The following is a 56,492-nucleotide window of genomic DNA, read 5'->3' as shown; positions in this document are numbered from 1 at the left end:
CGAACGCGCCCGCGATCCGGCCGGACTCCTTGAGCAGCTCGGTGACCGTGCACTCCTGGAAGACCTTCAGCCGGGCCTCGTAGTCGCCGAACTCGGCCTTGTCCTCCTGCTGCAGCGAGACGATCTTCTGCTGCAGCGTGCGGATCAGCTCCAGGCCGGTCCGGTCGCCGACGTGGGCCAGCCGCGGGTACTCGTGGCCGCCGAAGTTGCGCTGGCTGATCCGGCCGTCCTCGGTGCGGTCGAACAGCGCGCCGTAGGTCTCCAGCTCCCAGACCCGGTCCGGGGCCTCCTTCGCGTGCAGCTCGGCCATCCGCCAGTTGTTCAGGAACTTCCCGCCCCGCATGGTGTCGCGGAAGTGCACCTGCCAGTTGTCACGGGAGTTCACGTTGCCCATCGACGCCGCGATGCCGCCCTCGGCCATGACGGTGTGGGCCTTGCCGAACAGCGACTTGCACACCACTGCCGTCCGCAGGCCCTGCGAACGGGTCTCGATGGCCGCGCGCAGTCCGGCGCCACCGGCCCCGATCACGACGACGTCGTAATCATGCCGTTCGATCTCAACCATCCGCGTACTGCTCGCAATCTGTTCAGTTGATCAGTCTGAGGTCGGGGAACGCGCCTGCGGCCACCAACATCACGTAGATGTCCACAAGCGCCACCGACACCAGCGACGACCAGGCCAGCAGCATGTGCCTGCCGTTGAGCCAGGTCGCCTTCGTCCACAGCCAGTAGCGCACCGGGTGCTTGGAGAAGTGCCGCAGCTTGCCACCGACCAGGTGCCTGCACGAGTGGCAGGACAGCGTGTACGCCCACAGGAGCACGGCGTTGGCGACCATCAGGAGCGTGCCGAGCCCGATGCCGAAGCCGCCGTCGGCGCCGTGGAAGGCGATCACCGTGTCGTAGGTGAGGACCGCCGCGATGAGCAGCGCCGGGTAGAAGAAGTAGCGGTGCACGTTCTGCATGATCAGCGGGAACCGCGTCTCGCCGGTGTAGCGGGCGTGCGGCTCGGTGACGGCGCAGGCGGGCGGGGACGCCCAGAACGCGCGGTAGTAGGCCTTGCGGTAGTAGTAGCAGGTCAGCCGGAAGCCGAGCACGAACGGCAGCACGAACAGCGGCGGCGGCACCCACGGCACCAGGTCGGGGAACGGCTGGCCGAAGTGGCTGGAGCCCGGCACGCACGAGGTGCTCAGGCACGGCGAGTAGAACGGCGCCAGGTAGTGGTACTCGGGCACCCAGTACCACACGTTCATGAACGCCCGGATCGTGCCGTAGACCACGAACGCGAACAGGGCGAGGAACGTGACCAGCGGCGGCAGCCACCACCGGTCCGTTCGCAGGGTGCGCACCGACAGCCGGGCCCGGCCGGCGGTGCGGGGTGGTGCGGACATGTGTGAAGGACCTCGTCGTCTCGTCGTGCCCGTCAGTAACCGCGCTGGCCGCCCACTCCCTCGTCGTCGGCGTCCCGCCACAGCGACGAGTCGTACGGGGTGTCCGGGACGATCACCGTCTCGGCCGCCCCGGGTCCGGCGCCGCCGCGCGGCACCGGCAGCGACGTGAGCTCGGCGATGTCGATGCCGAGCCGTTCCACGTCGTTGCTGATCCGGCGGACGGCGTTCACGTCGCCGTAGCGCGACCGCAGGGCGCCCACGCTGGCGCGGAGCTGTCCGAGCGCTCGCTGGAGGTCGGCCAGTTCTGTCGTCGTCGAGGACATGCCGAACACCTCTCAAGTCACGGTTCGTGTTGACGTGCGTCGGGCGTGGGGGCCAGCGCCTGGCTCCTGACTCTGCCCCGAACCGGGCACTGTGACAAGAGACACAAGGAAGATCGACAGCAATTCCCCCTACTGGAGTTCTGCGCAGGGACTACCGCCCGACGCCCGCGCGATACCCCCGGACGTTGTGATCGACGTCTCTTGGGCGTCGCCGTGCCGTCGGACGGCATTGACGATCTCCACGTCCGCCGGAGCCTGTCGCGGAGAGTGACCATCGGGACGTGACAGGACCCTCGGCTACTCCTCACTCACTACTGAGGAGTAGCCGGGCAGGCGTCGGACAACCGCGATCAAGGTCCTGCGGGGTGGTCGTCGGTGGCCTCCGGGTCGGCGCCCGCTCCGGGCGTTCCGTCGGCGCCCTCGTCCTCGTCGCGGCCCCTGCGGCGGTCGCGCCAGATGACGATGCCGATGACGGCCGCGACGACGAAGGTCGGCACGAAGAAGGGCACCGCCGTGATGATCGGGTGGCTGGCCAGGACGAGCCGTCCGCTCGCCGACGCCACGGACACGACGTCGGTCGGCACGAACGCGACGTCCGACGGCGCAAGTGCCACACCCGGCGCGGGCGCCAGCGCCTCAACCGCCGCCGGGTGCATCAGGCGCTCCCCGCCCCGTCCGCGAGGCTGTCCGCCGACCCGCGCCGCGGCCGCCGCGGCGCCGGCGGCTCGCCCGAGACCACCCCGGACACCCGCTGCGCGCCCCAGCCCAGTGCCAGCACCAGGGCCAGCGAGCAGGCGAGGACGACCAGCGACGCCGACAGCCAGAGCCACGCCGGGATGCCGTGCTTGGTCTCGCGCTGCAACACCTGCCACTCCGGCTGGCCCTCGCGGGTGAACTGCTCGGTCGCGGGCAGCTCGGGCAGCCCGAGCGCGGCGTCGGCGGGCATGTAGACGGGGATGGCGAGCATCGCCCGGCCCTCGTGCAGCCGGATCATGGTCTTCCAGTTGCCGTGCAGCGGCATCGGCTCGCTCGTGCGGTAGACACCGTCGCCGACCGGGCGCAGGTGGTCGACGTGCAGGTCACCGCCCTGCCAGCCGGTCATGGTCAGCCAGGTCGGGCGCGCGGCGAATGCCGGCGGGTCGAGGCGGACGACGGCCTGCGCGGTCCCGTCGCGCACGTCCTCCAGCGCCACCGCGGCGCGGACGCCCGCGGGCGCGGTGCCGACCAGGCCGTTGGTCACCGCGAGGGCGACGACCGCGAGCGCCCCGGCGAACAGCGCTCGCCGTGCGCGCGGCAGCTCGCCGCGCAGCGCCTGCACGAGCAGCGCGCCGAGCACTCCGCCGCTGACGCCCCCGGCGACGGCCATGGCCACGCCTTCGACCACGACGTCCGGGGTCCACGGCAGGACGAACGCGAACCGCGTCCAGAAGTACTCCCCCGCGAAGCCTGCCGTGCCGATCAGCAGGCCGGACGCAACGCCGAAGGCCAGCGGCCTCCGGATGAGCACCAGCGCGACGGCCTCCACGCACAGCGCTTCGACCGCGTAGAGCGGGATGCTGGCGAACAGCTCCCCGATCACCGGGCCGACGAGCACCGCGACACCGCCGCGGATCAGAACGTAGAAGCAGACCGCGACCACCGCGCCGCCGCGTCCCATCCACAGCCGCGCGGTGACCAGCGCGCACCCGGCGGCCACCGCGATCAGCAGCGGCTGGTGGACCATCCGGAACTGCGCGACGCCGAAGTCCCATTCGGCCTGGAAGACCGAGAGACCGACCAGCAGGCCGCCCATCATCATGCCGCGCCGGACGTAGCGGGCCGGCGGGGCGCCCGCGCCTTCGCCCTCCGGCGAGCCCTCGCGCTCCATCAGCGCGAGCGCGACGAGCGACAGCCCCGCGCCGCCGATGAGCATCAGGTGGGTCGGGCCCCACAGGGTGACGTCCTGGCCGAAGACGCGGTGCCAGACGTCGTCCAGCGGGAAGCCGAGCAGCGCGTAGAAACCGGCGCCGCAGAGCAGGATGCCGCTGGTCGGGGCGTACCAGTCGCGGGTGATGCGCACCGAGCCACGCGGCCGGTCCACGGGCAGGACCATGGCCAGCGCACCGGATGCGAACAGGCCGAAGAGCCCGAACAGGATCGGGTAGTGCGCGATGTTGGCCAGCGGCCCCTCGTCGCGCCCCTGCGTGATGTGCAGCGAGATGTCCCAGTACATCCCCAGCAGCGCGACGAGCAGCGAGACCAGGGCCAGTTGCATCGGCAGCGCGGCCCAGCCCGGCAGGCCGCGGGTGAGGTTCCGGTTCGCGGCGTGCTCGGCGAGCCGGGACAGCAGCTTGATGCGGCCGGTGCGGTGGCCGTGGCCGAGCACCAGCAGGAGCGCGGTGAGCAGGGTCGCGCCACCGGAGGCGATCAGGATCTGGTCGATCGCCGCGCCTCCGGCCGGGCGGACCTCAGGTGCCTGCATGAGCCACGTCATGCCGGACATGGAACAACAAGTGCTGGACAATGTCACCCCCTAATGTGACATTGAGTGTTGTCACTTTCTGGCCTGACGACGGAGAGGCGAACGATGGCCACCGCACGAGCACTCCTGGCCGCACTCGCGGCCGTCCTGCTGTTCTCCGGCTGCGGCTCCGCCGGGACCGGGCCGGCGGGCGGCGTGGTCGCGACCGAGGTCGAGGTGTCCGGCGGCCAGGTGCACGCTCCCTCCCAGCGCGTCGAGGCCCGCGTCGGCCAGCGCGTGCGGCTGACCGTGCGCGGCGACGCCGCCGACGAACTGCACGTCCACGGCTACGACAAGGCGGCGCGGCTGGCGCCGGGCGCCCCGGCGACCATCGAGTTCACCGCGGACATCCCGGGCGTCTTCGAGATCGAGCTGCACGAGTCCGGCCTGGCGCTGCCGAGTCTGGAAGTCCGTTGACGGAAGAAGCGCTCAGCGCGGCGGCCCGCCCGTTCGGCACGACCGCCGAAGTGCTCGCGCACGGTCTCGGCGGGCGCACCGACCTGCCGCTCAACGGCCCCGCGGCCATCGTGGGCGGCGGCATCGCGGTGGCCGTGTCGTTCGTCGCCGTGACCCAGCTGTGGTCGAAGCCGTGGCTCGATCCCGAGGCCGGACGCAGGCTTCCGCCGTTCACCGACTCCACGCGGCTCCGCGCGGTGCTGCGGGTGCTGGTGCTCGTGCTGGCGCTGTTCGTCGTCGCGGTGGCGTTCCTCGGGCCTGCCGGCACCGGCGCGAACCTCGCGCCTTGGGTGCTGTACGTGACGTTCTGGGTCGGCCTGGTGCCGGCCAGCGCGCTGCTCGGTCCGGTGTGGCGCGTCGTCAATCCACTTCGGACACTGCATCGGCTGCTGCCCTCGCGGGAGCGCCCGTTGCCCCCGTGGCTGGGCTACTGGCCCGCCGCGGGGTGGCTGCTGGCCTTCGTGTGGCTCGAACTGGTCGCGCCCGCGCGGGCGGACCCGCGGCTGGTCGGCGCGGTGATCGTCGGCTACGCGGCGGTGAACCTGGCCGCGTCGGCGGTCTACGGCCCGGCGTGGTTCGCCAGAGGCGACGGCTTCGAGGTCTACTCGACGCTCATCGCGCGCCTCAGCCCGATCGGACGCCGCGGCGACGGCGCGCTGGTGCTGCGCAACCCGCTCGCCGGGCTGGTCCGGGCCGACACCGAGCCCGGGCTGGCCGGTGTCGCGTGCGTGCTGGTGGGGTCAACGGCCTTCGACGGGCTCACCCGCACCACCTACTGGCAGGCGGTGCCGGGCTCGGGCGGCACGCTGGTCGCGACCGCCGGGCTGGCCGGCTCGATCGCCTTCGTCTCGGCGCTGTATGCGGGCGCGATGCGGACCAGCGCCCGCGTCTCGGGCACCGGCGCGGCGCTGACCGGGCTGTTCGCCCCGACCCTGCTGCCGATCGCGCTCGGCTACGCCGTCGCGCACTACTTCTCGTTCTTCCTGCTGGAAGGCCAGATGCCGTTCCGGCTGGCGGCCGACCCGTTCGGCGCGACCGGCGCGCGGGTCGACTACCGGCTGCTCGCGCCGGAGGTGGTCGCCACGGTGCAGATCAACGCCATCGTGCTCGGCCACATCGCGAGCACGGCCGCCGCGCACGACCAGGCGCTGCGGCTGTTCCCGCCTCGGCGGGCGCGCAGGGGGCAGGTCCCGGTCGTCATCGCGATGGTCCTGCTGACCTGCACCGGGCTCCTGCTGCTGCTCTCGGGCTGAGGTGCGGGCGAGGCGGTGGGAGCGCATGCTCGGACCGTGGACGCGCGGCTGCCGGAGGTCAGCTTCCCCGCGCGGCTGGCCGAACCCGGCGAGGGGATCGGCATGGACGAGTTGGCGCTCGCGGCGCGCAACCACGGCATGCCGCTGGAGGCCCTGCGCTACGACGTCACGCCGGTCGGCCTGCACTACCTGCTGACCCATTACGACATCCCGGTTGTCGACCCGGACCAGTGGCGGCTGGCCGTCGGCGGCAGGGTGGGGCGGCCGCTGGAACTGGACCTGGCCGGGCTGCGTTCGCGACCGGCCCGGACCGTGCGGGTGACCATGGAGTGCGCGGGCAACGGCCGCGCCCGCCTGCTGCCCCGGCCGGTCAGCCAGCCGTGGCTGGTCGGGGCCGTGGGCACCGCGGAGTGGACCGGAGTCCCGTTGCGCGAGGTCCTGACCGAGGCCGGCGTCGACCCGGCCGCGGTGGAGGTCGTGTTCACCGGCGCGGACCACGGCGTCGAACGCGGTGTGGAGCAGGACTACCAGCGGTCGCTGCCGCTCGCCGACGCGTTCGGCGCGGACGTCCTTCTCGCCTACGCGATGAACGGCGCGCCCTTGCCACCCCAGCACGGCAGCCCCGTCCGGCTCGTGGTCCCCGGCTGGTACGGCATGGCCCACGTCAAGTGGCTCCGCGAGATCACCGTCGCCGACCGGCCGTTCACCGGCTTCCAGAACGCCGTCGCCTACCGCCTGCTCCGCGAGCCCGGTGAGCCCGGCGAGCCGGTCACCCGGATCGAGCCCAGGGCACTGCTCGTCCCGCCGGGCTTCCCCGACTTCATGTCCCGGACGCGGGTGGTGCGGCCCGGCGCCGTCAGCCTCACCGGCCGCGCCTGGTCCGGCCACGCCCCCGTCGAGCGCGTCGAGGTCAGCACCGACGACGGCCACACCTGGACCGACGCCGACCTCGGACCGCACCCGCACCCGTGGGCGTGGCGGCCCTGGACGGCGACCTGGCGCGCCACACCCGGCAGGCACGTCCTCGTCGCCCGCGCGACCGACGCGGCCGGCCGGACCCAGCCGGCCGACCAGACGTGGAACGCCGGCGGGTTCGCCAACAACGCGGTCCAGCGAGTCCCGGTGCTCTGCGACGGGTGACGCGACAGCTCGTGCCGTCAGGCCGGGAAACCGACCCAGACGTGGTCGCGGCCGCGGGTGGCCGCGACGAGCTGGGCCCGCTGTCCGCGCTCGCGCCACTCCCGCCCGCGGTCGCCGTCCGGTTCGGTGCGCGGCGGTTCGGGCACCAGCACAGCCCGGAACTCCAGGCCCTTCGCCCGGTAGACCGTGCCGACCTTGATGCGCTCCGTGCGCTCACCTTCGAAGTGCTCCAGGTCCATCGCGTCGAACCCGGCCCTGCGCAGCACCCCCAGCCAGCGACCGGCGGCGCGCCGGTCGAAGGTCAGCACAGCGATGTCGTCCCTGGGCACCTCGCCGAGCTCCCCCAGAGCAGCCAGCAGCGCACGCTCGTGGTCGGCGCGCGGGCCGCGCCAGATATCGGCCTGCCCACCCCGGAACGTCGCCACGGACTCCCGCAACGAGACGCCGACGTCGCCGTCGAGGTCGTCGACCTGGTTGGTGGCGTCGAACCGCTTGGCCAGCTCCAGCACGCGGGAGGCGTTGCGGTAGTTGTTGCGCAGCACCTCACCGCGACCTCGAATGGGGATACCGGCGTCCGACAGCCGCCACCCGCCGGGGTAGATCTGCTGCTGGCCGTCGCCCACCAGCAGCAGCCGGTTCGGCCCGTCCCCCGCGATCGCACGCAGCAGCCGCAGTCCGAGCAGGGTGATGTCCTGGACCTCGTCGACGACCACTGCCGCGTAGCCGGGTTGCAGCGGGTCCCGCTCGACCTCGTGCAGCGCCTCGCTGAGCAGGTCGTTGAAGTCGTGTTGCCCCTTCTCCACGCGGATCGCCTCGTACTGCTGGAAGAAGTGCCACACCAGTTCCCGGTCGGATCGGTCCAGCGGCAGTCCGCGGCCGGTACGCCTGACGGCCTGGTACTCGGCTGGACCGGTCAGTCCCCGCCCCTTGATGACGTGGTCGATCTCGTCCCGCCAGTAGGAGGGGTTCGGGTTGAGCTCATTGAGCTTGCTCTGCTTGCCCGACCGCGACCAAGCCGGGCCGAACACGCTGTCGGAGCTGCTGACCTCGATGTCCCTGCCGCGGTCGCGCAGCAGTTGCAGGGCCCACGAGTGCAGGCTGCGGAACTCCGCCCGCTCGGCCAGTTCCGGCACGAGCCTGGAGAAGTTGCGCTCCATGATCGGCGGGAGGTTCTTGGCGTGGGCGGTGAACAGCAGCCGGCCGGTGGTCCGCTTGGCCAGGTGGGCCATCCGGTGCAGCGCGACCACCGACTTGCCCGTACCAGCCGGGCCGCTGATCCGCGCCGGACCCTGGTAGTTGCGCCGGACCATGGCGAACTGCGAGTCGTCGAGAAATGTCAGCCAGGACTCGAACGAACCGGCCAGCGCCCGGTCGAAGCGGTCCTGCCGGATCTCGGCGACGTCGAAGAGCTGCTCGCTACCGGCCTCGGCCTCCTGCTCCTCGCCCAGGGTTTGCACGACGTAGTCGCCGTTGCCGGACTCGAGGTGTGCGGCGAGCGCCCGGACGTCCCGGCGGTCCAGCCGGCGCTCACCGCGATCCAGCACACGGTCGAGTTCGGCCGCCGAGACGGCGAGGTAGCCGGCGCCGCGCGCGGGACGGTGCTCCGGCGGGAACACCACCACTGGACGCACGACGGCGTCGCTGACGTTGCCCTCCCGCACCCTCGCTCCGAGGAAGAGCTCGGCGGCGAACCGGAAGGACGGCAGCTCCCCCTCCTCCGGCGCCTGCTCGCGCAGCAGGACCGCGAGCACGCCTTTTGGGCCGATCAGCAGCGCGTCCGGCCGCCCGGTCCGCGGGAACGACCGGTGCAGGTAGGTGTGCCAGCCGCGGGCTGACTCGACCAGGAACCGCGCCAGCACCTGCCGCTTCCACCCCGGCAGCCCGGCGAATCCCGCCAATGCCTGCTCCGCCCGTTGGCGCAGGCGTTCGTCCCTGTGGCTGGCTCGCATCGATCGACCCCCATCGGCGTACTCAGCTGATGTGGATCACGGTAGGAAACGAACTGCACGACGGAAGCCGGCGCAAGGGTGAATCACTCGAACGTCGTCACGACACCCCACTACAGTCCACAGTGGATGATCACGCGCGCGGCATTCTACTCCTGTTCGGGCCGTGCGCGCCGGGCCGAAAAGCCCTTCGCCGCGCGGTATTGCGCCGGCTCTCGCCCTTGTTCTAAAGTCGCCCGCATCGTGATCCTTGGTTTGACCATTGATCCCCCGCACGGGGGTTGCGCTCGGTTTTCCAGTTTCGGCGCCGAGGTTCTGCCCGACCGGTACGAGAGCGCTCTCCACCCGGGCGACGACCCCGACCGCACGCGGTGGTGGTCGCCTCGCCCATCCACGTTCGGAGCGACTGCGAGGCAGCATTGAGCATTCTCGGCACCCGGGTCGAACGCCGCGAGGACCCGCGCCTGCTCACCTCCGGCGGCGTCTACGTCGACGACCTCCGGGAACCGGCGCTGGAAGGCGCCGCCCACGTCACCTTCGTGCGCAGTCCCATGGCGCACGCCAGGATCGAGGCGATCGACGTCGCCGACGCCGCGGCGATGCCCGGCGTGCTCGGCGTCTTCACCGGCGCGGACCTCGACGTCGACCCGGTGGCGCCGGGCCCCGGGCTCGGCGGGCAGCCCCTCCCGTCCGCGATGGCACGTCCGCACCTGGCGCGCGATGTCGCGCGCTACGTCGGCGAGCCCGTGGCGGCCGTGGTGACCGAGACCCTCGCACAGGGCGAGGACGCCGCCGAGCTGGTCTCGGTCGACTACGAGCCGCTGGACGCGGTCGTCGACGTCGACGACGCGCTGCGGGACGAGGTGCTGCTGTTCCCCGAGGCGGGCACCAACACCGCCGCCCGGTCCGGCGAACGCGACGAGTCGCTGTTCGACGGCTGCGACGTCGTCGTCACCCGGCGGATCGAGAACCAGCGGCTGGCCGCCGCGCCGCTGGAGACCCGAGCCGCGGCGTGCGCGTGGGGCGACGACGGCAGGCTCACGATGTGGCTTTCGAACCAGAACGCCCAGGCGTGCCGCGACGCCGTCCAGGAGCAGCTCGGGCTCGACGAGGGCCAGGTCCGCATCATCACCCCCGACGTCGGCGGCGGTTTCGGCGCCAAGATCGGCGTCGACCCCGACGCCGTGCTGCTGGGCTGGCTCTCCCGGCGGGCGGGCAGACCGCTGCGCTGGTCGGAGAGCCGCAGCGAGAACATGGTGGCGATGACCCACGGCCGCGGGCAGCGCCAGACCGTGACCATCGGCGGCGACCGCGAGGGCAGGGTCCTGGCCTACCGGCTCGACCTGGTGCAGGACCTCGGCGCGTACCCGCTGATGTCGGCTTTCCTGCCGACCTTCACCGGCCTGATGGCAGGCGGCCCCTACGACATCGCCAAGGTCGAGACGACCGCCCGCTGCGTGGTCACCAACACGATGTCCACCGCGGCCTACCGGGGCGCGGGCCGGCCGGAGGCGACCGCGGCGATCGAGCGCGCCGTGGACCTGTTCGCCGCCGAGGTCGGGCTGGACCCGGCCGAGGTCCGGCGCCGCAACGCGGTGCGCCCCGAGCAGTTCCCGTACCGCACGGCGACCGGGCTGGTCTACGACAGCGGCGAGTACGTCCGCGCGATCGACGCGGTGCTCGAGGCCGCTGGCTACCGCGCGCTCCGGGAGGAGCAGGCCCGCCGGCGCTCGGAGGGCGCGATCCGCCAGCTCGGACTCGGCATCTCCCTCTACGTCGAGATCACCGCGCCGAACAACGCCGAGGGCGAGCACGGGCACGTCGAAGTGCTGCCCGACGGCAGCGCCCTGGTGCTCACCGGCAGCTCCGCGCACGGCCAGGGCCACGCCACCTCGTTCTCGATGCTGGTGGCCGACCAGCTCGGCATCGACATCGACCGCATCCAGATCGTCCACGGCGACACCGACCGGGTGCCCGCGGGCGCGGGCACGATGGGTTCGCGGTCGCTCCAGCTCGGCGGGTCGGCGGTGCACCGCGCCGCGGTGGACGTGCGGGAGAAGGGGCGGGCCCTGGCCGCCGAGCTGATCGAGATCGACGAAGCAGACGTGGAGCTGGTCGACGGCGACTGGCGGGTGCGCGGCGCCGCGTCGGTCGGGATCTCGTGGGCCGAGCTGGCCGAGCGCGCGCGGGACCGCGGCGGGCTGGCCGCCGACGTGCACTTCGTCTCCGACAGCCCGACCTTCCCGTTCGGGGTGCACCTGGCCGTCGTCGAGGTCGACACCGAGACGGGCGGAGTCGAGCACGTCCGCCACGTCACCGTCGACGACGCCGGTCCGGTGCTCAACCCGGTCCTGGCCGAGGGCCAGCGCCACGGCGGGATCGCGCAGGGCGCGGCGCAGGCGCTGCTGGAGCACATGTCCTACGACACCGACGGCAACCCCCAGACGGCGAACTTCGCCGACTACGCCATCATCACCGCTTCCGAGCTGCCCCGGTTCGAACTGCTGCACATGGAGACGCCGACTACGCTGAACCCGTTGGGAGTCAAGGGAATCGGTGAGGCGGGAACGATCGGTGCGACGCCCGCGGTGCAGAACGCGGTCGTCGACGCGCTGTCCCACCTCGGCGTCAGCCACATCGACATGCCCACCACGCCCGAGCGGGTGTGGGCGGCGATCAACGAGGCATGAACCCCGGCGCACCCAGCGCCGGGGCCGCCCGCGCCGGACGCGGACGGGCCGCCACAGGACGATCTTGCATAGGAGTGCCCGGTGCACGTCACGATCAACGTCAACGGCGAGGAGCACGGCGATGAGGTCGAGGACCGCACGCTGCTCGTCCACTACATCCGGGACACCCGCGGGCTCACCGGCACCAACGTCGGCTGCGACACGACCTCCTGCGGGGCGTGCACGGTGCTGCTCGACGGCGAGTCGGTGAAGTCCTGCACGGTGCTGGCCGCGCAGGCCGACGGCCACTCGGTCACCACGATCGAGGGCCTGGCCGACGGCGAGTCGATGCACCCGGTGCAGCGCGCCTTCCAGGAGAAGCACGGGCTGCAGTGCGGGTTCTGCACGCCGGGCATGGTGATGGCGTCGGTTTCGCTGCTGCGCGAGAACCCCAACCCGACCGACGCCGAGGTGCGCAGCGGGCTCGAGGGCAACATCTGCCGCTGCACCGGCTACCACAACATCGTGGAGTCCGTGCTCGCCGCGGCGGAGCGGACCACGGAGGCTGCCGAATGATCCCCGCCGCGTTCACCTACCGGCGGGCGAGCTCCGTCGACGACGCGCTCGCCCTGCTCGCAGAGCACGGCGAGGACGCCAAGCTGCTGGCAGGCGGCCACTCGCTGCTGCCGCTGATGAAGCTGCGGCTGGCTGTGCCGGAGGTCGTGGTCGACCTCGGCGGCCTGCCGGACCTCTCCTACGTCGAGGACCGGGGCGACAGCGTCGCCATCGGCGCCCTGACCCGCCACCACGACCTGGCGACCTCGGAGCTGCTCGGCCGGGAGGTGCCGCTGCTGGCGCACGCGGCGGGCACGATCGGCGACCCGCAGGTCCGCCACCGGGGCACGATCGGCGGTTCGCTGGTGCACGGCGACCCCGCGTCGGACCTGCCCGCGGTCGCGCTCGCGCTGGACGCGGTGCTGGTCGTGCGCGGCCCGGCGGGCTCGCGGGAGGTGCCGGCCACCGAGTTCTTCAAGGACTTCTTCGAGACCGCCGTCGAGCCCGGTGAGCTGCTGACCGAGATCCGCATCGCCAAGCGGGGCGGCCAGGGCTGGGACTTCCAGAAGTTCACCCGCCGGGCCATCGACTGGGCGATCGTCGGCGTCGCGGTGGCCGGTGACGCGGTGGCGCTGGTGAACATGGGCCCGAAGCCGATGCGGGCGAGCGCGGTGGAGGCCGCGCTGGCCGCGGGTGCGTCGCCGGCCGAGGCCGCCGAGCACGCCGCCGAGGGCACCTCCCCACCGGACGAGCACAACGCCAGCGCCGCTTACCGGCAGCACCTCGCGAAGGTGCTGGTGCGACGCGCGCTGGAGAACGCCCGGGCGCGCTGAGGAGTGCTTTCGGAGCCGAGGTCCGCATGCGGGCCTCGGCTCCGAGGCAGTGCCGGGTGCAACCGGAAAAGTCCTTTCGGGGCAATGACATGCGCACCGCGCCCGGTAACATGTCAGTCGTTCTGCCGGTTCGCTTCTGAAGGTGGCGAGTGCGATGAGCGTCGAACGGGTTGCCGCATACCACGCGTTGTGAACAGCCCCTGCCGCCCACGCGGGCTGACTGCTCCTGCTCGGCGCGGTGGCGGCCCTGCTCATCGGTTTCACCGCGTTCTCGGTGAAGGTCTTCCTCGGTCTTGCTGAGCTGCTCCTCGCCCGCCTGCGAACGGACGGGTCGCGGGGCACATCCCGAGCAAACCGCTTCGAGCCGGAGCGTTCCGCCGCCGTGGTGCACAACCACCTCGCCGACGCGAGCGCGAGCATCGTCGTCCAGGCCGGGGAGATCCGCGGTGACGTGCACTTCCACGGAACCCTGTCGAGATAGCGCACCGTGCGGTGGGCGGAGTCGCGGCCCGCCCACCGCAGCGGTCAGCGCCGCCCGGCGGCGACACCACCCCGAAACCGCCGATAGATTGCCCGGATGCGACCGGTCGAGATCGATGACGAGTTCGTGACCTGCCCGCACGCGGCTTACGCGCGGCTGCGCGGGCAGGGCCCGGTGCACCGGGCGGTGGCACCGGACGGCTCCCACGTCTGGCTGGTAACCCGCTACGACGACGTCCGCGCCGCGCTGGCCGACCCGAGGCTGTCGCTGGACAAGGCGCACGCCACCGGCGGCTACCGCGGTCTGCCGCTGCCGCCCGCCCTGGACGCGAACCTGCTCAACATGGACGCGCCCGAGCACACCCGGCTGCGCCGCATCGTGGCCAGGGCCTTCACCGCGCACCGCACCGAGCTTTTGCGGCCCCGCGTCCAGGAGATCGCAGACGAACTGCTCGACGCCGTCGCGGGCCGGGAGCAGGCGGAACTGATGTCGGCCTTCGCGGGTCCGCTGCCGATCACCGTGATCTGCGAGCTGCTGGGCGTCGACGCGCGGGACCGGCCGGACTTCCGGGCGTGGACCGACGAGACGCTCGCGCCCTCCACACCCGACCGTGCCCGCGACTCGCTGCGCTCCCTGTACGCATTCCTGGTCGACCTGATCGCGCGCAAACGCGCCGAACCCGGTGCGGACATGCTGAGCACGCTGGTCGGCCTGCGGGACGACGCGGGCAGCCTGACCGAGGACGAGCTGACCTCCACCGCGTTCCTCGTGCTGTTCGCGGGCTACGAGAACACCGTGAACCTGATCGGCAACGGGCTCGCCGCCCTGCTCGCCCGCCCGGCACAGCTCGCGGCCGTCCGGTCCGACCGCGAACTGCTTTCGTCCACAGTGGAGGAACTACTGCGGTTCGACCCGCCGCCGCAGCTTGCCATCCGCCGTTTTCCCAAGGAGGACCTGGAGATCGGCGGCGTGCGGATTCCGGCGGGCGACACCGTGCTGCTCTCCCTGGTCTCCGCGCATCACGACCCGGCGCGCTTCCCCTCGCCCGGTGAGCTGCTCCCCGACCGCGCCGACAACGCGCACCTGGCGTTCGGCCACGGACCGCACTTCTGCATCGGCGCGCCGCTGGCCCGGATGGAGGCCGAGATCGCATTCAGCACCGTCCTCGCCCGCTTCCCCGGCCTCTCGCTCGCGGTCGACCCCGCGGAACTCCGGTGGCGGCCGTCGTTCCGCAACCGCGGTCTGCGGGAACTGCCCGTGCGGTTGTCCTGACCGCTACGCGGTCCGCAGCCCGCGCAGGACGGTCAACGAGAGCACCGCGAGCACGGCCACGACCACCGCGCAAACGCCCGCGACCGTCGCCATACCGGTGGTGAACGCCTGCTGCGCCGCGCCGAGCAGCTCACCGGCGGTGCCCCCGGGCAGCGCTTCGGCCGCGGCCACCGCACCCGGCAGCGTCTCGCGGGCGGCGTCGGCCGCCTCCGGTGGCACGCCGCGGGGAATCGCGTCCGCCACGCTGCGCTGGTAGACGGCCGCGCCGACGCTGCCGAACGCCGCCACGCCGAACGCGATCCCGAACTCGCCGCTGGTCTCGGAGACCGAGGAGGCCGCGCCCGCCTTCTCCGGAGGCGCCGACCCGACGACCAGGTCGATGCCGAGCGCGCCGATGGGGGCGGTCCCGAGGAAACCGATGGTCGTCGCGACCACCAGCAGCGTCGGTCCCCCGCTGTGGTCGGCCACGGCCAGCAGGAGGAAGCCGGGCACCGACAGCAGGAGTCCGCCTCCGATCACCACGCCCGGGCGGAACCTCCGGGCGAGCAGCGGCGACAGCACCGATCCGATGCCCAGCGCGACCGCCGGCGGCGCCATCCAGATCCCCGCCGCCAGCGGGGAAAGTCCCTCGACCATCTGCAAGTACTGGCCGACGAGCAGGTAGACGCCGCCCTGCAGGCACATCGCGAAGAGCAGGATCACCAGCGCCGCGCTGAACGAGCGGTTGGCGAACAGCCGCAGGTCGAGAAGCGGATCGGCAAGAGTGCGCTGCCTCCGCACGAACAGCACGCCGAAGCCCACGCCGACCGCGGCGACGAGCAACGCCGTCCAGCTCGCTCCGCTCCCGGCGATCGCCTTGAGGCCGTAGATGACCGGCAGGATCGCCGCGAGCGAGAGCGCCACGCTGATCAGGTCGAGCCTGCCCCGCCCGCTCCCGCGCGACCGCGGCAGCAGCAGCGGCCCGGTCGCCAGGAGCAGCAGCATGACCGGAACGCCCATGAGGAACACCGCTCCCCACCAGAACCGCTGGAGCACGAACCCGCCGACCACGGGGCCGAACACGCCGCCGCCCATGAAGCAGCTCATGAAGACGCCGATCGCCAGTGCGCGCTGGCGCCGGTCCGTGAACATCTCGGTGATCAGCGCCAGCGTCGAGGGCATCAGCGTCGCGCCCGCGACGCCGAGCAGCGCCCGGGCCGCGATGAGCGCCTCGGCGCTGGGCGCGTAGGCCGCCAGCACCGACACGACGCCGAACGCGGCGGCGCCGGACATCAGCAGCCTGCGCCTGCCGACGCGGTCGCCGAGCGTGCCCATGGTGACCAGGAAGCCGGCGATCATGAACCCGTAGCTGTCCATGATCCAGAGCTGCTGGCCGCCCGTCGGGGCCAGGTCCTCGCTGAGGTGCGGCAACGCCAGGAACAGCACGCTGTTGTCCACCGCGAGCAGCAGGGTTGGCAGGGCGAGCACGGCGAGGCCGGCCCATTCGCGGTACCCGGCGCGTTCACCGGTGGCGAGCGGTCGGTGGGAAACCATCGGAGTCCTCTCGGTCGGGCAGCACTGGAGCAGTGCGAGGTCGTGTCGCCGGCTCGTCCGCGGAAACCCCGGCGTGACGTACGCCCGATTCTGAAACTTCGAGTTGACTCCAGGTCAATGACGCTCGATCAGGAATTTCACTGCCTCGAATACATCTACTTTGCTCCAGATACCCGAAATCCGGACCTCGCGAGGAGCGGGCTACCGACCCTGCGCCGAGAGGACGGCCGACGCATGGCGTTCGAGCGGTCCGCGCCACAACCCCTGGTTAGTTCGCCACACGAAAACCATCATCGGTGGACCGACCGAACCCGAGGAAGGTCCATGTCCGGTACCGCCAGCTCTCCCGCCACCAGATCCCCCGGCGGCACCTCCGCCGCCGCCCGACCGCCGCTGGCGCTGTGCGCGGCCTCGTTCGTCAGCACATTCGACCGCTTCGCGGTCACCCCGATGCTGCTGCTCATCGCCCTGGACATGCGGGCGCCGCTGGCCGCCACGGTCGCCGCCGCGAGCGGCTACTTCCTCGCCTACGGCCTGTCCCAGGCCGCGTGGGGCGTGCTGTCCGACCGCTACGGCCGCGTCCGCATCATGCGGGCCACCCTGCTGGGCGCCGCTGCCGCCGGGCTGGTCTCGGCGGTCGTGCCCTCGCTGGGCGCGCTCGTGGCCGCACGCGTGGTCGCGGGCGCCTGCTTCGGCGCGGTGGTGCCGACCGCGCTGACCTACGTGGGCGACACCGTGCCCGTGGCACGGCGGCAGCGCGCGCTCTCCGAGCTCATGGGACTCATGGCCCTCGGCACCGCACTGGCGACCGCGGCGGGCGGGGTCCTGGCCGACCTCCTGCACTGGCGTGCGGTGTTCGCCGCACCCGCGGTGCTCGCCCTCGCCTGCTCCCTCGCGCTGCGCGGCCTGCCCGAGCCCGAGCGCGCGGCCGTCGGCGGCATGCGGCAGCACTTCACCGCGGTGCTGCGGAACCGCTGGGCGCTGCTGGTCTTCGGGCTGGCGTTCGTCGAGGGCGGGGCACTGCTGGGCACGATGACGTTCCTGGCCTCGGCCCTGCAGAGCGGCGGTGTCGAAGCTGCCGTCGCGGGCATCGCGACGGCCGCCTACGGCATCGGCGTGTGGCTGTTCTCGCTGCTGCTGCGGAAAGCTTTCAGCGGGCGTCCGGTCTGGCTGCTGATCACGATCGGCGGCGTCCAGATGTGCGCGGGCTACGCACTCGTGAGCCTGCGCGTCGACGTCGGCACCGTCGTCATCACGACGTTGCTGCTGGGCGGCGGCTGGTCGTTCATGCACTCGTCGTTGCAGACGTGGGCGACGTCGGTGGCACCGTCGGCGCGGGGCACGGCAGTCTCGTTCTTCGCCGCCGCGCTGTTCTGCGGCAGCGCCGTCGCCTCAGCCCTCGGCGGGCTGCTCGTCGAACGGGGTCAGTACGCGCTGCTGTTCGCGGCGACGACGGCGCTGGCGGTGGCGCTGACCGCGGTGGCGACCCTCGCCCACCGCCGCTACGAAGCCGGGCAGCGGTGAACGGAGAGGGCCATCCCCGCGGAGGGAAGCGGGGATGGCCCGGTGCGGGTCGCCTCCGTGCTTCCGCTTCGGATCCGCGCCCCGGACGCCACCGTGTGTGGGGGGTCGGTACGGCGGCGACTTCGGGAGGGCGCGGCCCCGCGGCGGAAAGGCACCCGCCCGGGTGCGGCGTCCCCGAATCCGCCCGCACCCGGTCATGTCGGGCGTCTCAGCCCGAGGCCAGCTCCGCCGCGGCATCGGCGAGCACGCCGGCGTCCACGGTCCTGCCGTGGTTGCGCCCGCGTTCGCGCAGGACAACGGCGAGGCGCTCCAGGATCCCGGCGAGCTCGTGGCACTGGTGCGGACCGTACTGCCCGGACGGGATGGCGTAGGCGGCGTCGTCGAGCGCCCACTGCGCCCCGCGAAGCGCCACCGCCAGGGCGCGGTCGTCGTTCCTCATCGCTGCCCCCGCTCTCACGTCGTCGCGGCGCCCGGCGGCGCCGGGATTCCGCCCACGGCGGACACTGCCGCCCCGGTGTCCACAATGCACCGCAGAACACCGGCGCCCGATTGCGGATATCGCCGTACCAGCGGGGAATCGGATTGGTTCGACATGTCGAGCTCCCGGGGTCGGCGATCAGTTTCCCAGGACCCTAGGAAGCCGCCGTCGAACGAGTCCAGGTTCGATTTGCACAACGGTGGCGCGAATCGGTTTCAGGATGCTGCGTCGGTCCACCCGCGCTGCCGGATCCGCAAGGCGAACAGGAGGTCGTAGCGGGCCGAGGGACCGTTCAGCAGCGAGCGGCCCAGCGCCTCCTCTATGCGCAGCAGGCGTTTGCGCGCGCCCGGCACCGAGACGCCCAGGGCGGCGGCCGTACTGTCCAGTCTGGCGTTGTTGACCAGCCACGTTCGCAGCGTGTCCAGGAAAAGGCGGGGGTCCTTGTCGAGGATCGGCGCGAGCACCGCGGCGGCCCACTGCCGCACCGGGTCCGTGTCGAGAACGCTGTCGAGGTCGGGAACCGCGCCGTGCACGGCGGCAGTCCTTCGTGGACGGTCGAGCAACCGGACGGCCAGGTGCAGCACCGCCTGGGTTTCAAGTTCCGTCAGGTCGCAGGACAACGTCCGTTCAATCCGGCGCAACCGGGTCGCAACCGTGTTGCGGTGCACCTTCAGCTGCGCGGCCGCGCGGCCGTAGAAGCTGAGCCAGGACTGCAGCGTTGCGAGCAGCTCGCCGGAGTCGGGGTCCTGGCTGCGTTCGGAGGTGGAGTCCAGCAGCGGCGAGAGAACCGCGCGCGCCCACAGCACGCCCTCGACGCCGAGCAGCGCGTCGAGCTCCGCGCGCGGGCTGAACAACGCGAAGCGCGCCGGGTCGCTCCTGGCGACGGCCAGCGCGTGGAACGCCTGCTGGTAGCCGGCGGCGGTGTCGCGCAGCGGCACCACCTCACCGGCACCGATGCACAGGCCGCCGTCCGCGAGCCCGTGCAGCTCGTCGTCCAGCCGCTCCAGCGCGCCGGCGTCCGCGGCGGAGACCAGCACGATCAGCTGGTCGCGGTACACCGGGCACGGGATGATCCACGCCCGGTGCCCGCACACCAGCGAACAGCGGCGGGCGGCGGCCGCGCGGTCCCCGCCCGCGCTCTCGACGAGGTAGACGCGCAGCACGTCGGGTAGCCGCTGCCCCAACGCGCCCGCGGCGCGGCGCGCGCCGTCGAGCTGGCCGACCATGAGCATGTGCAGGATCGCCTCGCGGTTGAGCGACTCCGCCCGCTCCAGCTCGGCGCGGCGGCGGTCGGCCTCGTCGGCCCGCCACCGCAGCCGCAGCAGGCGCACCACGTCGGCGATCAGCGCGTTCGCGTCGTCGGGGAAGGCTCCGCGCCGGGCCACCACGAGCACCGGGCCGAGCTGCTCGGCGTCGACGGCGAGCACCCGCACCGAATGCGTCCCGGCGTCGTGCACCGCGGAGTGGAAGCGCTGCGACAGTACCGACGCGATGGTGTCGGCCGCCTCCGCCAGCAGATCCTGCGGCTGTCGTGCCGTTTCCGGCTCCGGTCCCTCCGGATAGGAGGCGACCAGCTCGCCGAACCTGTTCAGCAGCAGCGCCCGCACGCCGAGCCGCTCGGCGAGCCAGCGCAGCAGCATCCGCGTTCCGTCCGGCCGGGTGGCCTCGCGCAGCAGCATCCGGAAGTCGCGCTGATCGAACCGCACATCGGCCATGGCACCGCCCATCGTGATCCGCTGCGGAGCCCCAACCGCGCTGGTCGTGACCGGCGGTGAGCAATCGCAGCTTCGATGATCACTCTACCGAGAACCGACGTGTCAATCGCAGGAAACTTCGCTCCGACCTGTTGAGGGCGAGCAGCTGGTCAGCGGTGAGCGGCTCCGGCGGTCAGGGGCGCTTGGCGTAGGTCGGGGTGAACTCCACCGGCAGGTCGACCAGACCGCGGATCGTGGTGGACTGCCGCCACCTCAGGGCCTCGGGCTCCACCGCCAGGCGCAGGTCCGGCAACCGGTCAAGCAGCACCTCGATGGTCGACTTCGCGATCACCTCGGCCAGCTCCGGCGCGGGGAACGGGCAGCCGTGCTCCCCGTGCCCGAACGCCATGTGCGCGTGGTTGCCCGCCATGTGCGCGTTGGTGCCGTCCGGCCACACCTGCGGGTCGGAGTTGGCGGCGTTGTAGCCCAGCAGCAGCAGGTCGCCCTTGCGGATGCTGCGTCCGCCGAGCTGGGTGTCGCGTGCCGCCCAGCGCCCCAGGAGGTTGGACACCGGGCTGTCCTCCCACAGCACCTCGTTCAGCGCGTCGCCCACGCTGCGCCGGCCACCCGAGAGGGTCAGCGCGAAGCGCTCGTCGGTGAGCAGCAGCCGCAGGGTGTTGCCGATCCAGCTCGCGGTCGGCTGGTGCGCGGCGGTCAGCAGGATGACCAGGTCGATGGCGCACTCGTCGTCGTTGGCGGTCGAGGGGTGCCCCAGCAGCCGCGACGGCAGGTCGTTGCCCGGCCGTTCGCGCTTGACCGCGAGCAGTGCGCGCATCCGGTCCACGACCCGGTTGTGGGCGGCCCCGGCGCCTTCGGCGGCGTCGATCGTGGTCGACAGGTCGCCGATCAGGTCCCGCGTCTGCTCCTCGGTCATGCCGAACATGGTGGTGACCACCAGCAGCGGGATCCGGTCGGTGTACTCGGCGATCAGATCGGCGCGCCCCGAACCCGCGAACGAGTCGATCAGCCGGTCGGCGATGCGCGCGCACTGGTCCCACAGCTCGAACTGGTCCACCGCCGCCAGCGCGTCGCTGATCGCGCCGGCCCGGCGCTGGTGCTCCTCGCCCTCGGAGACCAGCACCGAGTGGTCGATGCCGAGCCAGGGCCACAGCGGGTGGCCGTCGGGGACGTCGTCCCAGTGGTTCCAGCGCCGCGAGTTGCGCGCGAACAGCTCGGAGTCGGTGGTGACCTGGTGCACCTCGCGGTAGCCGAGCACCAGCCACGCGGGCAGGTCGCCCTCCAGCAGGATCGGCGCCACCGGGCCGTGCTCGCGGCGCATCTCCCGGTACAGCTCCTTGGGGTCGCGCTGCAGGATCTGCCCGTACATGCGCACGGCGGACTCCTGCGCCTCGGATGCCTGCGGCGCGGCGGGCACCGCCTGCACCGGGCACTCCGACGGCGGATCGGCCGCGGGCCACTCGACTTCGGACGCACCGGTCATGACCTGATCTCCCTGGCCATCGACATCGCGTACAGGTGCTTGACGAGCGTCAGCAGCACCGACTTGCAGGACTCCCGCTCCCGCGCGTCGCATTCGACCAGCGGGACGCCCGGGCTGAGGTCGAGGGCGTGCCGGATCTCCTCCAGGGAGTGCTCCGGCGGCCCGAAGTTGTTCCTGACCACCACGAACGGCGTGCCGTGCTGCTCGAGCCGGTCGATGGCGTACCAGGAGTCGGCCAGCCTGCGGGCGTCGACCAGCACCACCGCGCCCAAGGTCCCGGAGAACAGCTGGTCCCAGAAGAACCAGAACCGCTCCTGGCCTGGCGCGCCGAACAGGTACAGCACCAGCTCGGCGTTCAGGCTGATCCGCCCGAAGTCGAAGGCCACCGTCGTGGTGGTCTTGCCCTGCACGTCGGCGTCGATGCCCAGGCCCGCCTGGGTCATCGTCTCCTCGGTGCTCAGCGGCCGGATCTCGCTCACCGAGCGGACCATGGTGGTCTTGCCGACCCCGTAGCCGCCGACGATGACGATCTTGAGTGCGTCGGCGGCGGTGCTGTGCAGCGGGGTGCGCTCGCCACCGGCCGCACCGGGGCCGACCGGCACCGCCCGGTCAAAGTCGTTCGAGTCCAACGAGCACCTGCTTAAGCGTTTCGGGGTCGGGCAGATCCGCCTTGGCGGTGGCGGACGACGGGTGGCGGGCGGTGACCCGGCCGGTGTCGAGCAGATCGCACAGCAGGATCTTCACCACGCTCACCGGCAGCCCCAGTTCCGAGGAGACCTCCACGACCGCCGTCGGCCTGCGGCACAGGCGCAGGATGCGCACGTGCTCGGACTGCATGCCCGGAGTGGGATCGCACTCGCTGACGATCAGCGTGACCAGGTCGAGGGAGCTCTCCCCGGCGTCGCTGCGTCCGCCCGTGACGATGTAGAGCCGGTCCGGGTCCTCGTTCTCCAGCTCTCGCCTGCTCATGTCGGACGCACACCTCCGGATGGGCGCGGTGCCGCGGTCAGGTACTCGCCGAGCTGCTCGACCAGCTCGTTCATGTTGTGGCCGACGTTGCCGACCTCGGCGTCCTCGTCGGCCAGCACCGCAAGGTGCGCGCCGAGCCCGGCCTCGACGATGAACAGCAGGCCGCCGTGGAACTCGGTCATGGACTGCCGCACGCCGCCGGTACCGTCGCCGAACTCGATGGAAGCGCCGTAGGAAAGGCTCTGGATGCCCGAGGAGATGGCGGCGAGCTGGTCGGCCTGGTCCATCGTGAGCCCGCTAGAGTAGCAGAGCTTGAGCCCGTCCCTGGACAGCACCAGCGCGTGCCGGGCCCCCGGCGTTCGCTTCAGCAGGTTCTCCAGCAACCAGTCGAGGTCGCGTTCAGTGGTGTTCATCTCGCTCCTCCGGGGCGTCGCGGCGGCGGTCCGCCCCTGCCTCCAATCCTTCGGTCCGGTCCGTGCCTGTACCTGCTGGGACGGCGCTCATCGGGCGTCGTCCTCCTGGCCGTCGTCGATGAGCCTGCCGGTGCGGGCCTGGCGGAACGCGGTGAAGCGGGCCCCCGCGTCCGGCCGCGCCTTCGGGGCCGCCGACGCGGGCGGCCGGGGAGCCGCCGACAGGGTCTGGCCCCGGCGGCGCTGCGGCAGCCCGGACGGTTGTTCGTCGCTCCGCGGGACCGCCGCACCGATGCGCACCGGCTCGGTCACCGGCTGCGAGCGGGTGGGAGCCGGCGCGGGCTCCGGCTCGCTCCTGGGCTGGGTGAGCAGCTCGCGCGGGATGAGCACGACGACACCGGTGCCACCGCGCGCCGACGGCCGGAACGACACCTTCAACCCGTACTTGCGGGCCAGGCTGCCGACGACGGCCAGGCCGAGCCGGGTGCCCGACAGCGTGCTGAGGTCCGGCGCCTCGGCGGAGACCGCGCGCTGCGCCCGCTCCAGCGCGGCGGGTTTCATCACCAGGCCGCCGTCCTCGATGGTCACCGCGATGCCGACCTGGCCGTCCTCGACGTAGACGTGGACCTTCTCCGACGGCGGCGAGAAGCTGGTGGCGTTGTCCATCAGCTCGGCCAGCGCGTGCATGACGCCCTCGGCGGCGTAGCCCGCGATGGCCGCGCCGCTGGTGGAGTGCAGCTGGACCCGCTGGTAGTCGCGGATGCGGCCGACCGCCCCGCGCAGGATGCTCTCCATGACGATCGGCTTGGTCCAGCGGCGGCCGGACCGGGAACCGGTGAGCACCGCGATGCTGTCGGCCAGCCTGCCCGCCTGGGCGATGCTGTGGTCGATCTTGAGCAGGTCGCCGAGAACCGTCTCGTCGTGCCGGTGCTGCATCTCGCGCAGGTCGGCGAGCATGCTGGTGGTCAGGGCCTGGACCCGGCCCGCGGCGTTGGCGCAGGCGCCCATGGTCGCCGCGCGCATCCGCTCCGCGCCGCCGACCTCGGCCGCGGCGGTGCGCAGGATTCGCGCCTGGTGCTCGTGGGCGGGCAGCTCGATCTCGGCGAGCGCGGTGTCCGGGGATGCGCCCCCTCGCAGCCGCCCCACCAGTTCGGGCAGCTTGCGGTCGGCGAGTTCGGCGACCTCGCTCTCCAGTTCGTCGACGCGCGCCTGCGTGCGGCGGTTGCGCATGGACCAGTAGGTCGCCATGGCCATCGACACCGCGAGCAGCGCCGCCGCGATCCCGCCGTACCAGCCGGTCAGCAGCCGTATCGATGCCGGGGCCAGGACGGTCGTCACCGCGCACGCCGCACCGGCGACCAAGGCGGTGGCGAGCAGGACGAGCATGGCCCGTCCGATCGGTGAAGGCGCGGCCCGGTCGCGAACAGAGGTGCTTGTCGACATCGATCAGGACCTTTGCGGAAGGGTGCGGTGGCTCAGGGACGGTGATCCTATTACGGCCACCGGGGGAATTCGTAGGTTTCGGGTTGCTTTCGTCCCTGTTTACCGGAGATGTCGGCGGGACTGCACCGCCAAGCCGGTCCGGCTCGTCCCGCCGGCGGCGGCTACCAGGGCGAACAGCCTCGAGGCGCAGGCAGGTGGATCGTCGGTCAACGAGGCCGACGAGCACCGTCACCGCACGCCAGATCGCGAATTCCGCTTCGCGGAAACTCCATAGTGGAGCGCGTACCTACGCCGTTCAGGTGATTCGCCGTCACGCTACGACATCCGCAGGACGGCGGCCGTCGCGTCGTCGTGGCGCTTGCCCCGCTCCCGCTCGATGGTGTTCTCCGCCTTGCGGACGCGGTTGATCAGTTCGCCCGGCCCTTCGCGTTCGAGCAGGTCCAGCAGCCCGGTCCAGTCGGTGAGCCCGAAGCGCTCGACGTAGCGGGACGCGCCGTCGGTGAGTACGGCGCCGATCCGCACGTCCGCGACCGGGACGCTGCCCCGCACCGCCTGGTACGCGGCCTCGGGGGCGGTGCTGGCGGCCCAGAAGCCGCCGGGCTGGTTGCGGCTGTCGCGCACCGCCTCCGGGGAGCGGCTGGGCAGCCGGTCCAGGCGGTCGTCGACGATCGCGCGGACCTCGCCGCCGACCTCCAGCAGGACCGGGCTGTCGGCGAGCACCAGGTACTCCAGTTCGTGACCGCGCAGCCGCACCACCGAAACCGTCGACGACGGGCTCGACGGGTTGCCGAGGTCGCACGTCCCGCCGTGGGCGTCGCAGGTCATCCCGATCGCGCCGGCCAGCGCGTCGGCCAGCGATTCGCTTTGCAGCGAGAGGCTTTTCGCCAGCCCAGCGGCGAGGTGGCGAACCAGCCACCGCACGTCGTGGACGCAACCGCTGTCGACCCCGGCGGGCGCGGTGGCGCCGTCGAGCACCAGGACCCACGAGGGGCCGGCCACGACGAAGTCCTCGTTTCCCTCGCCGGGCCCCCGGTCCGGTGCCGGCTCGATCGCGTAAGTGACGTCCATGCGGTTGGCTCCCCGTCCTGCCGTCGACTGCCGCGGGGTCCCGGTCCCCACCCCGCACTATGCCCGCTCGCGCCCAGCCGGGCCGCCCGACGCCGTCCTTCGGCGACTCTCGAAGCGCGTGGAGCGGATGCTAGCGAACGAGCAATCGAGGAATTCAGTTAATGCATCGCCACGTTCGGCATCCTGGTTCACTGCGGCCGGATATCCAGAAGTCCCGGAAACATTCGACGGACAGTTCCCACCTCCCTGTCAACGTCGGCTGCCGGCGAGAAATGAATCGGGATCCGGAACAAGGCAGTGGGCCGATGCTCTCCGCGAACATCGGCCCACTGCCGTCGAATCAGGCTGACTGCATTCGTCGCCTGAGCCCAGCCGGCGCTGCGCCGGTCCGGCTTGTCAGACGCGAGGCCGGACTACGTCGCCGACCTCACCAGTTGGCATCACCACGGCCACAGGTCCCAGGACGACGGCCACAGGTCCCACGAGAACGGCCAGAAGTTGAAGAGGCCCGTGCTCTCGCCGCCGGCTCCGCCGGGACCTCCCTTGCCGAACTGGCTGTCGCCACCGGCGCCGCCACCGCCGCCATCACCGTTGACGCTGTTGCCGCCGGCACCGCCGCCGCCACCGTTGCCGAAGACGCTGCCGCCCCCGACGCCGCCACCACCGCCGTTGCCGTCGACGCTGTTCCCGCCGGCGCCACCGCCACCACCGTTGCCGAAGTCGCTGTCACCACCGGCGCCACCGCCGCCGCCATTGCCGTCGACGCTGTTCCCACCGGCACCGCCGCCACCACCGTTACCGAAGACGCTGCCGCCTCCGCCGGCACCGCCGCCGCCACCACCGGTGACGCTGTCACCGCCGGCGCCGCCACCACCGCCGTTGCCGAAGATGCTGCCTCCGCCGGCGCCACCGCCGCCGCCGCTACCGGTGACACTGTCGCCGCCGGTACCGCCGCCGCCACCGTTGCCGTCGACGCTGTCGCCGCCGGCGCCACCGCCGCCACCGGGCCCGGTCACGCTGTCGCCACCAGCGCCACCGCCACCGCCGTTGCCGTCGACGCTGTTCCCACCGGCACCACCGCCGCCACCGGGCCCGGTCACGCTGTCGCCACCAGCGCCACCGCCACCGCCGTTACCGTTGACGCTGTCGCCGCCGGCACCACCGCCGCCGCCTGCACCGTCGACACTGCTGCCCCCGGCACCGCCCGTACCGCCGTCGCCGCTCGCGCTGTTGCCTCCGGCTCCTCCGGCACCGCCGTCGCCATTGACGCTGTCGCCCCCGGCACCGCCGGCGCCCCCCTTGCCCGTGAGCATCGATTCCTTCACGTGAACGTGGCTGACCACCGCGGTCGGCGCCTGCGGGCCCGGCGTGGCCATCGCCGATGCCGGGGCAAGGGCGCAAGTCGAAATCGCGACAGCGATTCCGAGCGTCTTCATGGCAAGCTTCATCATTCGCTCCTGATGTCTTTCTGGCGGCACGTGCGTACCGGTTCATCAATTGATTGGGACGGGATCCTGTTCTCCCGACCCGCATCAAACTGTGCCGTAGGAGCCTGCCGAATTCGTATGGGGAAACCACCCGCGACAACCGCGGAATCCCCCGGATCGGAAGTGGTGCAATCCCGTGCCCCGAAGCGAGCACGCCCCAGTCACAACCCCCATGAGCAGTCGCCGCAAGGTCCGCTGACCATTGATGCTGGCACAACCGTGTACGCGCTGGTTGATCAGTTCGGCCGCCACATGCGGTCGTGGAATGTCATGTGCTGGGCGGTCTTGCCTTACCGGGTTTCGCCGAAGGTCCGCCGGTATGCGCCGGGTGTGGTGCCGAAGCGCGCCCGGAATCGGCGACGGAGGTTGACCGCCGAGGCGAGTCCGACCCGGGTGGCGATGGCATCCACCGGAAGGTTGGTCTGTTCCAGCAGTGCCCGTGCCGCGTCGAGGCGCTGACCGAGCAGCCACTCCCCTGGGCTGGTGCCGAGCTGTTCGGTGAACCGCCGGGCGAGAGTTCGGCTCGACAGCCCGGCGCGTTCGGCGAGCCGGCCGACGGTCAGCCGGGCGTCGAGCTGGGCGATGGCCCACTCCAGCAACGGCGCCAACGACTCGTCCGCCCTGGCCCGGGCGGGCTGAGCGGCGTACTGGAGTTGGCTGCCCTCCCGGTGTGGCGGCAGCACCATGTTCCGGGCGATCTGGGCGGCGTATGCCGCGCCGTGGTCGGAACGTACGACGTGCAGGCACAGGTCGATGCCCGCGCCGGTTCCGGCGCTGGTCGCCACGTCGCCGTGGTCCACGTAGAGCACGTCCGGGTCCACCTGCACCTCGGGGAAGGTGGCGGCGAGCTGGGCGGTGTCGCGCCAATGGGTGGTGGCGCGGCGGCCGTCGAGCAGTCCGGCCTGAGCGAGGACGAACGCCCCCGTGCAGATGGCGACGACCCTCGCCCCGCGCCGGTGGGCGGCCCGCAGCGCCTCGGTGATGGCAGGCGGCGCCGGTGCGCCGGCCGGCTGCCAGCCGGGGACGACCACGGTGTCCGCCTCCTGCAGAGCCGCCAGCCCCGCGTCGACGAGCATCGCGTAGCCGACGGTGGTCTGCAGAGGACCTGGACGCTCGGCGCAGATCCGGAAGTCGTAGTGCACCGGCAGGTCCTGCCGGACGGTGCCGAAGACCTCGGCGACGCAGGCGAGCTCGAACGGCGACTGGGGCGGGTTGAGCAGGGCCACCACCCGATGACAGCTCATGGCAGGATCATACTCATTGATGTCTTTTCGGACTCTCGGCCTGGAGGCGGAGTCCGCGCACAGTGGTCCTATGCGTGAAACCACTGGAACGGGCGTGCTGAGGACCGCAGTCCAGGTCGACGGCGAAAAGGCCAGCTACCTGACCGCAGGGCAGGACGGCCCGGCCGTGTTGCTGCTGCACGGAACGTATTGGAGCCGGGTGTGGCTTCCTGTGCTCGGCCGTCTCGCGGAGGCGGGGCTGCGGCCCCTTGCGGTCGATCTCCCCGGACTGGGGCGCTCTGGGGGCGAACTCACCCCGGAGACGGCCACGGTCCCGGCCCTTGCCGACTGGGTCGCGCGATTCGCGTCCGCGCTGCAGATCTCCGGGCCGATCGCCGTGGCAGGCCATGACATCGGCGGCGCCATCGCCCAGCACCTCCTCGCCCACGGTCAACTGGAGGTGCACCGGCTGGCCTTGGTCAACTCGGTCACCTACGACTCCTGGCCCGCGCCCCACGTGGCCCGGTTCCGCGACCCGGTGGTCGCCGCATCGACCACCGCCGACGAACTTCTCGCCGCCCGCCGGCAGGCCGTGACATCGGCGCTTGCCGGTGCCGCCACCGAGCAGCTGATCGCCGACTACCTGGATCCGTGGACCGATCCGCGGGTCCGCCGCTCCTGGCTGGCGATGGCGGGCGCGGCCGACAGCCGCTACACCCTTGATCTCGTTCCCGCGCTGAAGCGGTCCACAACCCCCAAGTTGCTGATCTGGGGAGAGGACGACAGCTTCGAAACTGTGGAGCACGCCGAGAAGTTCGCTTCGGAGATCCCGGGAACCACGCTCATGCGCATCCCGGAAGCAGACCACATCCCAACGGAGAACGCCCCGGGCCAGATCGCCCACGCCCTCATCGATTTCTTCACGACATAACGGCCTTGTTCTTCTGCACGGCTGTTGTGCCGCCAAACGTGCGGCGATCGTTCCGCAAGGCTGTCAAGGCGAGTGGGTTCGACCGGAAGGCTTGGACGCCGCTCGAAACGCGCCATCGCGCGAAGAGCCGTAGTCGCTCAACAAAGCAGCGGGGCCGATGCTCTCGCGAACATCGGCCCCGCTACCTGCGATTGTGAAGTGGAGCTGACGGGATTCGAACCCGTGACCCCTTGACTGCCAGTCAAGTGCGCTACCAGCTGCGCCACAGCCCCATGTTCTGTTCTCCCGAGACTCCCGGTTCCTTTCGGCCTCGTTCATCTCGTGCCTGCATACAGTACAACAGCCCGCGGAACCCCTTCGCAGGGGGGTCCCCCTGGTTGGATCTACCCAGCGTGCAGGCCGCTCTGCTACACCGTGGGTCGTGACCACAGCACAGCGCGTGTCGCCTCCGCTGGCGGCTCCGGCGGCCGAGGGCTGCGACCCGGAACGCCGTCGTGAGCAGCAGGAACGCCGCCTGCGGCGGCTCGTCGACCGGCTGCTGGCGGCCGACGGGGTGCAGGCGGGCCGACTGCGGGAGGCGGGGGTGGGCGCCGGTGCCGATGTCGGCCTCGACGACCTGCACCGCCTGCCGTACGTCACCAAGCAGGACTTCTGGGACCACTACCCGTTCGGGCTCCGCACGGCGCCGGCCTCCGACGTCGTGTGCGTGCACGGCACCTCCGGCACGCTCGGACGCCAGACGCTGGTGCCCTACACCTCCCACGACGTCGAGGTGTGGTCGGAGGTGATGGCCAGGGCGCTGGGCGGGGCGGGTGTGACCCGCCGGAGCCTGGTGCACTGCGCCTACGGCTACGGCCTGTTCACCGGCGGGCTCGGGTTCCACCACGGCGTGATGCGGCTGGGCGCGGCCGTGCTGCCGGTGTCCAGCGGTGGCACCGACATGCAGCTGCGGCTGATGCTCGACCTGGGACCGGACGTGTTGTGCTGCACGCCTTCCTACGGCATCTACCTCGGCGAGTCGTTCCGCTCGACGGGCATCACCTCCGACCAGCTCTCGCTGCGGGTGGGCCTGTTCGGGGCGGAGCCGTGGACCGAGCAGATGCGGGTGGAGATCGAACGCCTGCTCGGGATACGCGCGCTCAACATCTACGGGCTCACCGAGATCATCGGCCCGGGCGTCGCTTGCGAGTCGCTGGACTCCGAGGGCCTGCTCAACATCGCCGAGGACCACTTCTACCCGGAGGTCGTCGGCGTCGACGGCGAGCCGGTGCCCGACGGCGAGCCGGGCGAGCTGGTGTTCACGACGCTGACCAAGACCGGTCTGCCGCTGCTGCGCTACCGGACCGGCGACATCGCCGCGCTCTGCGGCCCGGTGCCGGGCTCGGCGCGCACGCTGCGCCGGATGAGCCGGGTCATCGGCCGCGCCGACGACATGCTGATCATCCGGGGCGTCAACGTTTTCCCCAGCGAGGTGGAGGCGGTGCTGCTGGAGGACCGGCGGGTGGCGCCGCACTACATGGTCATCGAGGACCGCCGCGACTCCTCTCGTCCGGAACTGCTGGTCGCGGTGGAGCCCTACGACGAGGGCGGCGACGTCCCCGTCCTGGAGACCGACCTCGCCGCGGCGCTCGCGGAACGGCTGGGCCTCAGCTGCGTGGTCCGGGTGCTCCAGCCCGGCAGCATCCCGCGGGCGACCAACGGCAAAGCCCGGCGCGTGGTGCGCTGGAGCCACGGTCTTGCCCCGCTGCCAGGACTGGAGTGACGGCCATCACCCGGCTTGCCCGTGGCTGCTGGGCAGCCCGCGCGTGTTCGCGGCCTTGACGAACTCCGAGCGCGGGTCGTGCAGTTCGCCCAGCGCGACGACCTGGCGCTTGAACGGCAGCTCCAGCATCCAGTCCCCGGCGATGCGCGCCTTGTGCGAGAGGGTCGGCATCTTCGCCAGGTGGTACACGCGGTGCAGCAGCCACGCGGGGAAGCCCTTCAGCTTGACGCCGTAGACCTCCGCCGCGCCCTGGAACAATCCGAGCCCGGCGACCGAACCGGCGTACTTGTGCCGGTAGTTCTGGAGCTGCTTGCCGCGCAGGCGCGCCACGAGGTTGTCGGCGAGCACCTTGGCCTGCCGCACGGCGTGCTGGGCCGACGGCGCGCATTTCGCGTCGGCGGCGTCCTTGGTGAGGTCGGGCACGGCCGCGCAGTCCCCGGCGGCGAAGACGTCGGTGGTGCCTCGCACCTGGAGTTTGGCCGTGCAGTCCAGACGTCCTCTCTCGTCGCGCGGCAGGTCGCTGGCCTCCAGCATCGGGTGCGGCTTGACCCCGGCCGTCCAGACGATGGTGTCGGCGTCGAACTCGTCTCCGTCGGAGAGCACGACACGGCCGTCCTCCATGCTCTTGGCCTGGGTGTTGAGCTTGACCTCGATGCCGCGCTCCTCGAGCCTGCGCTTGGTGTACTCGCCCATCGGGGCGCTGACCTCGGGCATGATCCGCCCCATCGCCTCGACCAGCACCCACCGCATGTCCTGCGGCTCGAGGTTCGGGTAGTCGCGGATGGCGTAGCGGGCCATGCTCTCCAGCTCCGCCAGGGCTTCGATCCCGGCGTAGCCGCCGCCGACGAACATGAAGGTCAGGAGCCTGCGCCGCAGTGCTTCGTCGGTGGTGCTGGCCGCGATGTCCAGCCGCGACAGCACGTGGTTGCGCAGGTAGATAGCCTCCCCGATGGTCTTGAACCCGACACCGCGCTCGGCCAGTCCGGGAATCGGCAGCGCCTTGGAGATCGAGCCGGGCGCGACGACGAGGAAGTCGTAGTGGAGCTGTTCGACGGTGCCGTCGCCGAGGGTGGTCGTCAGCGTCCGGGTGCTGTGGTCGATCGACGAGACCTGGGCGGTGAGGACCTCGCTCTTGCGCAGCGCCTCCCGCAGGGGGACCACGACGTGGCGCGGCTCGAGCGAGCCGGCCGCCGCTTCGGGCAGGAACGGCTGGTAGGTCATGTGCGGCTGGGTGTCGATCACCGTGACCCGGGCCTCACCGTCGTGGAGCAGGCGCTGCAGCCGCAACGCCAGCGTCAGGCCGGTGTGGCCGCCACCGATGATGACGATGCGCGGCTCATGCATTCTGCGACTCCCCCCTGGCACCTTCGCGGGTCCGCCTGGGATCGACATCGCGGTCGGGGTGCCTGCGCACGTACTCCTGCTCCAGTTCGAAGGTGCGGGCGGTGTGCTCACGCAGCGCCTCCGGCGAGCCGTGCAGGAAGGTGTCGTGGCGTGTCTGGTGCAGGTGTTTGAGCTCGCGCAGGAGATCCGCTTCCGACAGCTCGCTGCCGGGGATCCCGGTGATCATGCTCATGTCGTCCTCCCTGCGCTCTGGGCACGCCGAAGGAGCGGCGTCGGAACCTGTCGTCGCGGGAGTACCCCGGCCACGCTCGATCAACACCCGGGCCAGGCTCCAGGCACCCTCGCGCCCAGGCAGGCGGGGCCGTGGTTCTCATCCCGTCGATCTGGCGCCAGCCCGATCAGACCGGGTCAAGGGGCCCGCCAGCGCGGTGAGCCTCCGCCAAGCCCTCAGTCCGCCACCCGCGTCGTCCTCGGCACCTCGGGGCCTTCGTCGAGGTGGCCGGCCTCCGCTGCCACGCTCTCCTGGGCCGATGCCGTCACCTCGAACCTCGTCTCGGGGGCGCGCAGCCACACCAGCAGCGCCAGCACGGAGGTCAGGCCGGTCACCGCGAAGGCCATCTGGAACGACACCGCGTCCGCGATGACACCGGCGATCAGCGGGCCGAGGATCGCTCCCACGTCCGCCGCCATCTGGAACGTCGCCAGCACCGGTCCGCCCTTGCCCTTCGCGCCGACCACGTCTGCCACGGACGCGTTCTGCGCGGGGTTGAGCAGTCCGGCTCCGACGCCGGCGATCAGCGAGCAGGCCAGCAGCCACGGCACCGAGTCGCTGAACCCGAGTGCCGCGCTGCCCAGCGCCGAGATCGTGAGCCCGGCGAACACCATCGGTTTGCGTCCGCGCTGGTCGGAGATGCGCCCCGAGATCATCAGCACGGCCGCGTTGCCCACGGCGAACACCGACAGGGCCACGCCCGCCATGGCCTGCGTCGACCGCAGGGCCTCGACGACGAACAGCGGCACGAGCGCGACCCGCACGCCGTACACGGCCCAGCCGTTGCTGAAGTTCGACAGCAGGGCTGCCTGGTAGGCACGGTGGCGCAATGCCTCGCGGACCGTGAGGGGCGGGACGGTGTTGTCCCGGTCGGGTGCCGCGAGGGTGGAGTTGCGCAGCATGAGCCATCCGACCATCGCCGCGATGAAGAGCGTCGCGCCGTAGGTCAGGAACGGCAGTCGCAGGGAGAAGCCGACCATGAAGCCGCCGATGATCGGCCCGGAGATGTTGCCGAGCAGGAAGCTCGTCGCCCACAGCCCCGACGCCCGTCCGCGCAGGTGCGGCGGCGCGAGGCGGACCAGCAGCGCGACGACCGAGACCGTGAACATCGTCGATCCGGTGCCGCCGAGGGCGCGGAAGACCAGCAGCTGCCAGTAGGACTCGGCGAACGCGCATGCGGCGGTGCTCGCCGCGACGATGAGGATGCCCCAGACGTAGAGGGGGCGTTCCCCGAAACGCGACACCAGCCTGCCGCTGACCGGCGCGAAGGCCAGCCGCATGAATGCGAAGGCGCTGATGACGAACGAGGCCGCCGTGACGCCCACGTCGAAGCTGGCGGCGAAGGCGGGCAGCGCGGGCGCCACGATGCCCATGCCGATCGCGACGATGAAGCTTCCGACGACGAGGATCCAGATTTCCCGGGGTAGCGCTGTGGTACCGGTGCCTTCCGCTTGCTTCGAATCCGTCGCAGCCGCACTGCTGGGCACCCCGGGACCCCCCTTGTCTTTTTAGCCGAACTAAGCGAAGCAGACCGCAGCGGATCGGTCAATCCGGATGCGGCCACCGCTCCCCGTCGCCCCTCGCCCGATCCGCTTCGTGCCGACCGAGCGGAACAGACCAAAGTCCCCGCGACGAGGCTCCGCCACTACCTCGAATGCAGGTCAGCCCGCCGTAATAACAGCCACGGATACGACCCCGCCGTATTGGCGTGACCGCCCGGTAGCCCTCACCCCAGCAGCTCGTCCACCCGGCGCGCGTAGGCCGTGACGCCGTAGGCGGGCTCGAAGCCGCAGGACTCGGCGAAGCGCTCCGACGGCTTGCTCTCGTCGCCGTGGGCGACGACGAGCCGCGCGCCGCGCTCGCGGAGCTCGCTCACCGCGGCGCAGACCAGCCCGCGCCCGATGCCCCTGCGCCTGCGGCCGGGCCGCACGATGACCTGCTCGACCAGTCCGACGCCGTGCTCGGTGAAGCCCTGCACGAAGCCCGCGATGCGTTCCGCGCCGGCGTCGGGGTCGTCGACGACGTGGAGCACGCAGCGGGCGTCGTCGACGCGGTGCCCGAGGTTGCGGACCAGCCGGGTCTCGGCCGTCGTGGACAGGCCCGCGTCGTCGGCCACCAGTTCGGCGATGCCCGGCAGGTCCGCGTCGACCGCCGGCCGCGTCGAGACGTAGGAGACCTGCTCGGAGCGGTGCAGCAGGGCCAGGCTCTCGTCGACCGCCCGCCAGCCCGCGTCGTCGGCGATGCCCTCGATCTCCGCGACCGTCGCGGGCGAGGCGTAGACGAGCGCCTCGGGGCGTCCGGCCTCGGCGAAGACGTCCTCCAGCAGGAGCAGCGTGCTGGCCACCTCCGCCAGCGTCCCCCAGAGTGCGCAGGCGTGGTTGGCGGTCGGCAGCGGGTTGTCCTGGTTGAGCACCAGCGACGCCGCACCGACCCGGGTGCGCATCCCGTAGCGGATCGCCGCCGAGGACATCCGCGCGTTCTCGACAAGTCCCGCGAGCATGCGGGCCTGCCTGGGTTCCAGCAGGTCTTCGTCGTCCGGATCGTGCAGCGGGTCCACACCCCCATTGTCGAGCCCGCCCCTCCGACCGGCCCAACCGCATCCGCCGTGGCCCGAACCCGGCTCCGCTCCCCCTCCGCTGCGGCAGGATGCGGTGATGACCACGGCGTCGCAGCTCGCCGACGAGCTGCTGGACATCATCTTCGACCGCGACCCGGTGCGAGCGACCCTCGCCGGCAACCGGGACCGCGACGAGTCGCTACCCGCCCTCGATCCGGACGGCGAGAGCGCGCTGCGCTCCCGGCTCGTCGCCGTCCGCGACCGCGCCGCGGCCCAGCCGCCCACGCCGGCCCACCTCCGCGACCACGCCACAGCCCAGCGCCGCGCCGAGCCGCCTGCGCCATCCGCCTCCACCGCCGCCCGTGGCCACTCCACCGCGAACACCCCGTTCACCGACCGCCTGACGATCTCCGTCGTAACGCAGCAGGCCGACGCGCTGATCGCCCAGATCGACGCGAAAGCACCCGAGTACGCCATCAACGGCTCGCTGTTCGCGCCGGTCGCCGGGTTGCTGTTCCACCTGAGCCAGGTGCCGAACGCCGACGCCGTCCAGGCTCGGGCGTTCCTGCGCCGCCTCGACGGGATTCCCGCGTTCACCGACTCCGCCGCCCACCGGCACCTCATCGGGCTGGAGTCTGGTCGGCTCCCGGTTCGCCGCCTGGTCATCGAAGCGGTCGAGCACCTCGACCGCCACCTCGCCGCGCCCGCGTCCGATCCCCTGCTCGCGCCGGAAATGCACGGCGCCGACCTGGAAGCCGAGCGCGTGCGGCTGCTGGAGACCGGGGTCCGCCCCGCCCTGCGGCGCTACCGGGACGTGCTCGCCACCGAGATCGCGCCGCACGCCCGGCCTGACGACGAGCCCGGCCTGTGCTGGCTCCCGGGCGGCCGGGAGATCTACCGCCGACTGGTCCGCGTCCACACCACCACCGACCGGACGCCGCTCGAACTACACGAAACCGGCGTCGCGATGCTCGCCGAGCTGAAGGGCGAGTACGCCGAGTTCGGCCGGCGCGCACTGGGGGTCAGCGACCCCGCCGAGATCGTGCGCCTGCTTCGCCGCGACCCGCCGCGCCGCTGGCGCGACGGGCCCGAACTGCTCCAGGCCGCCCGGGAGGCGATCGCAAGGGCGGAATCGGTGGCCCCCGAGTGGTTCGGGCGCCTGCCAGCGAAGCGCTGCGAGGTCCAGGCGGTGCACGAGTCCAGCGGTTCGTCGACGCCGCCCGCCTTCTACGTGCCGCCGTCGCTGGACGGTTCCCGTCCGGGCACCTACTTCGCCGCGACCGACCGCGCCGAGCAGCGCAGCCGCCACACCGCGGAGGTCATCGCCTTCCACGAGGGCGTTCCGGGCCACCACATGCAGCTCAGCCTGGCGCAGGAGCTCGGCGACCTGCCGATGCTGCGCAGGCTGCTGGAAACCCCGGCCTGCGTCGAGGGATGGGCGCTGTACACCGAGCGCCTGGCCGGCGAGATGGGGCTGTACTCCGACGACCTGCAACGTCTCGGCATGGTCAGCGAGGACGCGCTGCGCGCCGCGCGGCTGGTGGTCGACACCGGGCTGCACGAGTTCGGCTGGTCCCGCCGGCAGGCCGTCGAACACATGCTGGAGCACACCACGCTGACCCCGCTCGAGGTCGAGGACGAGGTCGACCGCTACATCGTGCTGCCCGGTCAGCCGCTGTCCTACATGACCGGACGGCTGGAGATCGAGCGGATCAGGGACGAGGCGCGGCGTCGCCTCGGCGGGCGCTTCGACATCCGGGCGTTCCACGACGCGGTCCTCGGCCACGGTGCGCTACCGCTGTCCACCTTGGACTGGGCGATGGGAGAGTTGTTGTAGTTCCCGTTGCGGCATCCGGGTGAAACGCATGCGGCCCCTGCGACATCCAGGTGATACATCGCCGAGCTGCTCGAAAACGCCGTGGAACTCTCTAATGTCGGTGTCGAGGGGTGCGCTTGGGTCGAGCCGGGGAGGCGCCATGGCCGTTCAGCTCCCGAATCCGGTCATGGGCACCGACCGGGCGGCGCTCTTGCACGCGGTCGTGGGGGCACCATGACCGGCACCTTCAACCACCGCGACGAACGCCTGCGCCGGCAGGCGCAGCAGGAGCTCCAGGCACGCCCGCCGCTTCCGACCTGGCAGCGGCGCGTGGTCGAGCGGTTCGCCGTGGAGCGCGGCACCGGCTGGTACACGCTGCTCAGCCAGTTCGCCCCGGACACCCCGCCGAACAGGCCCGACGTCGTGCTCTCCGGTCCCCAGGGCGTGCTCGCCGTAATGCTGCGGGAGGAGGAGCCGGCGTGGGAGGACTCCCGCGCCGCGTTCGTCTGGACCGCCGAGCTGCTGGCCGGTGTACCCACCCCGCACGGGATGCTGACCGAAGCGGCGCTGCGGACGGTCGTGGTCGTCCCCGCGCACGCGGGACGAGCGCGCAGCGGCCACAGCGGGGAGCACCTGCTGATCGCGGAGAACGAGCTGGACCGCGTCCTCGTCGGCGGCGAACGCGTCCTCGAGGCCGCGGACGCGCTGTCGGTGGCCCGTCACCTCGGCAACAGCACTTTCGACCTGACGCCGATCGGCTGGAACGCGCAGCACATCCCGGCCCAGCGCGGGGCGGGTGAGACCGGCGTCTCCGGCCGCTCCTCCGGTCTGTTCGAGGTGGCCCAGCTGCGCGAGGAGCGCTTCGAGCGCGCCGTGCGCGGTCCGTTCCAGGACTGGCGGATCTTCCTCGACGACAGCCAGCTCGGGCTGGTCCGCAGGCAGTACTCCGGACCGGCGCGCATCACCGGCCCGGCGGGCACCGGCAAGACCGTGCTCGCGCTGCACCGCCTGGCATACCTCGCGCGGCGCAGCACCGGCGAGCTCCTCTACACCACGCACCTGCGGAACCTGCCGCGGATCGCCGAGAAGCAGTTCCGCTCCCTGGCTGAGCAGGTCCGCGACCGCGTCCGGTTCCAGCACCTGCACGGCTGGGCCAGGGAGTTCCTCGTCGAGCGCGGGCGCGACGCCGAGGTCGACGAGCAGCAGATCGACGAGGCCTTCCGCGCCGTGTGGGAACGGACCGGGGCCGGCGGTCCGCTGGCCACCGCCCGGCCCTCGCGTGCGTACTGGAAGGACGAGATCGACCGCGTGATCAAGGGCCGCGGCCTGGGCACGCTGGAGGCGTACCGGCACGCCCCGCGCCGGGGCCGCGGCGGCAACCTGACGCCGGGTTTCCGGGCGCACGTCTGGGAGTTCTACTGCGAGTACGAGCGCGAACTGTCCGAACGCGGGGTCTACGACCACAACGACGTGCTGATGCGCGCGCTGGACGAGCTGGGGCGCAGGCCGCTGGAGCGGCGCTTCACCGCGGTGGTGGTGGACGAGGTCCAGGACCTGACGCTCATCGGGTTGCGGCTGGTGCACGCCATCAGCGGTGACGCCCCGAACCAGTTGCTGCTGGTCGGCGACGGTCAGCAGCAGATCTACGCGGGCGGCTGGCGGCTGTCGGAGGCCGGGATCTCGCTGAGCGGGCGCGGAGAGGTGCTGCGCCGCAACTACCGCAACCGCACCACGATCGTCGACGAGGCGTGCGATTTCGATGCGGTGAACCGCTTCGACGACCTCGACGGCGGACCGGCCGTCACGATGCGCTCCGCGCTGCCGGTGCTCGGCGGCGGACGCGCCGTGCACTGGCACGGTGCGGACCAGGAGGACGCGCTGGTCGACGCGCTGCGGGCGCTCGACGACCCCTCGGACGCGGCGGTGCTGACCCGCACGAACAACGCAGCCGCGCACTGGGAGCAAGTGTTGCGGCAGGCCGGTTTCCAGGTGAGTCCGCTGGACCGCTGGGAGGGCGGACCGTCCGCGGCGGTGCACGTGGGCACGGTGCACCGGGCCAAGGGCACCGAGTTCCGCTCCGTCTTCCTGCCCGACGAGCCGCGGCCGGTGACCAGCTACCGCGAGGAGGCCGAAGCCGGACAGCGGCAGGCGCTCGTGGCGGTGACCCGCGCCCGCGACTACGTCTGGATCGGCAAGGTCGAGACCCGCTGAACCGGGGGCGCTCCGCCAGGTGCCCTGCGGTTCCGCTGAACGTCGGGCCCGCTGATCTGCCGGAAATCCCTCGGTTCCCGCCCCCTTCCCGATAGCGGGCCACTCGCAACTCCCCGCACACCGCTGCGCGAAGCAGTGGCGCGGGTGGTCCGCATCTACCTATATTCAGTCACGAATCTTGACTATCAAGTCTCGTGATGAAAGCAGGTCGCCATGTCCCCGTCGCTCCACGCGTCGCTCCACGCGTCGCTCCACGCCAAGCCGCAGGAGATCGAACTGGACACCGCCGAAACCGCGGTCCTGGTGATCGACATGCAGAACGACTTCGCGGCCGAAGGCGGGCTGGGAGGCCTCGCCGGCAACGACATCGGGCCAGTGCGGGCGACGATCGGCCCGATCGCCCGGGTCTGCGCCACCGCGCGGGCGGTCGGCATCCCCGTCGTCTACCTGCAGCACGGGTACCTGCCCGACCTGTCCGACCTCGGGCCCGCGCGCTCGAAGAACCGCATCGCCCACGACGCCGTCGAGGTCGGCCGGCGGGTCCGGACTCCGGACGGCGGGGAGGGCCGCCTTCTCGTGCACGGCACGTGGAACACCGAGATCCTGCCCGAGCTCGCGCCTGAGCCCAACGACGTCGTCGTGCGCAAGAACCGCTACAGCGGCTTCTACGGAACCGAACTGGACGCCGTGCTCCGCCGGTTCGGCGTCACCAACCTGCTCGTCACCGGCTGCACGACCAGCGTGTGCGTGGAGTCGACCGTGCGCGACGCGATGTTCCGCGACTACGTGCCGGTCGTGCTCGAGGACTGCACCAGCGAGCCGATGAGCCGCGCCAACCACGACGCGTCGCTCGCCGTCATCGAGCGCAACCTCGGCTGGGTCGCCGACTCCGAGGGGTTCGTGCGGGCTATCGAGACCGCTGCCGCTCGGTGACCGCGCGCAGGTCGTCCTTGAACCGCGCATAGCGCTGCGGTGGCAAGGCCCGCGCGTGCCGGTGCTCGATCGCGGCGATGACGGCGTCGGCCTCGCGCTGCTCGGCCCGTCCGCGCTCGGTCGGCACCACGAGCTTGGCCCTGCGGTCGGCCGGGTCCGGCCTGCGCTCCACGTAGCCGAGCGCTTCCAGCTCGTCGACGATGGTGCCGATGATCTGCTTGTGCTGCCCGGAAAGCCGGGCCAGCTCGCTGGCCCGCAAACCGGACTCGTCCAGGTAGGCCAGCACGGCGCCGTGGCGCGGCGTCAGGTCGTCGTAGCCGCGCTCGGCCAGCGTGTCGAACAGCTCACGCTGGAGCGCGAACAGCAGCCGGGCGCTCAGCGCGACCAGGTCCGGGTCCGAGGTCATCCGGCCGGCCCGCCGATCGTTGCCTGACACCACTACGTCTCCCACCGCCTAGCCCGCGGGCAGTCTAGCCCGCAGCACCCGGACGCCCGCGGCAGTCACGCCGGATGGACCACTGTGGACGATCGCCGGACGCGCACCCGGTAGGGCGATTCCTCCTCGGCGGGACAGGCGCTGCAATAGGCTCGGCGACGGAATTTTCGCCGGACTGGGAGGAAACGTGGCTACCTGGCAGGACCTGATCGCCTTCGTGCGGACCGAGTACCGCGTCATCGAGGACGGCGACGACGAGCTGAGGATCCTCATCGAGTACGAGGACGGCCGCAGCCAGGTCATCATCCTCGCCCACGAGCTGCTCGACAGCCACGAGGACTGGGTGCAGGTGGCGTCGGTGTGCGGACGGGTCGCCGACGTCGACCTGAAGCGCCTGCTGGAGGAGATCGGCCAGACCTCGGTGGTCTGCGGCGCGGCGATCATGGGCGACCACGTCGTGCTGCGGCACGCCCTGCCGCTGGAGAACCTCGACATCAACGAGTTCACCGACCCCCTCACCTTCGTGGCCGACACCGCCGACCAGCTGGAGGAGCTGTTCTTCGGCGGCGACGGCTACTGAAACGTCGCCGACCATCCCCACCGGCCGGCACCGACCGGCACGGCGTCCCCACCACGCCGTAGCCACTGGACCACGCACTGCCGCCGGGCCACCCGGCCAACACATATGCCCATGCGCATATATCGCCAAAGCAACGCCGCCGTGAAGCCAGCAAGGCGACCAGCCGGTCCCCGACCACAGGCAAAGACGCGACATGGGGGGCCAAAGCCACCGAAGAGGGCGATGAGGTGGGGCTGGTCCAGAACCAGGCCGGGAACGCCCCGAACCTGAGAAGCCGACGAGAGCCCCCACCGCACCGTGGGGGCCTACGGGGGCTCGGCCCCCGTACAAAAAACAAGGAGCCTGGAAGGCGCCCGCCAGGGCGCCGAACAGGCTCCAAGTGGAGGTGCCGGGAATCGAACCCGGGTCCTCCGCCGCTTCACCAAGACTTCTCCGTGCGCAGTTCGCTGTGCCTCTGCTTGGCTCCACCGGTCTCACGAACCAGCCGGTGTGACGAGCCCAGCCGCTGTTTGATGTCCCGCCAGGTTCCGCGGCCGAACCTGGCGGTAAGAGCCTCCTAGCTGATGCCGGATTCCGGGTCGGAGGCGCTCCCGGTCCGACAGAGTCGCTCCTCGCTCAGGCGGCGAGGGCGAACTCGCGCTGACTCTTGTCGGCGCTTATTTGGTTGCGGCGACGCTTTCGGTGGTCTTCCGCCTGCACCGGCACGCTTCCCTTGGATCAACGTACGGAGTCGAAACCGTTCACCCCCCTGTCGAGTGGCTGCTGCCGGGTGGCTCGTCCTTCGAACCACTGAACAACAGGATAACGCCCGCCGTCCGGACGATCATTCCCATATCCCCGAAGCGATCAGGACAGCACTCCCAGCAGGCGTCCCGGCGTGTCGTGGAGCACAGCACGCAGGAACGACGTCCCCAGCCGGTCGTCGGCCGCCGCCCATCCCGCGATGGCCGCCAGCTGCTCGGCGTAGGGGTACGGGATGTTCGGGAAGTCGGTGCCCAGGACCACCCGGTCCCCCACGTCCGCCAGCCGCGCCGGCCAGTCGGGCGGCAGCGGCGACATCTTCTCGCTGAAGGCGACACCCACCATCGTCGTGTCCAGATGCACCCTCGGGTACTTCTCGACCATCCTCAACGCGTCGTCGTACTCGGGCATTCCCGCGTGCGCGAGCACTGCCACCAGGCGCGGGTGGCGGGCCAAGACCTCGCGGAAGACCTCCAGCCCGGTGTGCGCGCCGCGCAGCGGCCCGTGCCCGCAGTGCACGACCGCCGGGATGCCTGCCTCGGCCAGCAGGCCCCACGCCGGGTCCAGCAGCGGGTCCCTCGGGTCGAACCCGCCGACCTGGACGTGCACCTTGACGCACCGAGCACCGGCCTCGACGGCGGCCGCGAGGGAGCCGTGCGCGCCGGGTTCCGGGTACATCGTGGCCGTGGGCACCGCCCCCGGGGTGCGGCGGCCGAAGTCCAGCGCCCACTCGGTGAGCCAGGCCGCCATGCCCGGTTTGTGCGGGTAGACCAGGGGCGCGAACGTCGTCACCCCTAGGTCGCGCAGCACCCGCAACCGGGTCGGTTCCGGATGGCGGTAGTGGATCGGCCACTCGACGCCGTAGTGGGTACGCGCCTGGTCGAAGTAGGCCCAGACCTTGTGCAGCACCTGGTCCGGCAGGAAGTGGGTGTGCAGGTCGATCAGCCCGGGAATGCCGAGCCCGGCCAGCCACGCCGGAACGTCGGCGTCGGTGGCCGGCCCCACAGGGCCGGACCCGACCGCCGAGCCCACGGACCCCGTCTCCGGATCCGGCCCGGCGTCCGGCCCGGACCCGGCCGCGGGCCGCGCAGCCCCGCCCATCGGCTCCGGAGCTACCACTTGCCCTTGCGGGCGCGGCCCATGGCCCGCTCGATCTCGCGCTGGGCGTCCTTCTTGGCCAGGTCCTGGCGCTTGTCGTGCGCCTTCTTGCCCTTGGCCAGGGCCAGCTCGACCTTGGCCTTGCCGTCGGAGAAGTACAGCGACAGCGGGATCAGGCTCAGACCGCTCTCCTGGATCTTGCCGATCAGCCTGATGATCTCGTCCTTGTGCAGCAGCAGCTTGCGCGAGCGCCGGGGCTCGTGGTTGGTCCAGGTGCCCTCGGTGTACTCGGGGATGTGGACGTTTCGCAGCCACACCTCGCCGCGGTCGACGGTGGCGAACCCGTCGACCAGCGACGCCTTGCCCTGCCGCAGGCTCTTCACCTCGGTGCCGGTGAGCACGATCCCGGTCTCGTAGGTGTCCAGCACCGACCAGTCATGCCGCGCCCTGCGGTTCTGCGCGATCAGCTTGCGGCCCTGTTCCTTCGCCATACCGGAGACTTTACAAGCGGACGTAGAGCCGCAGCGTCACATATCCGGTGATCGCGGAGATGCCGGCGGCCACGAGCAGCAGGATCGGCGAGACCCAGGCGATGTCGGCGTAGCCGATCTCCGGGATGATGCCGGTGCCGAACACCGGCGCCATGACCTTGTCGATGAAGGTCGCCTTCGAGATCAGCAGGCCGATGATCGCCAGGGTCGCGCCGATGAGACCCGAGACCACCGCTTCCAGGAGGAACGGCAGCTGGGTGTACCAGCGGGTCGCGCCGACCAGGCGCATGATGCCGGTCTCGGTCCGTCTGGTGAACGCCGAGAGCTGGATCGTGTTGGAGATCAGCAGCAACGCCGCCAAGGCCTGCACCAGCGCGATCGAGAAGGTCGCGTTGCGCACGCCGTTGAGCACCTCGAACAGCCGGTTGAGGTAGTCGGCCTGGTCGACGACGCTGTCCACGCCGGGCTTGCCGGAGAGCTGCTGCTCGATCACCGGGAACCGGTCGGGGTCCTCCAGCTGGACGCGCAGCGACGCGGGCATGGCCTCCTTGCGGGCCACCTCGCGCAGCTCGGGCTGGGACTCGAAGACCTTGTTGAAGTTGGCGAACGCCTCGTCGCGGTTCTCGTAGCGCACGGTCTCGACGCCGGAGGCCTGGGTGAGCTGGGACTTGATGCCCGCGCAGGGCTGCTCGGAGCACCCGGGGTCGTTGGCGCTGACGTCGTCGGTCATGAAGACCACGACCTCGACCCGGTCCTGGTAGGTCTCCTGCATCTTGTCGATCAGCCGGACGACGAGCAGACCGCCGCCGAGCAGGCCGACCGAGATGGCCGTCGTCAGGATCATCGCGATGGTCATCGTCACGTTTCGGCGAAGGCCGTTGACGACCTCGCTGAATACGAAGCTCGCGCGCATTGTGTCAGCTTTCCTGGCTTGAGTCGGGGGACGTGGATGCCGGGGAGACCGCCGCTAGCGGCCGACGCCGTAGACGCCGCGGGCGTCGTCGCGCACGACCCTGCCCAGGCTCAGCTCCACGACGCGGCGGCGCATCGAGTCGACGATGCCGTGGTCGTGGGTGGCCATCACGACGGTGGTGCCGGTCCGGTTGATCCGCTCAAGCAGCAGCATGATGTCCTGGCTGGTGTCGGGGTCCAGGTTCCCGGTCGGCTCGTCGCAGAGCAGCACCAGCGGCCGGTTGACGAAGGCCCTGGCGATCGCGACGCGCTGCTGCTCACCGCCGGAGAGCTCGTGCGGCATGCGGTCGGCCTTGCCGTCCAGGCCCACCAGCTGGAGCACCTCCGGCACCACCTTGCGGATGGTGTGGCGGGGCTTGCCGATCACCTCCAGGGCGAAGGCGACGTTCTCGGCGACCGTCTTGTTGTTCAGCAGGCGGAAGTCCTGGAACACGCAGCCGATGCGCTGCCGCAGGCGGGGCACCCGCCGTCGGGGCAGCTTGGCGACGTTCCAGTCCGCGACCCACACCCGTCCGCGGGTGGGCACGTCCTCGCGCAGGAGGAGCCGCAGGGCCGTCGACTTGCCCGACCCCGAGGGGCCGATGAGGAACACGAACTCGCCCTTGTCGATAGCGACCGAAACGTCCTCGAGGGCGGGTCGCGTCGACGTCTTGTACGCCTTTGACACGTGTTCGAGCCGGATCACGGGGCGTGAGTTTACCCGCGACCGTTCGAGGGACCTCGCTCACCCACTTCAGCGGCGCGACACCCGTCTACCAGGCGTTTTGGAACGGCCACCACGCGGTGTGACCTCAGTCGCCCGCAGGCCCGTCCGGTCCCGAGCAGCACTCGCGGGGCTCGGGACCGGCTACCTACCGGAGTGGGCCGCTCACAGGCCGCGGACGGGCCCGTCAGGCGGGGACGAGACCGTCAGGCGGCGTCCTGCTGACGCCGCCAGCGGATGCCGGCCTCCAGGAAGCCGTCGATCTGGCCGTCGAGCACCGCGTCGGGGTTGCCCACCTCGAACTCGGTGCGCAGGTCCTTGACCATCTGGTACGGGTGCAGGACGTAGGAGCGCATCTGGTTGCCCCAGCTCGACCCGCTGTCCTTCAGCGCGTCCAGCTCGGCCCGCTCCTCCTCCTTCTTCTTGGCCAGCAGCTTGGACTGCAGGACCCGCAGCGCGGCGGCCTTGTTCTGCAGCTGCGACTTCTCGTTCTGGCAGGACACCACGATGCCGGTCGGGACATGCGTGATGCGCACGGCGGAGTCGGTGGTGTTGACGCTCTGGCCGCCGGGACCCGACGAGCGGAAGACGTCGACCCGGATGTCCTTCTCCGGGATCTCGACGTGGTCGGTCTCCTCGACCACCGGCAGCACCTCGACGCCGGCGAACGAGGTCTGCCTGCGGCCCTGGTTGTCGAAGGGCGAGATGCGCACCAGCCGGTGCGTGCCCTGCTCGACCGACAGCGTGCCGTAGGCGTAGGGGGCGTTGACCCGGAAGGTCGCCGACTTCAGCCCGGCCTCCTCGGCGTAGGAGGTGTCGTAGACCTCGACGGGGTACTCGTGGCGCTCGGCCCAGCGCACGTACATCCGCATCAGCATCTCGGCGAAGTCGGCCGCGTCCACCCCGCCGGCCTCGGCGCGGATGGTGACGACGGCCTCCCGCTGGTCGTAGTCGCCGGACAGCAGGGTGCGGACCTCCAGCGCCTCGAGGTCCTTCTTGAGCTTGGTGCGCTCGGAGTCGGCCTCGGCGAGCCCGGAGTCGTCGCCCTCGTCCTCGGAGAGCTCGTAGAGGACCTCCAGGTCCTCAACCCGCTGGCGCAGGTCGTTGATCTTGCGCAGCTCCGACTGGCGGTGCACGAGCTGGCTGCTGACCCGCTGCGCGTGCTCCACGTCGTCCCAGAGGTCGGGGCGGGCCGCCTCCTGCTCCAGTTCCGCGATCTTCGCGCGCAACGCGTCCAGATCCATCACGCTCTCGATGCCCTCGAGAGTGGTGGACAGTTCCTTGAGGTCGGCGGCGACGTCGGGATTCACAGTGCTCAAGAGTACTTGACCGGTGGGCCCCGGCCTACGAGGACGGCCTTATTCGACGTCGGGCAGCCCCATGCCAGGGCCGCCCGACGGCAGGCGTGGCGATCACTCCGGGATGGCGTCCAGGAGCTTGATCACGGCGCGGTTGTGGGCCACCGCGAAGTCGGCCGCGGCCTTCTCGTACGGGTCGGTGGTGGCCTTCGCGGCGTTGCGCGCCTCGTCGAGCTTGGCCGCGTACTGGACGCGGGCGGAGTCGACCAGCGCGGCCCGCTGCTTGGGCGTCAGCGATCCGGAGTGGACCAGGCGCAGGATCAGCGGGCTGCGGACGTTGTCCGGGCCGGGCTCGGTGTTCAGCCAGGACTTGAAGGCCCGCTTGCCGGCGGCGGTGATCGCGTACTGCTGGCTGGAGCGGGGTCCCTGCTTGCCGAGGCGGAGCAGGCCGGCGTCGGTGAGGGCGGGCAGCTCCCGGTACACCTGGCTGCGGGTAACACTGAAGAACCCGCCGAAGCGCTCGGTGGCGGCCGCAACCAACTGGCCACCGGTCTTCGGCCCCTCGTGCAGTAGGCCCAACAGGGCGGCGGATGTCGCATTCAGCTCGGTCACGACTCCAAGGTGCCACGTGTGCGCGATGGTGTCCACAGTGGCCAGCACATCTGTCCACTGTGGTTGCAGTGGACTGGTCCGAGTGGACGAACGGCTACTCCGTTCCCGTCAACGCCGGTGGCGGTGACCCCACTCGCGGACTCACACATGAAGCGGTTTCGTTTCGGCCGAATGGCGAACGCGGGTGCACGGAGCGCAACCACCCCGGCCCGCGCTGCCCTGTCCGGGCGGTATTCGCGGTCCTATGAGGTGCTCTGGCCCGCCGGGCCTGCCCAACATCACCGGCGGGCGAGCACTCTGCTCTTGGCCGGCCCGCAGGAGGCCGTGGACGAGTGGAGTAGTCGGAGGAGGCGACCGTGCATCGCAGTTGGTTGCGTACCAAGCTCGCGGAGACCGGGACCAAGGTGACCGGCAAGGTCACCGAGCGAGCGAAGGCCGTGGTGCCGTTCCAGCTGGCAAGCGAGGATTCGTGCATGGTGTGCGGACGGACCGTGCGCAGGCACCACACGGTCCGCGGCGACGGGCGGGTGTGCTCGCCCGCGTGCGCCCGGACCTGGGCGGAGGGTTTGTAACCGCCGGCCGGCCACAGCCACCCCGATGACCGGCACCCGATGAATACGAAGCGAAGGCCCGGACCAACCGGTCCGGGCCTTCGTCAGTAGCGGGGACAGGATTCGAACCTGCGACCTCTGGGTTATGAGCCCAGCGAGCTACCGAGCTGCTCCACCCCGCGCCGTCTTTCGTTGTGAACAGAACTTTACACGGCCCCCAACAGCCCCCGAAACCGGGGTCCCCTTAACGCTCCAAACGCCGGATGACCAGGCAAAACACTGTCCAGATCATCGCGGACGCCCATAAGCCCACCGGGCCACCTATCCGACGGCAAAGCGACGGAAGCTGGTCAAGAACCAGGCCGGGAACGCACCCAAGCCGAGGAGCCGACGAAAGCCCGCACCGCACCGTGGGGGCATGGGGGGCTTGGCCCCCCAACAAACACCGGGAAAAAGTGAAGGCGGCGCACTAGCAAGTGCGCCGCCTTCACCATCTTGGTAGCGGGGACAGGATTCGAACCTGCGACCTCTGGGTTATGAGCCCAGCGAGCTACCGAGCTGCTCCACCCCGCGCTGTGTTGTGCCAACAGACTAGGCGACCGGCGAATCTTAGTGCAAACCAGCCCTCCTGAATAGTGACCAGGGTCATTCGAACCCGCGGATACGAACCTCATTTCCGCAGGACGAACGACCGCGGGGGCGCCCCGCGTCCACCGCGAAGCGCCCCCGCCGCCTGAGGCCGGGCAGGCTCAGCCGCCGGTGCTCCCGAGCTGCTCGAAGCGCTTGAGCGCCTCGTCGAGCTGCTGGTAGGCCGCGCCGAGCTGGCCGAAGTTGCCGGACTGCTGCGCCGAGCGCACCGCCTCCAGCGCCGAGCGGATGTCGGCGACCGCCTTGGTCATCTCCGGGCTGCCGACCGGCGGCTGCTGCGTCGGGGGCTGCTGCCCGGGCGGCTGGTTGCTGTCCTGCCCCGGCGGCTGCTCGTCACCGGCGGTCTGGCCCGCTCCCGGACCGAAGACCTGCTCCAGCGCCCCTGCCAGCGTCTCGGAGAACCCGACCTTGCCGCCGAAGGAGACCAGCACCCGCGCGAGCTGCGGATACGACTCGGTCTCGTTCCGCTGGATGTAGATGGGCTCGACGTAGAGCAGCCCACCGGCCACCGGCAGCGTCAGCAGGTTGCCGAAGATCGCGGTCACCTGCGGGTTGTTGAACAGCGTCCGGTTCTCGGTGACCTCCGGGGTGGACTCCATCTGGTTCTGCACCTGGTTGGGGCCCGGGGTCTGGGTGTCGGTCGGCAGCCGCAGGACGGTGAGCTTGCCGTAGTCCCGCGGGTCCGACGAGGCCGACACCCACGCGGCGAGGTTCTGCCGCCTCAGCGCCGTGAGGGCGCTGGTGAGCTGGAACGTCGGCCGCTCCTGGCCTTCGACCTGCGCCAGCACGTAGTACGGCGGCTGCTGGTTGCCCTGGTTGCTGCCGCCCTGACCGCTGCTGGTCGGGTCCGGCGGGACCTCCCAGAAGGTGCGGTTGGAGAAGAAGTCGCCCGGGTTGGTCACGTGGTACTGGGTGAGCAGCTGGCGCTGCACCTTGAACAGGTCCTCCGGGTACCGGAAGTGCTCCCGCAGCTGCGGGCTGATCTCGCCGGCCGGCTTGACCACACCCGGGAACACGCCCTGCCATGCCTTGAGCACCGGGTCCTTCTCGTCGACCGCGTACAGGTCGACCGAGCCGTCGTAGGCGTCGACGGTGGCCTTCACCGAGTTGCGGATGTAGTTGATCGGCTGGTTCGGCTGGCGCTCGACGCCGGTGAGGGTGTCGGTGGTCGCCTGGCCGAACTGCGTCTGCTGCGAGTACGGGAAGTTGTCCAGCGTGGTGTAGCCGTCGATGATCCACTTGACCTTGCCGTCGACCACCGCCGGGTACGGGTCGCCGTCGAGCTTGAGCCAGGGCGCGACCTTCTGCACGCGGTCCCGGGGGTTGCGCTCGTACATGATCTTGGAGTCGGAGCCGATCGCGGTGTTGAACAGGAAGTTGCGCTCCCCGTAGTAGCCCGCGAAGACCAGCCGGTTGAAGAAGTTGCCCAGCGGCACCCCGCCCTTGCCCGCGTAGGTGTAGGCCGACCGGTCGGTGTCGTACTCCCGCGGCGCGTCGCCGGGGCTGCCGCCGACGATCGCGTAGTCGTTCTGGTTCAGCAGCTCGCCGTAGTAGACGCGCGGGTTGTCGACCGGGATCGCGCCCTTGCCGCCGTTGGCGACGTCGCTGATCTGGAACACCGGGTAGCCGCCCTGGGTGGCGCCCTCCTGGAACGTGGAGTCGACCCGGTCGGCGGGCGCGGCGATGAAGCCGTTGCCGTGGGTGTAGACCATGTGCCGGTTGATCCAGCTCTGCTGGTTCTGGGCCAGGCCGTCGGTGTCGATCTCGCGCAGCGCCACCAGGTAGTCGCGCAGCTGGCCGTTGGCGTCGTGGTAGCGGTCGACGTCGAGCTTCTCGTTGAAGCCGTAGAAGTTGTACTGCTGGGTGAGCTGGGTGAAGGTGTCGGACAGGACGTTGGGGTCGAGCAGCCGGATGTTGGGGATCGTGCCCTCGTCGTCGGCGACCTCGCCCGGGGTCAGCGCGGTCCGGCCCGGGTAGTCCTTGATCGTCACCTTGTCCGGGCCGATGCCGAACGCGCTGCGCGTGGCGGCGAGGTTGCGCTCGATCGACAGCGCCTCGCGCTGGTTGGCGTTCGGCCGGACCGAGAACTGCTCGAGCAGCGCGGGCCACACCGAGCCGACCAGGATGCTCGACAGCACCAGCAGCACGGTCGCGATGGCCGGGATCTGCAGGTTGCGCAGGAAGATCGCGGCGAAGAACGCCAGGGCGCAGAACGCCGCGATGATCATCAGGATCAGCTTGACCGGCATCAGCGCGTTCAGGTCGGTGTAGGTGGCACCGGTGAACAGGCTGTTGCGGTCCGACAGCAGCAGGTCGTAGCGGTCGAGGAAGTAGTCGACGGCCTTGAGCAGGACGAACAGCCCGGCCAGCACCGACAGCTGGATGCGCGCGGGGGCCGCGATCTGCCCGGAGCGCCCGGCCAGCCGGATCCCGCCGAAGATGTAGTGCGTGACCAGCGCGCCGATGAACCCGACGGTGATCGCGACGAACGACCACGACAGCAGCAGGCGCCAGAACGGCAGCTGGAAGGTGTAGAAGGAGATGTCCTTGCCGAACTCGGGGTCCACCTGGCCGAACGGGACGCTGTGCAGGAACAGCTGCAGCGTCTGCCAGTCCGACTGCGCGGTCAGGCCCGCGATCACGGCGATGACGACCGGGATGCCCCAGCCGAACAGCCGGGAGCGCTCGGTGACCACCGTGCGGTAGCGCGTCAGCGGGTCGTCCGGCCCGCTGACCGGCACGAACACCGGCCTGCTGCGGTAGGCGATCCAGAGGTTCAGCAGCAGCACCACGCCGACGAAGACGCCGGCGGCGCCGCCCAGCCCGAGGCGGCTGAACACCTGGGTGGCGAACACCTGCCGCCGCCCGACCTCACCGAACCACAACCAGTCGACGTAGGTGCCCAGGAGCCTGGACCCGGCGATGAGGGCGATCAGCACCACCCCGCCTAGGATCAGCAGGATCCGGCTCCGCCGGGACAGTTTCGGCATTCCTACCGGGGGCCGCATGGCCACAACGCACTCTCCTGGGGATGGTCATTCAGTGCCCGGAGGCCGCCGCGAGCAGCGCCGACCCCGCTCATGATGTTCAACTCTACGACCCCCCGGAGTAGTTCCAGAACCGCACTGCGAAATTGGAACAAGCGGACATCTCACACGCGAGGCGCCGCTGGTCACGCAGGCGGGCGCGGGTGCGACGATGAGCGCATGTCACCGGACAACACCCAGGACATGGCCGGCGCCCTGCGAGTGGCCACCCGCGAGATCGAGGAGTTCGTCGGGGCGGCCGGGTGGGACCAGCCCACCCAGATCTTCGCGCTGGTGCCGACCACGGAGCTGCTCGCCTCTCAGCCGAACCTGGCCGACCAGCTCGACCCGGAGTCCGCGCTGACCCCGATCGCACAGGAGTCGCTGCCCGCCGACGACCTGGCCGAGGCCCTGGCCCGCATCAGCTGGCCGGAGCAGGTCGCGGGGTGCGCGATCGTGCAGGAGATCGTCGTGCTGCCGCCGGAGGCCGAGGCGGAGCTGCCCACCGACGGCGAGCAGGCCCGCCAGGCCGCCGCCGAGCACCCGGAGCGCAGGGAGGCCCGGCTGGTCGCCGCGGTCCTGCGCGACGGCGGGGGCGCCTGCCTGATGCGACTGCGCGCCGAGGGCGAGGAGGCGGGCGAGGTCGTCGAGGACGCCGACCTCGCGCCGAACCTGCTCGACGCGCTGCGGGAGACCTTCACAGCCTGAGCCGGTGACCGGGGCCGCGGCAGAGCCCGACCGGCGGGCGCTGCGGGCGCTCTCCGGCGGTCGCGGCCCCGGCTACAGGTAGCCGGGCTGATCGCTGCGTGGTCGGCAGCGCCGGGGCGAGTGCCCTCGGCCGCGCCCGGCGCTCAGCAGCCGGCCGGGGCCTGGCCGTTGCGCAGGGCTTCGAGGGCCTTGTTCGCCTCGTCCAGCGTCGCGACCTTGGCCAGCCGGAGCCCCGCCGGAGCCTGCGCCTTCGCCTCCGTGCAGTTGCCCGCGGGCACCAGGAAGGTGGTCGCGCCCGCCTCGCGCGCCTTGACCATCTTGAACGGGATGCCGCCGATCGCCCCGACCCTGCCTGCCGGATCGATCTCGCCGGTCCCGGCCACGAACTGCCCGCCGTTGAGCTCACCCGGCGTGAGCTTGTCGATGATGGCCAGCGAGAACATCAGGCCCGCCGAGGGCCCGCCCACGTCGGCCAGGCTGATCTCGATGCCGAACGGCACGTCCGGCTGCTCGGTGGCGGCCACGCCGAGGAAGCCCTGCGGCTCGCCTTGGGGATGCTGCCCGAGCTGGACGGTCGACGTGCGCTCGGGCTCGTCGGCGTGCCGGAAGCGGATCTCGACCTGGTCCCCCGGCCTGTTGGCCGCCAGCGCCTCGCGCAGCGAAGCCGCGTCGGTCACCGGACGACCGTTCGCGCTGATCAGCCGGTCGCCCGGCTCGATGACGCCGTCGGCGGGGCTGCCCTTGACGATCTCGCCCGCCAGCACCTTCGTCGGGTACCCGAGGTAGCGCAGCGCGGCGGTCTCGGCGGTGGTCTGCGAGTCGTTGAACGCCTTGGTGTTCTCCTGCTCGATCTGCTGCTCGGACTTGTCGGGCGGGAAGTACACCTCGCGCGGCGCCAGCGCGTAGCGGCCGCTCACCCACAAGCCGAGCGCGCCGAACAGCGAGAGCTGGTCGGTGACCGTCACCGTGGTCATGTTCAGGTGCCCGCCGGTCGGGAAGGTCTGCTGACCGTCGATGCGGATGACCGGCGTGTCCCCCTCGGTGCCCAGCGTGTCGTAAGTGGGACCGGGCCCCAGCGCGACGAACGGCACCTGGACGAACGCGCCGAGCATTCCGAAAACCACGACCAGGAGCACACTCGTCATCAGGGTCCACGTTCGGCGTGTCACGAGGCGACAGGGTACGTGTTCACCCAGGGCGAGCGCGTGGACGGCTTCTACGGACCCGCGCGACCCGCGTACGGTGGAACCATGAGTGATCTGCCGTTCGGGTTCGGCCCGCAGGACCCCGACGACCGCGACAAGCGCGACTCGTCGGAAGGGCGCTCCGAGGGTGGCGCCGGAAATCACGGGGACATGCCCGGCTTCGGTTTCGGCGCACTGCCGGGTGGTCCGGGCGGCATGCCCAACTTCGACATCGGCCAGCTCGGCCAGATGCTGACCCAGCTCGGTCAGGTGCTCAGCCACTCCGGTGGCGGCGGCGAGGGGCCGGTCAACTACGACCTCGCCAAGCAGCTCGCCATCCAGCAGCTGCACAGCGGCCAGCGCACCGAACGGCCCAGCCAGGAGCAGGTCAAGGCCATCGAGGAGGCCGTCCGGCTCGCCGAGCTGTGGCTGGACCCCACCACGTCGCTGCCCGCGGGCGTGCGCGGCGTGCAGACCTGGTCGTCGGTGGACTGGGTCGAGAAGACGATGCCGACCTGGCAGCGGCTGTGCGACCCGATCGCCCAGCGGATGTCCAACGCGTGGCTGGAGGCGCTGCCGGAGGAGGCCAAGCAGGCGGCCGGTCCGCTGCTGTCCATGCTCGGCCAGATGGGCGGGCTCACCTTCGGCTCGCAGCTCGGCCAGGGGCTGGCCCAGCTCGGCGGCGAGGTGCTGACCTCCACCGACGTCGGCCTGCCGCTGGGGCCCGAGGGCACCGCGGCGCTGCTTCCCGCCAACATCGACCGCTTCGTCGAGGGCCTGGACCGCCCCGCCAGCGAGGCGACCATCTTCCTGGCCGCGCGCGAGGCGGCGCACCACCGGCTGTTCAGCCACGTCCCGTGGCTGCGGCAGCGGCTGCTGGGCGCCGTCGAGGAGTTCGCCAGAGGCATCAGCGTCGACACCTCCTCGCTGGAGGAGCTGGCGGGCAAGATCGACCCCACCAACCCGGGCTCGATGCAGGAGCTGATGAACTCCGGCATGCTCGAGCCGAAGACCACCCCGGAGCAGGAGGCCGCGCTCAAGCGGCTGGAGACGCTGCTCGCGCTGGTCGAGGGCTGGGTCGACGTGGTCGTCGCCGACGCCATCGGCGAACGCCTGCCCGGCGCGAGCGCGCTGGGTGAGACCGTCCGCCGCAGGCGGGCCAGCGGTGGCCCGGCGGAGCAGACCTTCGCCACGCTGATCGGCCTGGAGCTGCGCCCCCGGCAGATGCGGGCGGCGGCGACGCTGTGGCGGCTGATGACCGAGCGGCACGGCGTCGAGAGCCGCGACCGCGTGTGGGACCACCCCGACCTGCTGCCCGGCAGCGACGACCTCGACGAACCGCTGGACTTCGCCGACCGCTGGGGCGCGGGCTCGACGGACCTGGACGACCCGATCGCGGCGATCCGCCGCGCCGAGGCCGACGAGGCAGCGAAGTCGGAGGGCTCCGCGGAGGGCAGCGAGTCCGGTGACTCGCGTGACTCGGGTGACTCCCGTGGCTCCGGCGACTCCGGCGAAGGCTCCACCGGCGAGAGCGGCGACGAGCAGCGAGGCAGCGGGCCGGACAAGCAGTAAGGCTGTGTGGACGTGCCGGAGCCCGGAACGTCCACGGACTCAGACCCCTGCCGGGCTGAGGCAGGGGATCTTCCGGAAGACGGCCGCCTGAGGGAGACAGCGGCCCTGAGCGTGCCTCTGGACCCTCAGACGGCGTCGGATTCCGGCTCGGTGTCGTCGTCCAATCCAAGGTCCAGGTGGGCCGCCGCGGACAACCCTTCGAGGTAGCCGACCGCCCGTTCGGTCTTCGGGTACTGGCGCACCAGCTTCCAGAACGCGGGCCCGTGACCCGGCACCAGCAGGTGCGCCAGCTCGTGGACCAGGACGTAGTCCAGCACCCATCCGGGTACATCTCGCAGGCGTCGACTCACCCGGATGGACGCATCGCTCGGAGTGCACGACGCCCACCGGGTCCGCATCGGCGCGACCCACCGGACGGTGGCCGGCTCAGCCCGGCCGTCCAGGTACTTCGCCGCGAGCACGCGGCACCGCTCGGCGAGCGCTTCGTCGGAGTCCCTGGCGGGCGAGCGCCGTCGCGTCTCGCTGCGCTGGAGACGGCTCAGCATGTCCGCCACCCAGCGCTTTTCCTCCGCCCGGCTCATCCGGGCCGGCAGCAGGACGACGACCTTGTCGCCATCTCGGTAGGCGCTCACCGTTTGCCGCCGACGCTTGCTGCGGCGCACCTCGACCTGGGGTTCAGCCACGAGAGCTGACCTTAGCTAGCGGGTCTGACGAACGGACCCCCCTGTGAGCTTCACCGCACCGCCTACGCCGCGTGATCACCCAAGGGATTACTCCTTTAAGCCGAACATGCGATGCTCTTTATGTATGCAGGCTGATTAGTCCGCCTGTACCGTTCCCCCAGCGCGGCCCGGACCCGGGCTACCGACGACCCGGCGGCAACGCAGGGTCACGACACGAAGGAGGGGAGCCGTGGCCGATACGTACAACGGCTACTGCGTGAAGTGCCGGGAGAAGCGGGACTTCTCCGGTGAGGTCACGGAGACCAACGGACGCCGCATGGCGAAGGGCACGTGCCCGGTCTGCGGCACCAAGATGACCCGCATTCTCGGCAAGGCTTGAGCGCACCACGCGGGTGGGCCGCGAGCGGTCCACCCGCGGCGTCCGCCGACAGCCGCCCGCGCGGCGGCCACCTCCGACCAGCACATCGTCGGCGTACCGGGCTCACCCGGCACGACGGGGCAGTTCGCGCCTTTCGCGCTCGGTCCGGCTGACCGACCGCCCCCGGGACGCTCGCGGCGTCCGCCGTGCACAGCGCCTCAGACCGTTCGCCGCAGCAGCGGTTGCTCCCGTACTCGGAACAAGAGCATTCGAAATGTCGATCACGCCCCACAAGCGGTGGGGAAAGCTCTAGCATGTGACTGGGTTCCTCGATGTCGAACACCTGGTCATCGAGAGAGTTTTCCTGTGCCCGGATGAGGAGAATTCGTGACCGACATCCCCCGCTGGGCGGCCCACCGCACCGCCAAGCTCGCCAGCGTCCCGCTCAGCGTCGCGGGCCGGGTTGCCGCGGGCTGGGGGAAGCGCATCACCGGTGGCGACGCCGACCAGATCAACGCCGAGGTCTCGGCCAGGACGGCCGAACAGCTCTTCGCGGTCCTCGGGCAGCTCAAGGGCGGCGCGATGAAGTTCGGGCAGGCACTCAGCGTGTTCGAGGCCGCGGTCCCCGACGACATGGCAGGCCCCTACCGCGAGGCGCTGACGAAGCTGCAGTCGGCCGCGCCGCCGATGTCGGAGGCCAGCGTGCGCCGGGTGCTCGACGAGCAGCTCGGCCGGGCCTGGCGGGACAGGTTCACGCACTTCGAGGAGGTCCCGGCCGCGGCCGCGAGCATCGGGCAGGTGCACCGCGCCGTCTGGCACGACGGCCGCGAGGTCGCGGTGAAGATCCAGTACCCGGGTGC

The 56,492-nt window shown here is 71.2% G+C and carries 51 protein-coding genes, 3 tRNA genes and 1 other RNA gene (2 of these 55 cut by a window edge); 20 read left to right on the top strand and 35 right to left on the bottom strand.

Annotation, left to right across the window (positions count from 1 at the left end; translation table 11 throughout):
- The 5 genes from HUO13_RS05770 to HUO13_RS05750 all read right to left on the bottom strand — a co-directional run.
- Positions 1–565, bottom strand: partial view of a fumarate reductase/succinate dehydrogenase flavoprotein subunit gene (locus HUO13_RS05770; RefSeq protein WP_211900434.1) — the 5' end (the start) only. 1,307 nt of this gene lie to the left of the window's left edge; the window shows 565 of its 1,872 coding nt (coding positions 1–565); the start codon lies at positions 563–565; its stop codon lies beyond the left edge, outside the window.
- 22 nt (positions 566–587) lie between these two features.
- On the bottom strand, positions 588–1,388 hold the full coding sequence (locus HUO13_RS05765) for a hypothetical protein (protein ID WP_211900433.1): 801 nt from the start codon (positions 1,386–1,388) through the stop codon (positions 588–590).
- Between the two features lie 32 nt (positions 1,389–1,420).
- Positions 1,421–1,711, bottom strand: coding sequence for a hypothetical protein (locus tag HUO13_RS05760; protein ID WP_211900432.1), 291 nt, complete (start codon positions 1,709–1,711; stop codon positions 1,421–1,423).
- Between the two features lie 350 nt (positions 1,712–2,061).
- Positions 2,062–2,367 carry a hypothetical protein gene (locus HUO13_RS05755; protein ID WP_211900431.1) on the bottom strand — a complete coding sequence of 102 codons (306 nt, stop codon included), beginning with the start codon at positions 2,365–2,367 and terminating at the stop codon, positions 2,062–2,064.
- Positions 2,367–4,184, bottom strand: a complete 1,818-nt coding sequence (locus HUO13_RS05750) for a hypothetical protein (protein ID WP_249124478.1) — start codon at positions 4,182–4,184, stop codon at positions 2,367–2,369. Before HUO13_RS05750 ends, HUO13_RS05755 begins: the two co-directional genes overlap by 1 nt.
- Positions 4,185–4,277: 93 nt before the next feature.
- Between HUO13_RS05750 and HUO13_RS05745 the strand changes: the two genes are divergently transcribed.
- From HUO13_RS05745 to HUO13_RS05735, 3 genes are read left to right on the top strand one after another with little or no spacing between them, the layout of a single operon-like run.
- Entirely contained in the window at positions 4,278–4,628 is a 351-nt protein-coding gene (locus HUO13_RS05745) for a hypothetical protein (protein WP_211900429.1), read from the top strand.
- Positions 4,625–5,920: a hypothetical protein gene (locus HUO13_RS05740; protein WP_211900428.1), complete on the top strand. Its 1,296-nt coding sequence runs from the start codon at positions 4,625–4,627 to the stop codon at positions 5,918–5,920. The genes HUO13_RS05745 and HUO13_RS05740 overlap by 4 nt, the downstream gene beginning before the upstream one ends.
- 36 nt (positions 5,921–5,956) lie before the next feature.
- Positions 5,957–7,060 carry a sulfite oxidase gene (locus HUO13_RS05735; RefSeq protein WP_211900427.1) on the top strand — a complete coding sequence of 368 codons (1,104 nt, stop codon included), beginning with the start codon at positions 5,957–5,959 and terminating at the stop codon, positions 7,058–7,060.
- A gap of 17 nt (positions 7,061–7,077) precedes the next feature.
- On the opposite strand, the gene HUO13_RS05730 is transcribed toward HUO13_RS05735, so the two are convergent.
- A complete protein-coding gene (locus tag HUO13_RS05730; protein WP_211900426.1) occupies positions 7,078–9,009 on the bottom strand; it encodes a UvrD-helicase domain-containing protein in 1,932 nt (643 codons plus the stop codon).
- 416 nt (positions 9,010–9,425) lie between these two features.
- On the opposite strand from HUO13_RS05730, the gene HUO13_RS05725 reads away from it, so the two are divergent.
- From HUO13_RS05725 to HUO13_RS05705, 5 genes are all read left to right on the top strand, one after another.
- Positions 9,426–11,696, top strand: a complete 2,271-nt coding sequence (locus tag HUO13_RS05725; protein WP_211900425.1) for a xanthine dehydrogenase family protein molybdopterin-binding subunit — start codon at positions 9,426–9,428, stop codon at positions 11,694–11,696.
- A gap of 81 nt (positions 11,697–11,777) precedes the next feature.
- Positions 11,778–12,251 (top strand): (2Fe-2S)-binding protein, encoded by a 474-nt coding sequence (locus HUO13_RS05720; RefSeq protein WP_009949519.1) that lies wholly within the window; start codon positions 11,778–11,780, stop codon positions 12,249–12,251.
- A complete protein-coding gene (locus HUO13_RS05715; RefSeq protein WP_211900424.1) occupies positions 12,248–13,063 on the top strand; it encodes an FAD binding domain-containing protein in 816 nt (271 codons plus the stop codon). The genes HUO13_RS05720 and HUO13_RS05715 overlap by 4 nt, the downstream gene beginning before the upstream one ends.
- Before the next feature lie 238 nt (positions 13,064–13,301).
- Positions 13,302–13,544 (top strand): hypothetical protein, encoded by a 243-nt coding sequence (locus HUO13_RS05710; RefSeq protein WP_249124477.1) that lies wholly within the window; start codon positions 13,302–13,304, stop codon positions 13,542–13,544.
- 96 nt (positions 13,545–13,640) lie between these two features.
- A complete protein-coding gene (locus tag HUO13_RS05705) occupies positions 13,641–14,816 on the top strand; it encodes a cytochrome P450 family protein (protein WP_211900423.1) in 1,176 nt (391 codons plus the stop codon).
- 3 nt (positions 14,817–14,819) lie between these two features.
- Here HUO13_RS05705 and HUO13_RS05700 read toward each other — a convergent pair whose 3' ends face one another.
- Complete coding sequence (locus tag HUO13_RS05700) at positions 14,820–16,349, bottom strand: MFS transporter (protein WP_211900422.1); 1,530 nt, start codon at positions 16,347–16,349, stop codon at positions 14,820–14,822.
- A 324-nt stretch (positions 16,350–16,673) separates the two neighbouring features.
- Between HUO13_RS05700 and HUO13_RS05695 the strand changes: the two genes are divergently transcribed.
- Positions 16,674–17,873, top strand: a complete 1,200-nt coding sequence (locus tag HUO13_RS05695) for an MFS transporter (protein ID WP_211900421.1) — start codon at positions 16,674–16,676, stop codon at positions 17,871–17,873.
- A gap of 208 nt (positions 17,874–18,081) precedes the next feature.
- Here the strand turns inward: HUO13_RS05695 and HUO13_RS05690 are convergent, their stop codons facing one another.
- The 10 genes from HUO13_RS05690 to HUO13_RS05645 form a co-directional block, all read right to left on the bottom strand.
- Positions 18,082–18,312 (bottom strand): hypothetical protein, encoded by a 231-nt coding sequence (locus HUO13_RS05690; RefSeq protein ID WP_009949526.1) that lies wholly within the window; start codon positions 18,310–18,312, stop codon positions 18,082–18,084.
- A gap of 254 nt (positions 18,313–18,566) precedes the next feature.
- Complete coding sequence (locus tag HUO13_RS05685; protein WP_249124476.1) at positions 18,567–20,066, bottom strand: PucR family transcriptional regulator; 1,500 nt, start codon at positions 20,064–20,066, stop codon at positions 18,567–18,569.
- A gap of 172 nt (positions 20,067–20,238) precedes the next feature.
- Positions 20,239–21,546, bottom strand: coding sequence for a cytochrome P450 (locus HUO13_RS05680; protein ID WP_211900419.1), 1,308 nt, complete (start codon positions 21,544–21,546; stop codon positions 20,239–20,241).
- The gene (locus HUO13_RS05675) at positions 21,543–22,175 is read right to left on the bottom strand and encodes an ATP/GTP-binding protein (RefSeq protein ID WP_249124475.1); all 633 of its coding nucleotides are present in this window, start codon (positions 22,173–22,175) and stop codon (positions 21,543–21,545) included. Before HUO13_RS05675 ends, HUO13_RS05680 begins: the two co-directional genes overlap by 4 nt.
- The gene (locus HUO13_RS05670) at positions 22,156–22,515 is read right to left on the bottom strand and encodes a DUF742 domain-containing protein (protein ID WP_211900418.1); all 360 of its coding nucleotides are present in this window, start codon (positions 22,513–22,515) and stop codon (positions 22,156–22,158) included. Before HUO13_RS05670 ends, HUO13_RS05675 begins: the two co-directional genes overlap by 20 nt.
- Entirely contained in the window at positions 22,512–22,928 is a 417-nt protein-coding gene (locus HUO13_RS05665; protein ID WP_211900417.1) for a roadblock/LC7 domain-containing protein, read from the bottom strand. The genes HUO13_RS05670 and HUO13_RS05665 overlap by 4 nt, the downstream gene beginning before the upstream one ends.
- Before the next feature lie 87 nt (positions 22,929–23,015).
- Positions 23,016–24,311 carry a sensor histidine kinase gene (locus HUO13_RS05660; RefSeq protein WP_211902677.1) on the bottom strand — a complete coding sequence of 432 codons (1,296 nt, stop codon included), beginning with the start codon at positions 24,309–24,311 and terminating at the stop codon, positions 23,016–23,018.
- A 372-nt stretch (positions 24,312–24,683) separates the two neighbouring features.
- Positions 24,684–25,436 (bottom strand): protein phosphatase 2C domain-containing protein, encoded by a 753-nt coding sequence (locus HUO13_RS05655; RefSeq protein WP_211900416.1) that lies wholly within the window; start codon positions 25,434–25,436, stop codon positions 24,684–24,686.
- Between the two features lie 440 nt (positions 25,437–25,876).
- Positions 25,877–26,749, bottom strand: coding sequence for a hypothetical protein (locus HUO13_RS05650; protein ID WP_211900415.1), 873 nt, complete (start codon positions 26,747–26,749; stop codon positions 25,877–25,879).
- Positions 26,750–27,213: 464 nt separating this feature from the next.
- Complete coding sequence (locus tag HUO13_RS05645) at positions 27,214–28,167, bottom strand: GlxA family transcriptional regulator (RefSeq protein ID WP_211900414.1); 954 nt, start codon at positions 28,165–28,167, stop codon at positions 27,214–27,216.
- Between the two features lie 166 nt (positions 28,168–28,333).
- Between HUO13_RS05645 and HUO13_RS05640 the strand changes: the two genes are divergently transcribed.
- The gene (locus HUO13_RS05640) at positions 28,334–29,077 is read left to right on the top strand and encodes an alpha/beta fold hydrolase (RefSeq protein ID WP_249124474.1); all 744 of its coding nucleotides are present in this window, start codon (positions 28,334–28,336) and stop codon (positions 29,075–29,077) included.
- A 199-nt stretch (positions 29,078–29,276) separates the two neighbouring features.
- Here HUO13_RS05640 and HUO13_RS05635 read toward each other — a convergent pair.
- A tRNA-Ala gene (locus HUO13_RS05635) sits at positions 29,277–29,349 on the bottom strand.
- A gap of 149 nt (positions 29,350–29,498) precedes the next feature.
- Between HUO13_RS05635 and HUO13_RS05630 the strand changes: the two genes are divergently transcribed.
- The gene (locus tag HUO13_RS05630) at positions 29,499–30,839 is read left to right on the top strand and encodes a phenylacetate--CoA ligase family protein (protein ID WP_249124473.1); all 1,341 of its coding nucleotides are present in this window, start codon (positions 29,499–29,501) and stop codon (positions 30,837–30,839) included.
- 6 nt (positions 30,840–30,845) lie between these two features.
- Here the strand turns inward: HUO13_RS05630 and HUO13_RS05625 are convergent, their stop codons facing one another.
- The 4 genes from HUO13_RS05625 to HUO13_RS05610 form a co-directional block, all read right to left on the bottom strand.
- On the bottom strand, positions 30,846–32,183 hold the full coding sequence (locus HUO13_RS05625; RefSeq protein WP_211900413.1) for an NAD(P)/FAD-dependent oxidoreductase: 1,338 nt from the start codon (positions 32,181–32,183) through the stop codon (positions 30,846–30,848).
- A complete protein-coding gene (locus HUO13_RS05620) occupies positions 32,176–32,415 on the bottom strand; it encodes a DUF6158 family protein (RefSeq protein ID WP_211900412.1) in 240 nt (79 codons plus the stop codon). Before HUO13_RS05620 ends, HUO13_RS05625 begins: the two co-directional genes overlap by 8 nt.
- A gap of 215 nt (positions 32,416–32,630) precedes the next feature.
- Positions 32,631–33,827: an MFS transporter gene (locus tag HUO13_RS05615; RefSeq protein WP_211900411.1), complete on the bottom strand. Its 1,197-nt coding sequence runs from the start codon at positions 33,825–33,827 to the stop codon at positions 32,631–32,633.
- A gap of 353 nt (positions 33,828–34,180) precedes the next feature.
- Complete coding sequence (locus tag HUO13_RS05610; protein WP_211900410.1) at positions 34,181–35,011, bottom strand: GNAT family N-acetyltransferase; 831 nt, start codon at positions 35,009–35,011, stop codon at positions 34,181–34,183.
- A 97-nt stretch (positions 35,012–35,108) separates the two neighbouring features.
- On the opposite strand from HUO13_RS05610, the gene HUO13_RS05605 reads away from it, so the two are divergent.
- The 3 genes from HUO13_RS05605 to HUO13_RS05595 all read left to right on the top strand — a co-directional run bounded on the left by HUO13_RS05605 (position 35,109) and on the right by HUO13_RS05595 (position 39,971).
- Entirely contained in the window at positions 35,109–36,848 is a 1,740-nt protein-coding gene (locus tag HUO13_RS05605; RefSeq protein ID WP_211900409.1) for a DUF885 domain-containing protein, read from the top strand.
- Positions 36,849–37,061: 213 nt separating this feature from the next.
- On the top strand, positions 37,062–39,038 hold the full coding sequence (locus HUO13_RS05600) for a UvrD-helicase domain-containing protein (RefSeq protein WP_211900408.1): 1,977 nt from the start codon (positions 37,062–37,064) through the stop codon (positions 39,036–39,038).
- A 213-nt stretch (positions 39,039–39,251) separates the two neighbouring features.
- Positions 39,252–39,971: a cysteine hydrolase family protein gene (locus tag HUO13_RS05595; protein ID WP_211900407.1), complete on the top strand. Its 720-nt coding sequence runs from the start codon at positions 39,252–39,254 to the stop codon at positions 39,969–39,971.
- Here HUO13_RS05595 and HUO13_RS05590 read toward each other — a convergent pair.
- Positions 39,946–40,407, bottom strand: coding sequence for a MarR family winged helix-turn-helix transcriptional regulator (locus HUO13_RS05590; RefSeq protein WP_249124472.1), 462 nt, complete (start codon positions 40,405–40,407; stop codon positions 39,946–39,948). The genes HUO13_RS05595 and HUO13_RS05590 overlap by 26 nt on opposite strands.
- A gap of 187 nt (positions 40,408–40,594) precedes the next feature.
- Here HUO13_RS05590 and HUO13_RS05585 point away from each other — a divergent pair, with 187 nt between their 5' ends.
- Positions 40,595–40,987 carry a hypothetical protein gene (locus HUO13_RS05585; protein ID WP_211900406.1) on the top strand — a complete coding sequence of 131 codons (393 nt, stop codon included), beginning with the start codon at positions 40,595–40,597 and terminating at the stop codon, positions 40,985–40,987.
- 377 nt (positions 40,988–41,364) lie between these two features.
- Here the strand turns inward: HUO13_RS05585 and ssrA are convergent.
- The 7 genes from ssrA to HUO13_RS05550 form a co-directional block, all read right to left on the bottom strand.
- Positions 41,365–41,735, bottom strand: a transfer-messenger RNA (tmRNA) gene (gene ssrA / locus HUO13_RS05580).
- 98 nt (positions 41,736–41,833) lie between these two features.
- Positions 41,834–42,829, bottom strand: coding sequence for an amidohydrolase family protein (locus tag HUO13_RS05575; RefSeq protein ID WP_249124471.1), 996 nt, complete (start codon positions 42,827–42,829; stop codon positions 41,834–41,836).
- Between the two features lie 11 nt (positions 42,830–42,840).
- Positions 42,841–43,317 (bottom strand): SsrA-binding protein SmpB, encoded by a 477-nt coding sequence (gene smpB / locus HUO13_RS05570; protein WP_211900405.1) that lies wholly within the window; start codon positions 43,315–43,317, stop codon positions 42,841–42,843.
- A 10-nt stretch (positions 43,318–43,327) separates the two neighbouring features.
- The gene (gene ftsX, locus HUO13_RS05565; protein WP_211900404.1) at positions 43,328–44,230 is read right to left on the bottom strand and encodes a permease-like cell division protein FtsX; all 903 of its coding nucleotides are present in this window, start codon (positions 44,228–44,230) and stop codon (positions 43,328–43,330) included.
- Between the two features lie 54 nt (positions 44,231–44,284).
- Entirely contained in the window at positions 44,285–44,974 is a 690-nt protein-coding gene (gene ftsE / locus HUO13_RS05560; RefSeq protein ID WP_211900403.1) for a cell division ATP-binding protein FtsE, read from the bottom strand.
- A 224-nt stretch (positions 44,975–45,198) separates the two neighbouring features.
- Positions 45,199–46,302, bottom strand: a complete 1,104-nt coding sequence (gene prfB / locus HUO13_RS05555; RefSeq protein WP_211900402.1) for a peptide chain release factor 2 — start codon at positions 46,300–46,302, stop codon at positions 45,199–45,201.
- 102 nt (positions 46,303–46,404) lie between these two features.
- On the bottom strand, positions 46,405–46,902 hold the full coding sequence (locus tag HUO13_RS05550; RefSeq protein WP_029621593.1) for a PadR family transcriptional regulator: 498 nt from the start codon (positions 46,900–46,902) through the stop codon (positions 46,405–46,407).
- Positions 46,903–47,258: 356 nt separating this feature from the next.
- Here HUO13_RS05550 and HUO13_RS05545 point away from each other — a divergent pair, with 356 nt between their 5' ends.
- Positions 47,259–47,474, top strand: coding sequence for a hypothetical protein (locus HUO13_RS05545; RefSeq protein ID WP_211900401.1), 216 nt, complete (start codon positions 47,259–47,261; stop codon positions 47,472–47,474).
- A gap of 87 nt (positions 47,475–47,561) precedes the next feature.
- Here the strand turns inward: HUO13_RS05545 and HUO13_RS05540 are convergent.
- From HUO13_RS05540 to HUO13_RS05530, 3 genes are all read right to left on the bottom strand, one after another.
- A tRNA-Met gene (locus HUO13_RS05540) sits at positions 47,562–47,635 on the bottom strand.
- Positions 47,636–47,949: 314 nt separating this feature from the next.
- Positions 47,950–48,026: transfer RNA gene (locus tag HUO13_RS05535), tRNA-Met, on the bottom strand.
- A gap of 176 nt (positions 48,027–48,202) precedes the next feature.
- Positions 48,203–51,091 carry a UPF0182 family protein gene (locus tag HUO13_RS05530; RefSeq protein ID WP_249125041.1) on the bottom strand — a complete coding sequence of 963 codons (2,889 nt, stop codon included), beginning with the start codon at positions 51,089–51,091 and terminating at the stop codon, positions 48,203–48,205.
- Between the two features lie 216 nt (positions 51,092–51,307).
- Here HUO13_RS05530 and HUO13_RS05525 point away from each other — a divergent pair, with 216 nt between their 5' ends.
- Positions 51,308–51,835: a PPA1309 family protein gene (locus tag HUO13_RS05525; protein WP_211900399.1), complete on the top strand. Its 528-nt coding sequence runs from the start codon at positions 51,308–51,310 to the stop codon at positions 51,833–51,835.
- Between the two features lie 143 nt (positions 51,836–51,978).
- Here the strand turns inward: HUO13_RS05525 and HUO13_RS05520 are convergent, their stop codons facing one another.
- Positions 51,979–52,980 carry a YlbL family protein gene (locus tag HUO13_RS05520; RefSeq protein WP_211900398.1) on the bottom strand — a complete coding sequence of 334 codons (1,002 nt, stop codon included), beginning with the start codon at positions 52,978–52,980 and terminating at the stop codon, positions 51,979–51,981.
- 105 nt (positions 52,981–53,085) lie between these two features.
- On the opposite strand from HUO13_RS05520, the gene HUO13_RS05515 reads away from it, so the two are divergent.
- Positions 53,086–54,591 (top strand): zinc-dependent metalloprotease, encoded by a 1,506-nt coding sequence (locus HUO13_RS05515; protein ID WP_211900397.1) that lies wholly within the window; start codon positions 53,086–53,088, stop codon positions 54,589–54,591.
- 125 nt (positions 54,592–54,716) lie between these two features.
- On the opposite strand, the gene HUO13_RS05510 is transcribed toward HUO13_RS05515, so the two are convergent.
- Positions 54,717–55,274 (bottom strand): M48 metallopeptidase family protein, encoded by a 558-nt coding sequence (locus HUO13_RS05510; protein ID WP_211900396.1) that lies wholly within the window; start codon positions 55,272–55,274, stop codon positions 54,717–54,719.
- Between the two features lie 229 nt (positions 55,275–55,503).
- On the opposite strand from HUO13_RS05510, the gene HUO13_RS05505 reads away from it, so the two are divergent.
- Entirely contained in the window at positions 55,504–55,653 is a 150-nt protein-coding gene (locus tag HUO13_RS05505) for a DUF5679 domain-containing protein (RefSeq protein WP_211900395.1), read from the top strand.
- Between the two features lie 366 nt (positions 55,654–56,019).
- Positions 56,020–56,492, top strand: the start of a protein-coding gene (locus HUO13_RS05500) for an ABC1 kinase family protein (RefSeq protein WP_211900394.1). It continues 838 nt past the right edge of the window; only the first 473 of its 1,311 coding nucleotides appear in the window; the start codon lies at positions 56,020–56,022; its stop codon lies off the right edge, out of view.

The sequence above is a fragment of the Saccharopolyspora erythraea genome (genome assembly GCF_018141105.1).
Classification (GTDB): domain Bacteria; phylum Actinomycetota; class Actinomycetes; order Mycobacteriales; family Pseudonocardiaceae; genus Saccharopolyspora_D; species Saccharopolyspora_D erythraea_A.
The sequence above is the reverse complement of the archived record's forward strand: the minus strand, read 5'-3'. Positions and strand labels throughout refer to the sequence as shown.

What these genes read in the sequence shown, in the direction of transcription:
- HUO13_RS05730 (WP_211900426.1), bottom strand. Translation starts at nt 9,009, where the DNA reads ATGCGAGCCAGCCACAGGGACGAACGCCTGCGCCAACGGGCGGAGCAG.
- HUO13_RS05520 (WP_211900398.1), bottom strand. Translation starts at nt 52,980, where the DNA reads ATGACGAGTGTGCTCCTGGTCGTGGTTTTCGGAATGCTCGGCGCGTTC.
- HUO13_RS05595 (WP_211900407.1), top strand. Translation starts at nt 39,252, where the DNA reads ATGTCCCCGTCGCTCCACGCGTCGCTCCACGCGTCGCTCCACGCCAAG.
- HUO13_RS05655 (WP_211900416.1), bottom strand. Translation starts at nt 25,436, where the DNA reads ATGGACGTCACTTACGCGATCGAGCCGGCACCGGACCGGGGGCCCGGC.
- HUO13_RS05705 (WP_211900423.1), top strand. Translation starts at nt 13,641, where the DNA reads ATGCGACCGGTCGAGATCGATGACGAGTTCGTGACCTGCCCGCACGCG.
- HUO13_RS05650 (WP_211900415.1), bottom strand. Translation starts at nt 26,749, where the DNA reads ATGCTCACGGGCAAGGGGGGCGCCGGCGGTGCCGGGGGCGACAGCGTC.
- HUO13_RS05670 (WP_211900418.1), bottom strand. Translation starts at nt 22,515, where the DNA reads ATGAGCAGGCGAGAGCTGGAGAACGAGGACCCGGACCGGCTCTACATC.
- smpB (WP_211900405.1), bottom strand. Translation starts at nt 43,317, where the DNA reads ATGGCGAAGGAACAGGGCCGCAAGCTGATCGCGCAGAACCGCAGGGCG.
- HUO13_RS05530 (WP_249125041.1), bottom strand. Translation starts at nt 51,091, where the DNA reads ATGCCGAAACTGTCCCGGCGGAGCCGGATCCTGCTGATCCTAGGCGGG.
- HUO13_RS05625 (WP_211900413.1), bottom strand. Translation starts at nt 32,183, where the DNA reads ATGCATGAGCCGCGCATCGTCATCATCGGTGGCGGCCACACCGGCCTG.
- HUO13_RS05760 (WP_211900432.1), bottom strand. Translation starts at nt 1,711, where the DNA reads ATGTCCTCGACGACGACAGAACTGGCCGACCTCCAGCGAGCGCTCGGA.
- HUO13_RS05575 (WP_249124471.1), bottom strand. Translation starts at nt 42,829, where the DNA reads ATGGGCGGGGCTGCGCGGCCCGCGGCCGGGTCCGGGCCGGACGCCGGG.
- HUO13_RS05615 (WP_211900411.1), bottom strand. Translation starts at nt 33,827, where the DNA reads ATGGGCATCGTGGCGCCCGCGCTGCCCGCCTTCGCCGCCAGCTTCGAC.
- HUO13_RS05755 (WP_211900431.1), bottom strand. Translation starts at nt 2,367, where the DNA reads ATGCACCCGGCGGCGGTTGAGGCGCTGGCGCCCGCGCCGGGTGTGGCA.
- HUO13_RS05695 (WP_211900421.1), top strand. Translation starts at nt 16,674, where the DNA reads ATGTCCGGTACCGCCAGCTCTCCCGCCACCAGATCCCCCGGCGGCACC.
- HUO13_RS05600 (WP_211900408.1), top strand. Translation starts at nt 37,062, where the DNA reads ATGACCGGCACCTTCAACCACCGCGACGAACGCCTGCGCCGGCAGGCG.
- HUO13_RS05690 (WP_009949526.1), bottom strand. Translation starts at nt 18,312, where the DNA reads ATGAGGAACGACGACCGCGCCCTGGCGGTGGCGCTTCGCGGGGCGCAG.
- HUO13_RS05745 (WP_211900429.1), top strand. Translation starts at nt 4,278, where the DNA reads ATGGCCACCGCACGAGCACTCCTGGCCGCACTCGCGGCCGTCCTGCTG.
- HUO13_RS05605 (WP_211900409.1), top strand. Translation starts at nt 35,109, where the DNA reads ATGACCACGGCGTCGCAGCTCGCCGACGAGCTGCTGGACATCATCTTC.
- HUO13_RS05660 (WP_211902677.1), bottom strand. Translation starts at nt 24,311, where the DNA reads ATGCTCGTCCTGCTCGCCACCGCCTTGGTCGCCGGTGCGGCGTGCGCG.
- HUO13_RS05700 (WP_211900422.1), bottom strand. Translation starts at nt 16,349, where the DNA reads ATGGTTTCCCACCGACCGCTCGCCACCGGTGAACGCGCCGGGTACCGC.
- HUO13_RS05620 (WP_211900412.1), bottom strand. Translation starts at nt 32,415, where the DNA reads ATGAGCATGATCACCGGGATCCCCGGCAGCGAGCTGTCGGAAGCGGAT.
- HUO13_RS05665 (WP_211900417.1), bottom strand. Translation starts at nt 22,928, where the DNA reads ATGAACACCACTGAACGCGACCTCGACTGGTTGCTGGAGAACCTGCTG.
- HUO13_RS05680 (WP_211900419.1), bottom strand. Translation starts at nt 21,546, where the DNA reads ATGACCGGTGCGTCCGAAGTCGAGTGGCCCGCGGCCGATCCGCCGTCG.
- HUO13_RS05750 (WP_249124478.1), bottom strand. Translation starts at nt 4,184, where the DNA reads ATGACGTGGCTCATGCAGGCACCTGAGGTCCGCCCGGCCGGAGGCGCG.
- ftsX (WP_211900404.1), bottom strand. Translation starts at nt 44,230, where the DNA reads ATGCGCGCGAGCTTCGTATTCAGCGAGGTCGTCAACGGCCTTCGCCGA.
- HUO13_RS05525 (WP_211900399.1), top strand. Translation starts at nt 51,308, where the DNA reads ATGTCACCGGACAACACCCAGGACATGGCCGGCGCCCTGCGAGTGGCC.
- HUO13_RS05515 (WP_211900397.1), top strand. Translation starts at nt 53,086, where the DNA reads ATGAGTGATCTGCCGTTCGGGTTCGGCCCGCAGGACCCCGACGACCGC.
- HUO13_RS05765 (WP_211900433.1), bottom strand. Translation starts at nt 1,388, where the DNA reads ATGTCCGCACCACCCCGCACCGCCGGCCGGGCCCGGCTGTCGGTGCGC.
- HUO13_RS05645 (WP_211900414.1), bottom strand. Translation starts at nt 28,167, where the DNA reads ATGAGCTGTCATCGGGTGGTGGCCCTGCTCAACCCGCCCCAGTCGCCG.
- HUO13_RS05685 (WP_249124476.1), bottom strand. Translation starts at nt 20,066, where the DNA reads ATGGCCGATGTGCGGTTCGATCAGCGCGACTTCCGGATGCTGCTGCGC.
- HUO13_RS05715 (WP_211900424.1), top strand. Translation starts at nt 12,248, where the DNA reads ATGATCCCCGCCGCGTTCACCTACCGGCGGGCGAGCTCCGTCGACGAC.